Raw genomic sequence first — 52,584 nt, 5'->3', positions numbered from 1 at the left:
CGCCATTCGAAGTTCTCGACGAGTACGCGGCACTTCAATCGGCTGCGTAGTCAACAACCGCAGATTCCGCTGTCCGGAATGATCTCAGCCCCTCAATCAACCGGATCAAGGACTGGCGTGGGCTGGCCTTCCGCTTCGACAAGACCCCCGAAAGCTATCTGGCCGGCCTTCATCTACGCGGAGCCATCTTGTGGATCCGAAGCCTTCAACCCGCCTGAAGATCCGAAGTCCATACAGACCCTAAGAGCTGGATGAGCCCGCATTAGCTCCGGTGCACGAACGCTCCAAAACCTAATAGTGCAGTGAGGTGATCTCAGTGAACCTTCTTATCTTGTTTGTGAGACACCTGCGTCCATGAGGTGCCGGCAACCTGGGGCCTCGGCGATCACGACAGAGTTGGAGAGCTCACAAGCATGTTCGAACGCGGGATGCAAGTGCGGCTCAGGGACCGGTTATGGGAGATCGAGGACGTCCGCGGCGGCGAGAAGGAGACCTTCCTCGATCTACGTCGCGCCGACGATCGCCCAGGGCCCCGCCGTCTCAAGGTGCTGGCTGCCGCAGAACCCACACTGAAGATGGAGTCGACGAAATGGAAAGATGCGCACCTGAGCATCAATGCATTTAGCCCTTTGGATTTTGAACTGTATCCAGAAGAGATAGAGAAGATGACTAAAGAGGCAAAAGTCAAGTCAGAAGTGCTTCTAACTTTGAGTGTCTATCAATTCTGATGATAATGCGAATCTTCCTGCTTATCCGAAGTTTCGCTGCCACCCGCTTCTTCGGCTGAAATTGCGTCTCCGGTCCTCGGCCAGCGGAGAGCCGCGGATCACCCGCTTCGTGGTGATCTTACGACGGCCAGGCGTGGAGGACCCACCGGAGTGGAAGTACATGCTGAGTAGCCTCACGATGATCTGGGCCCGGATGTCCTCCTGGCCTGTGACGATGTCATGCACCCACGGCTGCAGGCCGCTATCCGGCCGCTGCTCTTTCATTCACTGCTGTGCGGGCCAACCACTATCAGGCGGCACGTCCGCGTGGCCATGTAGATCCCAAAGGCCATGGTGGTAGAGCCACAGCATGACGGATCCGTAACCCTCTCCGAGACACGAACGATCAAAGAACGGCAGTGTTCGCAGAAAGGGGGGCGATGTGCGTGTTGAGGACTTGTCCGAGGCGGAGCGCCGGGTCTGGGAGGCGTTTCTTCTGGGGGAGGAAGTCGACTTCACCACCGGGAACCCGGAGGAGAACGACCCGGCGGTAGGCGCGGCCTGGGGCGCGGAGCGGACGGTCCGGGCCAGGGTGATCGCCGTCCTGCTGATGGACGAGGAGTCGCCTCAATCGCACCGGGTCCCGGCGCTCCGGATCAAGGGTGCCCGGATCACCGAGCGGGTGAACCTGGCCTACTCCACCCTCCACCACTCCGCACGGTTCCTGTCCTGCTTCTTCGAGGAGGACCCCAGCCTGTACTGGGCGCGGTGCCCGCAACTGAGCTTCAAGGGCTCCCACCTGCCGGGCCTGTCCGGTTCCAACGCGCAGATCGACGGGCATCTGCGGCTGGAGGGATGCGTGTTCACCGGCCTGCTGGAACTACGCGGGACCCAGCTCGCCGGCAGCCTCGCGCTGAACCACGCGCAGAGCATGGATATCGACTGCGACCGGCTCCAGGCGGGGCGGGGCATTGCCGCGATCGAGCTCAGCGCCGCTGGCCAGGTCAGGTTCACCAACGTCAAGGTGAGCGGCACCGTGATCCTGGACCATGCCTGCCTCGCCGCTTCTGACCGGAGCGCGTTGGAGCTGGATGGGCTGCTCCCCGACGGGAGCGTCTTCTGCCGGTGGATGGCAGTCACCGGGATGGTCAGCCTGCGCAACGCCCGCGTGGCCGGGCCGTTCAGCTTCACCGGGACCACGATCGACTGCCCCGATGAGATGGCCTTTCTCGGTTCCAGGATCACCGCCGAGGGCGGGCTGTACCTGGGCGGCGGGTTCAGCGCGACGGGCACCGTACGGCTGGCCAACTCTCGGGTCGACCGGGAACTCAGCCTGAGCGGCGCCCGCCTGACCCGCCCCGACGGTGACGCGCTCCAGGCCGCGGAGCTGCAGGTCGAGGGGACCTTCGACGCACCTGAGCTCACCGCCGAGGGGCGGGTGGATCTCTCCCAGGCGCGCATCGCGGGGTCGCTTGACCTGACCGGCGCCAGCCTGTCCGCGCCCGGCGGGGTCGTCCTCGATGCCGACGGGGTGAATGTCGGAGGCGGGCTGTCGTGCACCGGGGATTTCCGGGCCGAGGGCGCGGTCCGTCTCGCCGACGCGCGTATCGGTACGTTCGCCGACTTCAACGGCGCCCGGCTGAGCAACCCTGGCGGTCAGTCGCTCGACCTCGCTGGGGCGAGCGTCGGCGGCGGCCTGGAGTGCGGGCGCGGCTTCGCCGCCGAAGGCGAGCTCACCCTGATCGGGGCGCGTATCGGCCGGCACCTGTATCTCAACGACGCGACCCTGTCCGCACCGGGCGGCCGCGCCCTGGCCGCCTGGCAGCTGGAAGCCCGCGAACTGTACCTGCGCCCCAGGCGGACACCCGAAGGCGCCGTCGACCTGCGACACGCCCGGATCGGTGTCATCCGCGACGACCCGGCCACCTGGTCGCCGCGCCGCCAGGACGGTCTCACCTACGAGGCACTGGATCCGATGCTGCCCGCCGCTCGACGCCTGGCCTGGCTGAAGGACGATCCCGACGGGTACGTGCCGCAGCCGTACGAACAGCTCGCCGCCGTCTACCGGCGGCTGGGTCACGACGTCGACGCCCGTACCGTCCTGCTGGTCAAGCAGCGGCGGCAGCGCTCCACGCTCCCGCTGTACGCGCGGGCTTGGGGCCGGCTGCAGGATGTCACGGTCGGGTACGGCTACCGCCCCGTCCGCGCCACCCTGTGGTTTCTGACTCTGCTCGTCATCGGCACCCTCGTGTTCGCCGTGAACAACCCGCCCCGAGCGGAACCCGGCAAGGGTCCCGTTTTCAATGCTCTCGTCTACGTGCTGGATCTGCTGTTCCCGCTGATCGACTTCGGGCAGGAGAAGGCGTACCAGCCCGTCGGCGCCGGCCAGTGGGTCGCCTACGGGCTCGTGATCGCGGGCTGGGTGCTGGTCACCACCATCGCCACCGGCATCACCCGCACCCTGTCCCGCCAGTGATCGGCGAGTTGTAGCGGCCTTGCGGTCCGGCGGCACATCGACGTTCCCGCCGACTGGGGCACCGGGCCGCTCAGCTGCCGAACTAGTCGGGGCCGTTGTGCGGCTTTCCGAGCGGGCGGATGTGGGCTCCCTCCGCGTAGAAGCCCTGACGGAGAGTGAGACGGTCGCCGCAGACCTGACACCGGAAGCAAGCCAGCCCTCGGAGCTATATCCCGAAGTCCTCGGGGGAAGCTACCTGCCGTAAGACGACCGCTTCCACGATCACCCGGCTCGGTAGATCACCCGCCCCAAGCATGGCCTGTCAGCCCGAAGGGACGTTCCGGTGCCGTGACGATGTAGTGGAAGTTGCCTGCCCCAACCGTTCGTTCAAGGGTCTTGACGACGCTCCGGGGATTGTCGTGCGGGCCTGAGATGTAGAACGGCTGGCCGTCCTTGCCGAAGGTGATCGCGGACGGCCCTTCCCACGTGCCGAGGTGGTCGGCGGTCTGCGCGAAATCCGCAGCGGGCTCGAAGCCAAGGCCGCGCGCGTACTCGATCGCGCCAAAGACGATGTCCTGTGCGAGCTCGATTGGCGCCTCCTGCCATCCGGACGAATAGGCGGAGTAGTAGTCAGGGAGGAACCGACGCAGGGCCAGCTCATCCATGACGTCAGGCCCCAGAGCTTTCTTCACCCCCAGGCAGTACACATCTACCAGGTAGCCGCACACCGCCACCTTGTCCCAGCGATGCCGCCGGGCGACCAGCACGCTCACTATGCCCGCGGTCCCGTCTTCGGACGCGGCCTCGTCCACCCAGCCGCGCCCCTCGTCAATTGACAGGCCCACACTCCAGCCGACGTTGACCCAGCAACCAACGATCTCCGGTGCAGGAGCCGTCGCACGGTTCTCCGCCGCGACAGCCCGTATCAGCGGGGCAACAACCGATGGCGACACACCCAACGTGCGAGCGATCTCCTTCGGAGACCTGCCCTGGCCGCGTAGCTCCCGCACCTGATCCAGAAGTTCTGCACTGTCCACGAGAACTCAACCCTACCGAAGCCGAAGCATAGAGACGCAGCAGACTGCTCAACGCGGTTACAGTGACGCCCATGCCCACGTACGACGCCTGCACGATGATCGCCACGCTTGCGGATCCGGTCCCGAAGACCCGGTGACTATGCTCACACCTGCTCGACCAGCGCCTTGTGGAGGAGGATCTCTTCGGAGGTGGCCCAGCGATATCCGGGACGGATGACGCTCACCGGCGTTCCGGGCTCCGGCGCGCCGACCAGAGGTTCGTGCAGCGCGGGGTCGAAGCCGGATTCCTCCCCCACCGTGCCGATGGGGTGCAGCGCCTGCCCCGCGACGAGGCTTCGCACCCGCTCAACAATGATCTCCGGGGTGGTCCCGCCGATCACTATTTCCTCGATCTCGGCTGCGAGATCGGCGAGCGTGCGAACGACATCGATCTGAAGCTGGCGCTCCTGGGCGGTGCGGAGCCTGATCGCCCTGTTGTTCGCGCTCTGCAGATCCCGTTCCAGACGTTCGCAGCGCTCGGCGAGCACCCGTGCCCGTTCTTCTGCCGTCTCGGCCGAGTCGGTCGCCGCCTCATCGTCCTTACGGATCGGCGCAGGCGTCTCTGGCCCGGTCACATCCTCGCCGACTTCGGTCGGAGGAGCCGCAGGAGCGATCACATCCTCAGCCGGACGCGGCCGCACCCATCTGTACGTGTTCGCCCTGACGCGCACGTCGTCACGCTTGGACAGTTTCGCCTGCACGCCCCTCCACGATCGGTCCACGACCGCCGGCTCCAGGCCGAGCTCGATGAGGAGCTCCTTGATGGCCTGGGCCTTGAGCCCTTTCGAGCTCTCGCGAAGGAGTTCCACAACCACGGTGACAGGATCGGAGGTGAACCGCTCGATGAGGGCGGGCAGGTCCAACAGGAACTGATGCCGCCGGGTACCTGCGACGGCCAGCAGGTTCTCACCGCCGAGCCGTACATTCTCCTCCACCACTCCATCGTCGTCCCACTGGACTCTGGCGAGGGTTCCGGTGCGCGAAAGCACCGTCCCTACGCGGAGTCGCTCATCCGGACCCTGCGGGCCTGCGCACCGCGACTTCGACTCGATCCACGACAGTTACTGTAGGGGCATCGACTCGGCGCCACCGTTGCGAGGTGGAGCAAATGCCCGAAGTGCTCGCATGTCGCCGGTCGGGGAAGTGCCGATCCGTTTCGCTACGAAGCCATTACGCTCTGCTCATCCGTGTTACCCACCCGAGCATCACCTGGAATCGTTCAGGCAAACGAGCAGTGCAGGGAGGCGTTCGGATGCTTGACGGCTCCCCCGGCTACCTGGTCATCGATCTGGAGACCACGGGCCTGCACCCTTCCCGGCACGACCGGATAGTCGAGATCGGCATCGTGCACCTCGACCCCGCCGGTCAGGTCACCGGCGAGTGGAGCACCCTGGTCAATCCCGGACGCGACCTCGGCTCGCAGCACGTCCACGGCATCAATGCCGCCGACGTCCGTTACGCCCCCACCTTCAACGGCATCGCCGCGACACTGACCACTCTGCACCTGGCCATGTAGGGCAGTTCCACCGCGGCGCCGTAGGCATCCCGCATCTCCAGGTGAACAGCACTGTGCTCGAAGCCGGCCAGCAGCTCCTCGAACGCGTCGTCAGAGATGTTCATGGGCCTGCCGGTGTCAAGAACTGAAGCACCTGGCCGGGGATCTCACAGGCGACCTCCCCCGGGGGATGTCCATCTGGGCGAGGGCTTCCGGGTCGGTGACAATCCAGCCCTGGACAACCCAGCTACCACGGTCGGTCCGGTAGACGGTCGGTGATCCGGTCGGGTTACTGTCGGGGTCTTTGCCTACGAACGTTAGACGCATGTTCGGCTTCCCACTCTCGTGGTGCGGAATGTTGCGGACTTCCGAGGCGATCGTGATTCCCTCGCGCAACATCATCGCTGGCCGCTTTGCGCGACGGCATCGGCAGCCTGATTTAAGCACCCCCACAATGCGGCCTTGCCTGTGGTACCACAGGCAAGGCCGTTAGTCGTATAGGGAGAGGACCAGTGCATCATTTTCACGGATATGCGTGGACGGGTCAGGCAACGTCTTACCTAAACAGTGAGGGCATCCGCAGACCATTTCATCCCGAATTTCAGTCTTCACCCCTTCCGCCCATGAGATTGTGCGACTGGCTAATCAAGCCGCACAACCGCATCGTCACCTCGTTCGACCAAGCCGGCGACGCTGCGACCTGGCTCATTGACCAGTACGACATGGCTTGCCCCTCGTTCCATCTCCCCGATCAGGAGGCGAAGATCGGCCGAGAGCACCGCCACGCAGGAGCAGCGGAGGCACTCCCCGGCGGTACCGATATCCAGTGGGGGTTCCATCTCAAAGGGGAGCGCTTCGTTTCGATGGGGGTTATCTGCTGCCCGAATAAGCACGCCCCTGACTACAAGTGCCCGAAAGGTCGGCGGTAGCTGACGTTGGAGAAATCATCACGGGTTGAGTTTCCCGCCGTAGTCCGCGCCACGGAGACGACTGACGGAGGAGAACCGCGCCATGCACGACCAGCCATGGACCACCGCGCCCCTGGTCGCCTTCGACCTTGAGGGCACCGGCAGCCAGGACCGTGAGCACGAGGCGATCCTGGAGGTCGGAATCGTCCCGCTGGCCGATGGGCGCCCAGACATGCGGAGCGCCTACGACTCGGTAGTGAACCCGGGTCGACGCATCCAACGCCGCCCCTGGTCCTCCCCCGGCCTGACCAACGACGTGCTCGGCCTGGCCCCGCGGCTGGATGCCGTCGAACCTGAGCTGGCCGGCCGACTGAACGGGGCGACCGTCGTCGGCCACAACGTCAACGTGGACTGGCGGCTGCTGTCACTGCGCTGCCCCGGCATCCACCCGGCATCCCTGATCGACACGCTCAAACTCGCCCGTCTCGTCCATGGGAACGCTCAGCGTCGATCCTTGACCGCGCTCCTCGCCTACTACGGACTCGACGACGAAGTGACCAAACCGACCGGGGGGCAACCGCACCGCGCCCTATGGGACGCGGTCGGCGCCGGGCTACTCCTCGGCGCGCTCGTCCGCGCGCTTCCCCACGGGAACAGCTTGACTGTCACCGGGCTGCACGACATGGCGGGCGTGTCCTTGTGCGACGCGGAGCAAACGTTGCCGCTGTTCTAAACCGGCGCCAGCGCAGCGCGGGCCGGCGAGTCGTAGGTGTCCGTCGTCCTTACCAGGTACGAGAAGGCATGAAGCCTTCGGCATCAACCCGGGCCGGATCAGTTCGAAGCTGTGTTTCCCCGCACACCGGTGTTCCCACGCTGATGAACCTGCTGGGGTTACGCTTCGGAGCACTGGACTTCATCGTGGATCCGTACGGGCAGTACTGGTTCTGGAGGTCAACCCGTGCGGCCAGTGGGATTGGATCCAGCACGCCACCGGCCTGCCGATCTCCGAAGCCATCGCCGACGAGCTCCAGGAAGTCTCCGCATGAACACCCACCAGTCGCCCTCCCCCGAGATACGGCGCAGACTCGACGCGATGACCGCAGGTCTGGCTCAAGCCGGGGCGTTGGTCTCCCCGTGCTGGATGGACGCGTTCACCCATGTTCCCCGGCATGTGTTCGTACCGCGCCTGTTCATCCAGGGGACCGACGCACGTGGGATCACGGTGTGGTGCCCACTGGACGACGGCGATCGCGAGGCATGGCTGGACGCCGCCGCTCGCAAGCGAACCTCCAGGTCAAAGCTCCGGCCGAGTTTTCGAGCGTCACAGGCGGCAGATGAACTGGTGTTGCTGACTTGGAGTCAATTCCGTGCACCTGCGTCGGACGGAGATCGCTATTGAAAAGTGCTCCACCCGACGTCACGAGATCAATCATTAGTAAAGTTTCCTATTGACAGGACGCCACACGGGCATGTTACATGCGTCTTAATTTAAGAAGTGAACGAGCCGGGAGGCCCCCCTCATGCGCCTGCAACGCGCCCGATTAGTGCTCGCTCTGACGGCCGGGTTCGCGCTCGTCGCGACCACCCTCACCCTCACCCCCGCCTCCGCCGCCGTCGGCCAGATCACCGGGTACGGCGGCAAGTGCGTGGACGTGGCCGGCGCCAACCCGGCCAACGGCACCCAGATCCAGCTCTACACCTGCAACGGCACCAACGCCCAGCAGTGGACCACCGGCACCGACGGCACCATCCGGGTCCTCGGCAAGTGCATGGACGTGGCCGCCGCCAGCACCGCCAACGGAACCCGGGTGCAGCTCTACGACTGCAACGGCACCAACGCCCAGGTCTGGACCGCCCAGGCCGACGGCACCCTGCGCGCGCTCGGCAAGTGCCTGGACGCCACCGGGCCCAGCTCCGCCGACGGCACCCCGCTCCAGATCTGGGACTGCTCCGCCGGCGCCAACCAGCGCTGGACCCTCCCGACCGGCAGCAACCCGACCCCGCCGCCGACCGGATCCAACCCCGACCTCGGGCCGAACGTGAGCATCTTCGACCCGACGATGCCCGCCTCGACCATCCAGTCCCGGCTGAACACCGTCTTCAGCCAGCAGCAGAGCAACCAGTTCGGCGGCAACCGCTTCGCGTTGCTGTTCAAGCCCGGTACGTACAACGTGGACGTGAACGTCGGCTTCTACACCCAGGTCCTCGGGCTCGGGTTGCTGCCCGACCAGGTCACCGTCAACGGGCCCGTCCACGCCGAGGCCGACTGGTTCCAGGGCAACGCCACCCAGAACTTCTGGCGTGGGGCCGAGAACCTGTCCGTCACTCCGCCCGGCGGCAACGACCGGTGGGCGGTGTCGCAGGCGGCGCCGTACCGGCGGATGCACCTGCGCGGGAACCTCCAGCTGGACGACGGCGGCTGGTCCAGCGGCGGGCTCTTAGCCGACACCCGGATCGACGGGCAGGTCCGCTCGGGCACGCAGCAGCAGTGGCTGACCCGCAACACCGAGATGGGCAGCTGGACGGGCTCCAATTGGAACATGGTCTTCGTCGGGGCCACCAACGCCCCCGCCGGGAACTTCCCCAACCCGCCGTACACGCGGGTGGCCACCACCCCGGTGGTCCGGGAGAAGCCCTTCCTGTACATCAACCAGGCCGGGAACTACCAGGTCTTCGTCCCGGCCCTCCGGACCAACTCGACCGGCACCTCCTGGTCGGGCGGGAACCCTTCGGGGACCTCGCTCCCGCTCAGCCAGTTCTTCATCGTCAAACCCGGGCACACCGCGGCCAACATCAACGCCGCGCTGGCCGCCGGGCAGGACCTCCTGGTCACCCCGGGCGTCTACCACCTCAACGACACGATCCGGGTCACCCGGGCCAACACCGTCGTGCTCGGGCTCGGCCTGGCCAGCTTCATCCCCGACAACGGCGTCACCGCGATGACCGTCGCCGACGTGGACGGGGTGAAGATCGCCGGGATCCTCTTCGACGCGGGCACGGTCAACTCGCCGATACTCCTCCAGGTCGGCCCGGCCGGGTCCGCCGCCGGGCACGCAGCCAACCCGACCTCCCTCCACGACGTGTACTTACGCGTCGGCGGCGCGGCGGTAGGCAAGGCCAGCCAGAGCCTGGTCGTCAACAGCAACAACGTGATCGGCGACCACCTCTGGATCTGGCGCGGCGACCACGGCTCCGGCATCGGCTGGAACAGCAACACCGCGGCCAACGGGCTGACCGTGAACGGCAACGACGTCACCATGTACGGGCTGTTCGTCGAGCACTACCAGCAGCACCAGACGGTCTGGAACGGCAACGGCGGGCGGACGTACTTCTACCAGAACGAGATGCCCTACGACCCGCCCAACCAGGCCGCATGGATGAACGGCGGCACCCAGGGCTACGCGGCCTACAAGGTCGCTCCCTCCGTCACCACCCACGAGGCGTGGGGTCTGGGCAGCTACTGCTACTTCAACGTCAACCCCGGCGTGGTCGCCGCCCGCGCCTTCGAAGCGCCCAACACTCCGGGCGTACGGTTCCACAACATGGTCACCGTCTCGCTCGGCGGCGTGGGTACCATCCGCAACATCATCAACACCACCGGCGGCCCCTCCAACTCGACAACCAACGTCGCGAACCTGGTCAACTACCCCTGACCAGCGCTTAACCACCCTGCCCACCGCCTGAGCAATCCTCGGGCGGCGGGCGGTGTGCTCACGCGACGCCTTCACTGTCGGAGGCTAGAGTCGCGGCGACCAATCGTCGGCTTCCAGGAGTTGCTCGACGCGGCTGATGAATCCCGCCGCATAGGCGCCGTCGAAGGCGCGATGGTCGAACGACAGCGAGAGGTTGCCGACCGGGTGAATCGTGATCACCTCTCCCGCCCCAGGGACTTCCAGCACTACCGGCGCTTCCTGATGCCATCGGTGGAAAGAATGGCCACCTGCGGCTGGTTGATGATGGGGGCGCTGATCAAGGTGCCGAACGGTCCGGGGTTGGTGATCGTGAAGGTGCCGCCGTGGCGGGCGCTGATCAGCCGGAACTCCACTCGGGCCAGCGCTGGCTGGCCGAGGCTCGTCCCCGCCGTGGCCAGCAGGGTAGCTTGGCCCGCTGTGGAGGGAATCTTCGGCACAATCGCCGCGGCAGCGGGCATGTTCGCCGGTACGAACATCGACGACATCGTCGTCTTGACGGTCCTGTTCCTGTCGCTGCGGGCCAGTGGCCTGCCCATGCGGTGGCAGATCTGGAGCGGCCAGTACCTGGGCATCGGCGTGCTGGTCCTGGTGTCGGTGGTGGCCGCGCTGGGGCTGACCGTCGTGCCGGGCGACTACGTCGGCCTGCTGGGCCTGGTGCCGTTCGCCCTGGGCGTGTGGGGCCTGATCAAGGCGATCCGGGTCCGCGCCACCGGCGCCGGGGACCCGTCCCCGGCGGTGGCCTCGGGGCTGGTGTCGGTGGCCGGGGTGACTATCGCCAACGGGGCTGACAACATCTCCGTCTACACGCCGATCTTCCGCACCATCGGGGTGGGCCCGACCCTGCTGACCATCGCGGTGTTCGCGCTCGGCGTCGCGCTGTGGTGCCTGGCCGGCACCTGGCTGGGCTCGCACAAGAAGGTCGTCGAGGTCATCGAACGCTACGGGCACTGGATCGTGCCGGTGGTGTTCATGGCCATCGGTTCGCTCATCGTGATCGAGTCCGGTGTGCTGGGCACGATCTTTTGACTACACGATGGCGAGAAGGCCCGGCGCTGTGGGCTGGCGCGGGCGTGCGGCGGCTGACGGTTCCCGGCCTTGCAGTGCTGCTGCTCATGCTCACCGTCGCGGACGTGCTCGCTTTCGGCGGGGCGCATGTCGGTGATCGTGTGGTCTTCCGTGACGGGCTGCCGCCGCGCTCGGGCGCCTGGCACACGCTGTGGCGGGTGCTCGTCATGGGCGGCCAGTACTGGCTGGTCGGCTCGGCCGCCGCGCTGGCCGCGGCGTGGGCCGCCTGGCGCGCACGGAGCCTGCGCCTGCTCCTGGTGGGCGGGCGAGGAATCGGACCCTTGCGGAGCAGGACAGAGGCAGACGATTCGCCGTCCCACGCTCCGCGGATCCCTGCCGAACAGACAGGCGAGGCACCCTGCCAGGACCAGCAGCGCGGGTAGTCCCCAGACCACCACGTTCCTCATGATCCAGTCGAGATCACCTCGTAGCGGATCCAGCGGCGAGGTCTCCCCCGGCCCCACACCCATGCGGACGTAACTCTCGTCCCCGCCGGGCTGGAGGCGAGAGCGCCACTCCTCCCAGGTCGGATAGGCGGCGACGCCCGCGGCCACCGTCCAGGTCAGCAGCGCCGATCTCGATAACCGGAGGGAGCTCAACAATTCAACGATCTCCGTCGGAATCGTCGCGGGTGGACGGCCATTCGCCGGGCAGGGCCAGTTCGGCGTGGTAGAAGGCGTCGATGCCCAGCGGTCGTGCGCCAGGGCCTTCGGCGGCGAGGGACAGGGCCAGCGCCGCCTGCATCCGCCGCCAGTACGGATTCTGCTGCGGGTCCCCTTCGCTCTCGTGTCTCATGTAATCGGCGGCGATCGGGGAGACGAGGTCCTCCCTCAATCGGACGATCAGATGGTCGGCCACCGGAGTGCCGACGGCCAGAGCGGTGACGACCTCGCGGGTGATCGGAAATTCCGCGAGCGCGAATCTGTCGACCAACGTGTTGGCCAGCCGCATGAGGAGGTCATGACTTTCTGGTCCGCCATCCGTCTCAATCGGCGCGACCGAGGTGGGCGCCGGCCACGGGACTCCGAAATACGGGTGACGGTCGTCGAGCCAGGTCGCGTCCAGCCCCACGCCCGTGGCGAGTTCGACCGCGGCCAGTGCGGCCGCCTGCCAATCCTCCTCGTCGGCCAGCACCGCCTCGAGGACGATTTCGAGCTCCGGCCATCTGCGCAGGTAATCCTCGCTGCCCCATTCCTCGGGCTCCATGGCGTCAAGAGCGACGACCACCTCTCCGGCCGCCGCGTGACTCACCCGATTGTTCCCCTCGATATCCCAATAGGCGCTGTAGACGCGGGAGTCCGTACTGAGGCGGCGCAACACGAGGTCGAGACTGCCCAGGAAGCCGTTGTGCTCGAAAAGTACGACGGCGCGCCCGGCATAGCCGACGGCCACCAGCGACTGCTGTTCCCGGTGCGGCAGTTCGCGGGGGTTCACCGAGGCTTCAAAGCCGGTGGCGACGCCGGCGACGCGTGCGGCGACCTCCTCCAGAGAAGGGCGCTCCCCGTCCGGGACGATCACCGTCCAGCAGATCGCGCCACCCAGCCACTCCTGGTCTCGCAGCAGGTCACGATAGCGGTCCAGCACAGCTGTCGCAGATCCCATGGGGGCAGGACCTTCCTTGTCGTCGGCGTTGTCCGTGGGAAAGTGCCCGTTGATTGATGGAGAACAGGCCGGCTCTCATGGGCTGGGCGCCCATGAGAGCCAGCTGATCATCGGTGACTCACCCTATCCATGCGTGGCGGGGCGGTCCCACTTGGTTCGGCCCGGCGCTGCTGGACGCGGCGGCCGTCCTCGACGGCAGGCAAGAACCGCACGATCAGGCTCGATCAGTTGCCCGACGGCAATGAGGCCGAGAAAACGCGGTCAGGTCAGGGCAAGCAAAGGTAGCGTCAGGCACGTCGAGGTCTTCCGGATGGCGAGCTTAGGAACTTCCATCCTGGAAGACCTCGACGTGCCTACTCGCGAACCGCCACCTCAACTACGAAGAGTCCCCATCCATCGCAGGGCTCTCCCTGCCCACCCTTCAGGAGCCAACGATGGACAGCGAGATTCAGCTGATCAGTGACGGCGATGGCCTGGCTGTCATCGGGAGTCCGACGGCTGTCGAACGCTTCCTCGTCTCTGAGGGACTGTCGTCGAAGGACCTGGGGCTGCAACGGCTCACACCTGCCCTCAGTACCGCGGCTGGAGCCGCACAGGCAGGTTCCGAGATTGCCGCCAACTCAGGTCGCTGGGTAAAGCTGACCAGGGAGTCAGCACAACTTGTCGACAAGTACGGGCTGAGGACGAGCTCGAAGACGGGTTTCAGCTCAGGTGTGCTGAAGGGGAACAATGGTCAGATCAGGGGATTCGTCGAATTCGCGAGGGGGCCTGGATCGCTTCTGACCAATCCGGCCCTTCTGGCTGGTGCCGCGGGAATCATGGCACAACTTGCGATGCAACAGGCCATGGACGAGATCGCCAACTATCTCGCCACGATCGATGAGAAAGTCGACGACGTGCTCCGCGCCCAGAAGGACGCTGTGTTGGCGGACATGGTCGGAGTGGGCTTCGTCATCGAGGAGGCCATGACCGTCCGAGAGCAGGTGGGCCGGGTCTCCGAGGTCACCTGGTCGAAGGTCCAGGCCACGCCGACGACCATCGCGCAGACCCAGGCGTACGCGTTGCGTCAACTCGACGCGCTCGCGGGGAAGATGGAGCACAAGGCCAAGATCGGTGATCTCGCCAAGACGTCCAAGGAAGCCGAGTCCAAGGTTCAGGAGTGGCTCGCCGTTCTGGCTCGTTGTATCCAGCTGCAGGATGCGATCGCGGTGCTGGAACTCGACCGCGTGCTGGACACGTCTCCGGAGGAGCTTGACCAGCATCGTCTCGGACTGAGGGCTGCCCGACAGAACCGGCTGGAACTCATCTCACGGAGCACCGAGCATCTGATGGCCCGCATGAATGCGGCCGCTGGCACGGCCAACACCAAAGTGCTGCTGCACCCGACCGCGTCCCGGACTGTGGTGCATTCGAGCAACCATGTCGCAACCGCCGTCGTTGACTTTCAAGGGCGGCTCGGGATCGAGCGCGGTCGGCAGTCATTGGAGGCGAGACGATGGGTGGACGCGGCCTCGGAGGTGAGGGACAAGGTGCTCGAGACAGGAACAGCGGGCGTCGATGCCGCCAGGCGCGTCGGTAACGAGACCTTCGACCGGGCCAGATCGGTGACGGACAAGCTTTCCAGCGGAATTGCCGAGCGAGCGCTCCGTCGGCGCCGGGACGACGAGGAACGCGACGAGGAAGGCTGAGTGAGCGGCGGCCGAGCCATGTGGGCTCTCCGGTTGAACTGGACCAGTGATCCTCTCGGGCTCGGTATGCCTCGGCAGGCTTCACCTGAGCCGCTCTGGCCACTCCGATAGCCACCTCGTCTGAGGTCTTTCCGGTGCTCTCGGTCTGCAGGACTTCAAGCCGGCACCAGATCCGGATTCTAGCCATACTTTCGGCACCACCCCGCACGTACCAAAACTTATGATCGACCCAGTAAGCACCGAGCACCTCGATCCCGGACTTTTGACACAATTCTGGCCTCAACTCCTACCAGATTAGCCGCACGATCCACACCTACCGAAGTGGACTCCCCAAATTGGGGAGCAATTGCACTTAAAGCCATGTAGGTTCATTCACTATCGATAGCCAAACGCAGGCAAAGGTGCAGTGAGCGTGCCGCCCCTACCTTGATCCCAACTGGTCGAATTCGGCGATGGCGGCGAGCACCATCTCACGTCGAAGATCGGAAAGCGCCACCACACGAGCCTATACGCGGGTGTCGCTTGAATTCCTGTCGATTTCCGGCGGAATCGGACTTCATGCCAAGCGGTGAGATCTCTGGGGCACCGGCCGAAACCCTTACCTGGGCTACCCCTTCCTTGACCGGTGTTGTCGCTCGTCGCGATGTTCCCGCTGACTTCCTCCACATGACGCAGGACCGCGAGGCGCCGACGCACCTCGCGGTCCAACTGGGGTTCACCCACCCGGATTTCCCTATGATCACCAGGCCCGGGTATCAACCATCTCCGTCAGTTCATGTCGGCTCTGGTTCAGCGAACCGTCATCACTTGATGCGCACGTCCGAGACGACCGCCGAGTGGTCGGAGTAGAACTGGCCGTCCGGGTCACCGGGCAGCCGCTTGGCGATGGTGTAGGAGTCCTTGACCTGGACCACCTGGCCCTTGGCGTAGATGAAGTCGATCCGGTCCGGGGTGGTCATGTCCAGCCGGGGGCTCCACGTCATACCGGGGGCCTTGCAGACATTGGGGTTGGCGGCCCGGTAGGTGTCGACGAAGCCGGCATCGGTGAACTTGCCGGTAGCAGCCAGGTCATAGGACAAGCCGAAGTGGTCGGCGCAGCGAGCCCACTTCGAGGTCCAGTCAGCTGCGGGCATCGTGTTGAGGTCGCCGCCCATCAGGACCGGCTCGCCGGCGGGGGCGTGGGTGCCGACATAGTCGAGGAAGTCGGCGACGTACTGCGTCTGGCGGCGGTCGGCGTCGACGATCTTCTCAGCGGGGACCTGCGGCTTGCGGCCGGCGGCGACGTCCAGGGCGTTGTCCTCGATCAGGTCGCCGACCCAGGGGTTGGTGTAGTTGCTCCACATGGTGAACGCGTTGATGGCTCGTCCGTCGTCGGCGATCAGCCGGGCGCCGCCGATGTGGAACGTTCCGGTCTCCCGGTAACCAGTCGGTGCGGGGAACACCTTGTCGATGTCGTAGTGGGTGAAGAGCCACAGGTTGTCGTTGCCGGTCGAGCTGGGTGTGATCTGGATGCCGGTCCAGTCGTCTCCGGTGGCCGCCTCAAGTCCGGCGATGATCTCGTCACCGGCGCCATAGGTTTCGACGGAGAAGAACACATCCGGGTTCACATCGACGATCTGGCGGATGACATCCTTGCGGGTGTCGAGGTTGTCCCAGTTGTCGTCCAGACCGCCGTGGTAGATGTTCCAGGCCAGGACCCGCACATCGGTCGGCTTGCCTGCGTGAGCGGGAGGTGCTGCCGAGGCGGGGCTGGCAGCGAGTAGGGCGGTGCTGGCGCTGAGACCGGCGATCAGGCCGGCGAGAGCACGCTTCCGGAGGATTGTCATGCCGCCAACGTAGGTGGCACTGTTGAACGGCCAACCGGCGCTGTTTAAACGCCGTTCGAAATCTACATGCCCACCAAGGTCATTGCGTTGTCGGGCAACTGCCGGTCACGGCGGTGATGAGGCGCCGCGGGCGGCGATCTCGATCGTGCGGCCAGTCGGTGATCGCGGCGAACGACGACGCGCCCACCAGGACCGGGGCCCCGGCGTTCTTGAGTTCTGATGCGGTATGGCGCGGTTGAGGGTTTCGGCAGGTGGCATGCGAAAGATCGCGACTTCTGGTGATCTTTCAGGTCTCCAAACCCAAGATCGCAGCAGGAGTCGCGCTCGTGTCCCCATCTTCCCTGGGGAGGCCAGGTCCACACAGCCCAATCGCCACGGCGGCGGTGGCGCGATGCGCCGCCTCAAACGCATCCTGTCTCTCTTCTCATGGGCGGTGCTGAAGATCCCGAGTGCGTGGTGCCATGAGCGCGCGAGGGGCGGCGGCGCAGAACGTTATCCACGCCACCGCCCCTGATCCGACTTGGACTACCGCATCAGCGGGTCAAAGCCCCTTACACTGCCCAGTCCTGGGACCGGACACGGTGTTGACCTTGCCGTTATTTGCCGGCGCCGGGGAGTTTCCGCTGCAGCTCAACGGCCCGCTGATCCGGTTACCGGACACGACCGGTGCGTCGGTCACCCGGTTGTTGGTCAAGCTGACCGGACCGCTCACCGTGGAGTCCAAGATGGTGAGCTTGTCGGTGGCATCGTTGACCGTCACCGGACCACTGACAGTCGTCTGGTTCAGCGAGACACCGGCGGCCTTCGAGGCGCTGATCGGCCCGCTGACATTGGCGCCGGTCGCGTAGAGGCTCGCGCCCTTCAGCACCGTGACCGGCCCGGAGACTGCTGCTCCGTCCAGGCAGGTGACGCCGGAACTCACCTTGAGGGGTCCAGCGTGGCGGCCGGTGATCGTGACCGTGCACGCGGGCCCGGTGTCAGCGGCCAGCGGGATCGCTACGGTGACTGTCGTGCCGGTCGTCTCGCCGGTGATGACGAGGTCCGCGCTCGTCGCGCCCCCTTGCGCTGGGTCAGCGGGTACCGCGAACCCGACGGTTGCACGGCCGACCTCGTCGGTGTTGTCGGTGCTCGCGCCGGCCGTGGCGTCGACCGCGAACGTGCCGACCTCTTGGCCGGCGAACGTAGCCGTGACCTTCTCATCCTTCGGCTCGTTGCTGGTGAACAGCAGCGACGACAGGTTGACCGTCACCGTGTCACCGGCCTTGAAGCCATCCTGTGGCGCGTCGAACCGCACACCGACCGCGCGCTGCGCGTAATCCGGAGCGACGGGGGAGTTCTCGCCCAGGTAGGCGACCATGGACTGAAGGTCGACCTGGCCGGTGTCCCGCTTATCTGCCCCTTCGTTCAGGGTGCTGAAGTTGTCCCCTCCCGAGGCGAGGAACGAGTTCACGACCACGCGGTAGGACTTGGCCGGGTCCAGCGGCTTTCCGTCGAAGGTGACCGAGGTGATGTGCCGGCCCTTAGGCGCGGTCGGGTCGTAGGTGTAGAAGAGTCCCTTGGACACGCCGAGCTTGAGGGACGGCCGGCTGGCCCCCTCGGGCTGCCACTGCTCCTCGAGCACCTGGGCGATCTGCTCACCGGTCAGGGTCATCGTGACCAGGGTGTTGGCGAACGGCTGGACCTCGGCCGCCTCCTTGTAGGTGACGGTGCCGTCTTCCTTGCCTTCGGCCCGGTACTTCATGTCCGTACGGAGCCCGCCCGGGTTCATGAAAGCGATCTCAGTGGATGGATCGGTGGTGCGAGCACCCGCGAGTTGCGCGTCGGCGACGAGGTTGCCCAGGGTCGATTCACCGCCGCGGTTCTCGGTCGTGCCGTTGGACTGGCGGGCCCGGTTGAAGTCCGCGGTGATCTCACCGAGCTTGCGCGTGCCCTCCCTCTTGGCCACCTCGACGGCGTCATCCACGATTCCCTTGCCCGTCGGATCCGGGCCGTAGAGGGGCTTCCACGAGCCGTCCGCCTGCCTCTCGGTCAGCGGGACGATCTCCGAGTCGACTTTGACCGCTTGCTTCTTGGTCTTGTCGTACGTGAACGTGATCTTGTTGAGGTTGTAGCCGTACTGACCCGCCGACACGACCGGGCGCACGGTCACCGGACGCTTCTCGTCCTGCCACTCCTTGACCGAGATCTTGTGGTCGTAGGGCAGGTGGGTGTGGCCGGAGATGATCGCGTCGAAGTTCTTGTCGACCCCGTTCACGATCTTGCCGAAGTCGCTCGTCGGGTCGACCGCCGACTCGTATTGCGTGGTGGCGGCACCCTCGTGGACGAGCAGCACGACGATGTCGGCCCCCTCCTTGGCCTTCAGCTCGTCGGCGACCTGGTTGACCGTGCTTGGGATGTCCAGGATGTCGAGCATGGAAATGCCCGCGGGGGTGACGAGTTCGTCGAGGTGCTCGGTCACCGCGCCGACGAAGCCGACCTTGACCCCGTCGACCTCCTTGACCCAGGACTCGGTGAGCTCCTTGTACCTGTCCTGGAGCTCCTTCTTGACCTTGACATTGGCGCCGATGTATTCCCACGTGGCCCGCGGGATGACCCGGTTCATCAGGTCGTCGTAGCCCTGGTCGAACTCGTGGTTGCCGACCGCGCTGACCTCGAGGCCAGCCGCGTTGAGTGCGTCGATGGTCGGGTTGTCCCGCTGGATGAACGAGGTGAACGTCGAGGCACCGATCAGGTCCCCCGCCGCGGCGAAGATGGTATTGGGGTTTTCTGCCCTCATCTCCTTGACCGCGGTCGCCAGGGCTGCGGCTCCCGCTTCCTGGCTGTTCGCCTCCAGCCGGCCGTGGAAGTCGTTGATCCCGAGGATGTCGATCTCGACAGAGTCATCGGCGAGCGCCGCCGGCGCGCCGACCAGGCCCCCCGCCATCGTGGCCATTGCGACCAACGGAGCCAGACGCCTCCGCAGGCGCATACGGGGCCTCCCGTGAGTTCGGACAGATCTATAAAAGGCAAACATGAGGCACAGCATTGCCAATGGGAAGCAAAAGGGCCAGTTTGTGGTGCGAGTCAGCGGCCCTGGAGTTCAAGGTCGAAATGCACGATTTGCACCACGCCCACGCTTCCTGGCTGCTCGCCGGCGACACCGCCCTCGACGCTCTCACCCGCACCCGCACCCGCACCCGCGCACGGTCTCGCGGGTAGCCAGATTCATAGGTCGGCACTCCCCTGGACTCGCACAACGTCCGGCGCGCCTTCCGCTGGAGGACGTGGATCGGGCGTGCTCATGTTGGCCGGCTATCGGACCGAGTCGGGTTGTCGTTCCCAAAGTGCAACCGATGGTTGCGCAATGCCGAACTTCCAGGTACCGTCACGCGCAACCAAACGTTGCAGGAGGGTGTCATGGAGTTCGGGACCATCGAACGCGAGATCTACGTCGAGGCGTCGCCCGAGATCGTGTTCGAGGTGGTGAGCAGCCCCGACCACCTCAAGCAGTGGTGGCCGGAAGACGCCCGGTACGAGCCGACGCCCGGGTCGGCGGGAGAGATCGTCTTCGGTAACTGCGACGCTGGCGGGACAGTGGTGCCGTTCACCGTCGTCGACGCGCGACCGCCGCGGATGTTCTCGTTCCGGTGGACGCACCCGGCCGACGAGGTCGCGGTGGAGGGTAACTCGCTGCTGGTCACCTTCTACCTGACCCCGTCGGGTGGCGGGACGCTGCTCAAGATGACCGAGACCGGCTTCCGCGAGATGGGCTGGGAGGTCGCCGTCCTGGAGCAGCAGTACCAGGAGCACGTCACCGGCTGGGACTTCTATCTGCCGCGGCTTGCGCCGTACGTCGCGACGCTGCAGGTGCGGCGATGAGCGCCGCGGTGGCCGAGAAGGTCGACGACGACCTCTGGTCCGCGGTCGGGGACCCAATCCGGCGCCGGATACTCGACCTGCTGCTCATCGAGGGCGATGGCACCGCGACCGCGCTGAGTCAGCAGCTGCCGGTCACCCGTCAGGCGGTGGCCAAGCACCTCGGCGTCCTCGACCGGGTCGGCTTGGTCCGGGCGACGCCGGCGGGTCGGGAGAAGCGGTACCGGGTGGACGATGCCCAGCTCGCCCGCGCGGTGGCCCAGCTGTCGTCGGTGGGGTCGGTGTGGGATGCCCGGCTGCAGCGGATCAAGCGGATCGCCGAGGCGATCCAGCGCACCCAACAGGACTGACAACAGGACTGACGAGATCAGGGAGAGTCGAGATGGCGGACATTCTGCACAGGGTCGGAGCCAAGACCCCGACGCCGGAGAAGGTGTACGACGCGCTGACGACCGTCGAGGGCCTCGCCGGCTGGTGGACCGAGGACACGAAGGGCAGCGGCGACGTCGGCGGTGTCCTCGAGTTCCGGTTCCCGGTCGGTGGCTTCGACATGGAGGTCGTCGAGCTACGGCCGTCCGAGCGGGTGGCGTGGCGGGTGATCGACGGCCCCGAGGAGTGGATCGGGACTACGATCGACTGGGACCTCCGCCAGGACGGCGACTACACGATCGTGCTGTTCAAGCACCAGGGCTGGAAGGAGCCGGTGGAGTTCATGCACCACTGCAGCACCAAGTGGGGCACGTTCCTGATGAGCCTGAAGTCGCTGGTGGAGACCGGCGAGGGCGCACCAGCGCCGCGAGACGTGCAGATCAGCGACTGGCACTGAGCTGGCGGGAGGTCAGCCCCGTCCGGCGTCGCCCGAGGTTCCGGCAGCACTGTCGGATCCGGAGCCGTTCCCAGCGTCGCCGGCACCGCTGACCTGCCTGGCCGAGATCGTGCGCCTCTACGGCCTGCGGACGTGGATCGAACAGGGCTACAAGCAGGTCAAGGACGAACTCGGCTGGGCCGATTTCCAGGTCCGCTCCGATGCCGCGATCCGCCGCCACTGGGCCCTGGTGGCCTGCACGTTCACCTTCTGCTGGCCCCGCGCCGCCCGCCACGTCCGCGGTTGGCTGACCTCCTGCGCACTGCTGCAACGCTGGTGGCGCAACTGGTCGAGCAGGCCCCCGCCCGCTGAACTACAGGTCCTGGTCACAGCCGTCACCGCGGGGCGGTCCCTCAACCTCTACGCCCCGCCTTAACAAACCACCGACCAGGCAACCGAAGCACCCTGATTCGCTTCGCTACGAAGCCATTACGCTCTGCTCATCCGTGCTACCCGCTCGAACATCACATGGAATCGTTCAGGCAAACGAGCACTGCAGGGAGGCGTTCGGATGCTCAACGGCTCACCCGGCTACGCGGTCATCGACCTGGAGACCACGGGCCTGCACCCTTCCCGGCACGACCGGATAGTCGAGATCGGCATCGTGCACCTCGATCCCGCCGGTCAGATCACCGGCGAGTGGAGCACCCTGGTCAATCCCGGACGCGACCTCGGCCCGCAGCACGTCCACGGCATCAACGCCGCCGACGTCCGCCACGCCCCCACCTTCAACGGCATCGCCGCGACACTGACCACCCTGCTGCACGGGCGCGTCCCGGTGGCCCACAATCTCCCCTTCGACCTCGGCTTCCTGACCTACGAGTTCCAACGGCTCGGCGTTACCGCGCCACTCCGCCATGACCTCGGCATATGCACCATGGCCGAAGCCGTACGGTTCCTCCCCCATGCCCCGCGCAACCTCGCCGGCTGCTGCGCCGTGGCCGACATCCCGCTCGACGGCCACCACGACGCGCTCATCGACGCCCGCGCCGCCGCCGGCCTCCTACGCCACTACCTCACCCTGGCAGGCTCCACCCACCCATGGCACACCCTGCTCGCCACCGCGGCGCGGACCTCCTGGCCCGCGCTCCCCGACACGGGAACGCCATGGGTACGGCGTGGCGTCTCCGCCGAACGTGACGGCCACTTCCTGGCCCGCATCGTCGACCGGCTCCCCCGCGTGCCTCGGCCCGTGATGGCCGACTCCTACCTCGCCCTGCTCGACCAGGCCCTTCTGGATCAGCACATCTCCGCCGCCGAAGCCGACGCCCTCGTCCAGCTCGCCACCGACCTCGGACTCACCCGCACCGATGTGGAACGGCTGCACCATGATTATCTGACCGCGCTCGCGCACGCCGCCCTGGCCGACGGCATCGTCACCATCTCCGAACGACAAGAGCTGGACCTCGCCGCCACCCTGCTCGGCCTGCCCGACGAATCGGTCGACAAGGCGCTCAGCCGCGCGGCGCAGGAGTACCCCTCTGCGGTCTCCCGCTTCCAGCTGGCCACGGGTGACCTGGTGGTGTTCACCGGCGAGATGGACGGCGGCCGCGAAACCTGGGAGGCACGCGCCCGCCAGGCCGGCTACGTTCCCCATCCCAACATCACGAAGAAGGTCCGGCTGCTGGTCGCCGCCGATCCCGACACGCTCTCCGGCAAGGCGCGTAAAGCACGCGCCTACGGCATCCCCATCGTCACCCCGGACGCGTTCAACGGCATGCTCCGCTGAGGGCGGCCGGCCTGGCATGGACAAGGTCGGCCGGCCATCACCACTGAGGCCGCCTGTGTGGCAGCTCCGTGGTCGTCGCGCGCAGAGCTGTGGAGACTGCACTGCACTGCACGGCCGTCGGCCAGGACCATCTCAGCGCGGACGGAAGAGCCGGGCGCCTCCGGCACCGTGAGTAGCAGCGTGACCTCGCCGGGCGGGATGACACCCAACGTCTGCCAGGAAGCGGGAGAGCCGTCCGGCGAGCTTTTGATCACGACGTCACGTGCGGGACTGTACGGTTTTCGACACACCCCTCCGACAACCAACGGCTCCGCGGCCAGGTCAGCGACCTCAAGGCAGCCCTGCAGCGCCAGCTCGGCCGACAACTCGATCCGGCGGGACACGCGGCTTGAGGGCACGGGTGTCCAGGCGCTTCCCCGAAGGTACGGAATCCATCGCCGGACGGTGCGGGAGGCGCTGCAGCTCCCTGACAGGTCGGGGGCGGTTCTTCGTCCTGGCCAAAGGGGACAGAACGAAGACGCGTTCGCGGCCCCTCAGTCGAGACAGAACTCGTTGCCCTCGATGTCCTGCATGCCGATGCACGACTCGTTGTAGCCATCGGCACGCAGTAGTCGCACGCGTACCGCGCCGAGCGCGACCAGTCGTGCGCACTCGGCCTCGAGTACGGCGAGGCGCTCTTCACCCACGAGCCCGGTACCGACCCGCACGTCAAGATGCAGCCGATTCTTGACGACCTTGCCTTCGGGAACGCGCTGGAAGTACAGTCGCGGGCCCACACCTGAGGGATCACTGCAGGCGAACGCTGAACCCTGACGCTCAGGCGGCAGAGAGCGATCGAAATCGTCCCACGTAGCAAACCCCTCCGGTGGCGGCGGTACGACGTACCCCAACACCTCGCACCAGAAGCGAGCGACGCGCTCAGGTTCTGCGCAGTCGAAGGTGACCTGGAACTGCTTGATCGATGCCATCGGCCCTCCATAACGCGTGCTGTTCACCGCGACCCGGATGTCATCACCGCGTGGAGAGCAGACGCGCCACCAGGGATGCATCGATGTCCACCTCGTCGTCGTGCAACTCGGTGATCTCGGTCACGGCGGACGAGCCTGCCACATAGTCACCCGAGGCTCAACCAGTTTTCCACCTGCTGACCGGGATCGTGCCTAACGTGCCTGAGGGCAGCCGTGCCATCCGACGCGGACAGATACTTGACAGCTATAGATAACCCTCGATCAGCACGCTGATGCGGCGAATCACCCGAGGTCATCCTGCTCGACGGTCAGGACCTCGCCCACTCGAATGGACTGGTTAAGGCCCGTGATCACCTCTCAAACACCTTCTTAGTAAACAGGAAGTACGGTGTGTAGGCTGAGGTCGTGGATCTTCCTTCCTATTGGCTGCCCCGGCCGCCCTTCAGTCCGGACGACAAGACCCTGGCCGATTTCGCTTTATTAGTCGCTGACGCGGTTACCCAAGGACCCGACAAACCGATTCCCTATACCTTGGCCGCGCCGAAGTGGCAGTTCCTTTGCTACGTCGCCGAGCAAGCCGGATACGTTCTCCACGGCTCGAACAATCCCTCGGTCGAGCGCTTCGAGCCACGCCGGTCCTACGCCAGCGACGCCTTCGGTAATCGCACAGCCGTCTATGCCGCGTCGGACGGCATCTGGCCGATGTTCTACGCGATACTCAACCGCGATCATCCGCTGTCGATGGTCAACTCGTGTAGCGACCTCGCCGGCGAGACCTACTACTACTTCTCCATCAGCCAGCCCGTACTCGACCTCGACCCATGGCAGGAAGGAACGGTCTATCTCCTATCCGCCGAAGGGTTCGAGCATGAGCCTCCGATCCGAGGTGTTCGCCAGCGCCAGGTGGCCAAACTGGCGCCGGCCCAGCCGGTGGCCAAGATCCAGGTGATTCCCGAGGAATTCCCATTCCTAAGTGACGTGCGTGGACACGACGACGCGATGACTCACGCCCGATCCGCAGCCGACCCCGACGGCTTTCCCTGGATTGATGACTGACCGTGGTGGTTTTACGGCTTCGCTATGACGAGGGCGCCGTCGTGCATGGCTGGGACGAGCAGCGCTGGACCAGCACCCGCGTCGCCGTATTGTGCTTGGCATCGAGGCTGTGGTCCGCGTAGAAGTCCTCTAGATGGAAATCCGGCAACGTCCGGTCGATGTCGTCCATCGACCCGACAGCTCAATCGGCTTATTGGTCGCGGACCGGAATCGGCTCAGCGAGCGCAGCGCGCCCGGGAGGCGCGGGGAAGGGGTCGGCGAAGTACTGGGTCTCGTGCGTTACGAGACCATCGGTGATCTCCATGACGCTGAGCGAGTATGTGGGCACGCCGTCATAGGTGATCACGCACTCGCTCACCCAAAGGTCGCCGCCGCCCAGGATCCGGCGGATGGTGAAGTGGCGTTCGGCCGGGTGCCCGCCGCGTTGCGCTTGGATCCTTGACCGGCCTCTGAAGCGCTCGCCCGACTGCGGGTAGTCCAGGATCGCGTCTGCAGCGTAGATCGCGTGCTCAGCGTCGACGTCCCCGCGTTCGGAGGCCTCCCAGTGCTGCTGGAGCCGAGCCCGGATATCGGCTTCAGGATCACTTGCGCTGTTCACCCGTTAGCCCCTCATGACCAGAAGGAATGTCGCTGGCTCGCACGACAGATGTTACCCCCGGCCATCACCCGCATCCCCGCGTTGGGCACCCAGTGCGGAAGCAGCACCGTGTCGACCGTGAACGGGCCAAGGGCCAGCCGGTCACCGGCGTCGAACTCACACAGCCGGTACGCCTCCTCCAGCATCCCCGGCCGATCCAATGACAAGACCACCTTCAACGCTCCGGGCAGGGCATAGACCGGCAGGGGCGGTGGCCGCTGGCCGCCGAGCGCCCGCGCCCGCAGCAACGGGTTGAGGTCGGCGCAGTGGTCCGGATGCCCATGACTGATCACGACCGCGTCGATCTGCTCGGCCGTCGTCGATTCCAGCAACCGTGGCAGAGCCGCATACCCCAGGTCCAGCAACAGCCAGAAACCGCCGTATTCCACTAGAAAGCCACTGCACGCCTGTTCCGCGGTGGGCCATGCTCCGCAACCACCAAGAACGGTGATCTTCATGCGACCGATAGTGCCATCGATCCGCCGAGACATCGCACCCACGGCGACCATTCCAGCCCCGCTCAACAAGAAGATCTGCTCAGCTGACCCGCAATACTCCGTAACAGCTCCACAGACTTCGCGCCAGATCCACAGAAGCGGCAACGCTTGTTCACGGGTTCGGGCAACATCTGCGGCTCAACAGGCTCGGAAATGTCGATGAGATTCAGTGAGGTGATCTCAGCGACTTTCACGCCAGGTAGCCGTGTTCGAAATGGGTGAGAACGAGCGCGGCTTTGACGATGTCACCGATTCTGCTGGGGCTGGCGGTGATGTGCTGGAGGGTGCGCCGGCGTTGCGTGAGCAGGGCGAAACCGCGTTCTCCCAGGCAGCGCAGGGCGCGCAGGAGCGCGTTGCGGGTGCGGGTGTCGAGGTCGAGGGGCCGGCCGTCGGCGGGTTGTTTGACTGGGGTGAGAATGCCGATGCCGGTGCCGTCGTAGCCGGAATCGGCCAGCGTGGGAAGCCCGTTGGCGGCGGCTTTGTACAGTGCCCCCAGGACGTGTTCGCGCGCCGCGACCAAGTCGTGGACCGACCCGGGCTCGACGTCGGAAACCCACAGCGGCAGGCCGTGCGGTGCCGACAGCGCCTGGATGTTGCCGCCGTGGTGGCGGGCCTTTCCGGAGTACCACACGTCGATCGGTTCGCCTTTGACGCTGATGGTCTTTTCTCGGCAGCGGTCGGTGGCGATGACGGTGCCGTCCAGGATCACGTGGGTGAGGCCCTCATCGGTGGCGCGCCGCAATGCCTGGTGCAGGTCGGGCGCCTGCTCAGCCAGGACGCCGATGACCTCGTCGATGTAGCGGTAGGCGGTGGCGCGGAAAACCCCGTGGTCACGGCCGAGGGCGGCCCGGTCGGTGCCCTCGCGAAACCAGCGCAGTCCCATTACCGCCTGCGCAAAGCAGGACAGCGCCCGAGATCCCGTGCGGGTGCCCAGTCGCCGGCGTTCGGCCGCCGGCAGCGTGGAGAGATGGTGAACCAGTTCCCGAGGAACGTCGAGCGTGGCACGATAGGTGATCACGTGGGGCTTTCTGGCTGAAGAAGACTTGTGGTGAGACCTCTTCTACCGAAAGCTCCACGTCTATTTCACCGGCATCGCGATCCATCCCGGTTCCTGTCGCAGTACCACTCTGGCGACATCAAACCCCAACTGTCCGGACCGATCCTGCTGAGATCACCTCAATGGCTCCACTCCGTTGTCAATGTGCCTCGCACCCCGGCGGCCGCAAACCCCGAGTCGAGGCATCCTGCCACCGCGCATGCCCTCTCGTGCGCGCGCTGAACTTCCGGTTCACACGCGTCACACGATGGAGATCGACCGCACCTGGGTGTTGCCCTTGGTTTCGACGTATACCTTGTAATCGCCGACGGTGTAAGTGCCAGCAGCGTTGTTGTTGATGGTGAACGTGGCCGTCACAGGAGACTCGCTGCCGTCGATGTGGGTCTGCTTCACCGTGATGGTCAACTCGTTCTTGTTGCCCTTCAACTTCTTCACCACCGCCGACGGCTTGGCATCGATGACCGCGTTGGCGACTGTCACGTAGACCGCGTCGGGCGAAGAGAACTCCGCGTTCTTGTGCCCATCACCGAACAGGAAGAAGCCCCGCTGTTCGATGGCTCCGCGCCCGGGGAACGGATCTGGGTTTGAGGCCAAGTACGTCGGATTGACCGTGTACAGGTCCGTCTTGGAATCCGCGAGGATGGCCTGCACCCCGGTGTACGGGGCATCGGTGATCGCGAGGTTGACCGACAGGTAGATGGCGTCGGGGTTGTTGGCCGAGATGCGCGAGGAGAAGTACTTGTCCGCACTCTGCCCCGCAGGAACGGCCAGCGGCACAACCGCGTCGCCGACGAGAATGTTGAACTGGAAGTCGCCGTAGCCGCCAGCCACGAACTTCACCCAAGCCGCGTCCGACATGTAGTCGGGGCGCTCCACCTTGAACTCCAAGCGCATCGGCGACACGTACGTGGTGTTCAGGTACTCGGTGTCGGTCAGGGGCAAGTAGACCCCTCCCGGGGCGTGCCCCAGTGCGAAAGCCGAGGCCGTCGGAGTCGAGTTGCCGCGCCCGTTCCACATCGGGATGTTGAACGAGGTGGCGCCGAGCAGGGCCTGGGTGCCCAACTGGCTCGTGCCGACAGCGGCCGACGCGTCCTTGTAGGTTCCGATCGTGACGTCGAGCAGGTCGAGGTCCGCCCGGTCGGAGTTCAGCCCCGGGATGCTTGCCCACATGAACTTGGCACCGGCGGGCCCGGAGTACCGGGCCATCTCCAGCATGCCATCAGCCATCATCTTGGTCATCTGCACTGCCGAGTCGACCTTCATCCGCTCGTTGGCCGTGTGCCACCAGCGCTCGTTACCCGGGATCACCGCGCCGAAGGCGGTCATCTTATTGCGGAAGCTGCTGGCCAGGGTGCCACCGGTCGTGCCCTGCGGATAGACCACGTCCCTGAGGGAATATGGATCCGCAAACTCCTCCGGGTTGCGGTTGATCGAGGCTTGGTAGCTCCCGAACTGAAGAGCCGTCAGCGGGTTGTCGTGAGTGACATACAACCCGGCGCCGACGGGCGAGCCGAGGTTGCCGATGGTGAACCCCTTCGCCTGGAAGGCGGCCGTGACCGCCGTCGTTGCCTGGCTGGAGTCAGCCGCGGTGACGTGCATGCTGCGCACATACATCGGCATGCTGAGGCTGCCGGAGGCGTCCGTGTAAAAGCTCGTCGGGGTCTCCGAATTGATGCCTCCCACGAGGGCAAAGGTTAGGTTCGGGGTGCCGTTGCTCGGGTTGCGCAACAGGCTCGCCGGGATGCCCATGTACTTGCCGATATAGGCTTCGCCTTCGACACCGTCGCGGAAGAACAGGTCGGCGATGCCGTCGGCGGCTTTCTTCAATTGCATGTCGGCGGCCGTGATTCCCAGTGCGCCGAGTCCCTTGGAGAGGAGGAACATCCCCCACACGACGGCATTCTTGCCATACTGCGGGGTCGGCATCTCCATCGCCACATCGGTGTTGATCTCCAGCGTGAGCGAGTCGCCGGTGATCATGGTCTGCACCTTGGGGGTGGTGCGGGGAGCAGCCGGGAGCCAACCCTTCGTGGTCGCGGCGGCGGTGATCGCCGCTACGAATCGGTCGCGCTCGGTGGAGCCGGCCCCCGCCACGTCGAGGGTGAAGATTGCCCGGGAGGCGATCTGCGTGGTGCTGCCGTAGGCGATGTCCTTGAGCGTCGGATCGCCTTCACGCAGGGTGACGCCGGCTGTGGCATCCGTCAGCCGGAAGGCCTTGGTGCTGTCTGCGGACAAGCTCATCGACACCGACGGGGTCACCGATCCGGAGTTGCCGACGATGACCGGGAACCGCGAGTCGGAGGTGTAGGCCGCGACCGGGATCTCCTCCCGGTTGAGGTTCTTGTAGGCCCAGTTGTCGTAGAAGCTCGGGTTCGAGTTGTACGGGATGGACTGGAAGGTGGCGGTGTTCGTCGTCGAGGGCGTGCCGGGACCGCCGTCTTCGTAGATTCCCATGACGATGCGGATGCGTCGGTCGAGGGGCAACCCCGCCTTGAGCAGCGCCTTGGCCGCGAGCAGCGTCGCCAGCGTCGGGCCGCTGTCGTCCTGCACGCCCGCCCCGTAGACCCAGCCGTCCTGGACATAGGGCGAGTGGTACGCACCAGGAGTGCCGAGGTTGCCATCGGCGTTCCGCCAGCGCGCCAGCTGGGCTGGCGAAACGGAAGCCGTCGGCGAGTCGAGGTGGCTCAACGCCATGACCATCTCCGGGGCGTCCGGGTCACCGATCTCTGCGTAGACGTACTTGTCGGGCTGGCGTTGGACGACCACCGGGAAACCCAGGTCGGTGGCCAGCTTGACCACCCAGGCGAGCTTGGCGACCTTGCGGTCGTACTCGTTCTGGTTGGCTTCGGTGTTGCTGACCGGGAAGGGGTACGCCGTCGCGGCCGTGCCGCCTCGGGAGATGGAGTCGTAGCTCGACCCGTCCAGCATCGCCCCGACCAGACTGAGCGGGTCGTAGGTGCCGTCCCCCGCCCGTGCGCTGTTGACGCGTCCAGCCAACGCCTCGACTTCCGCGTGGATCGCGTCGCGCTCGGCGTCGGTCACCGACAGATCGTAGGTGGCACTCGGCTGGAAGCGCTCCTCGCCGAAGCTGGTCGCGGACGCGTTAGCCGCTACACCCATGGACAGGAGCAATGACATGCCAAGTGTCAGTGCAAGCGGCTTCTTCCGCATCACCGTGATCTCCCTGAACGGTCAGACCCAAAAAACGTCGGATGATCTTGTTGTACGCGAGACCCTTTCAGGCTCTTCCCAGCTTGTCAATGAGGTGATCTCAGCAGGATCGATCCGGACAGTTGGGATTTGATGTCGCCAGAGTGGTACTGCGACAGGAACCGGGATGGATCGCGATGCCGGTGAAACAGACGTGGAGCTTTCGGTAGGAGAGGTCTCACCACAGGTCTTCTTCAGCCAGAAAGCCCCACGTGATCACCTATCGTGCCACGCTCGACGTTCCTCGGGAACTGGTTCACCATCTCTCCACGCTGCCGGCGGCCGAACGCCGGCGACTGGGCACCCGCACGGGATCTCGGGCGCTGTCCTGCTTTGCGCAGGCGGTAATGGGACTGCGCTGGTTTCGCGAGGGCACCGACCGGGCCACCCTCGGCCGTGACCACGGGGTTTTCCGCGCCACCGATGAGGGCCTCACCCACGTGATCCTGGACGGCACCGTCATCGCCACCGACCGCTGCCGAGAAAAGACCATCAGCGTCAAAGGCGAACCGATCGACGTGTGGTACTCCGGAAAGGCCCGCCACCACGGCGGCAACATCCAGGCGCTGTCGGCACCGCACGGCCTGCCGCTGTGGGTTTCCGACGTCGAGCCCGGGTCGGTCCACGACTTGGTCGCGGCGCGCGAACACGTCCTGGGGGCACTGTACAAAGCCGCCGCCAACGGGCTTCCCACGCTGGCCGATTCCGGCTACGACGGCGCCGGCATCGGCATTCTCACCCCAGTCAAACAACCCGCCGACGGCCGGCCCCTCGACCTCGACACCCGCACCCGCAACGCGCTCCTGCGCGCCCTGCGCTGCCTGGGAGAACGCGGTTTCGCCCTGCTCACGCAACGCTGGCGCACCCTCCAGCACATCACCGCCAGCCCCAGCAGAATCGGTGACATCGTCAAAGCCGCGCTCGTTCTCACCCATTTCGAACACGGCTACCTGGCGTGAAAGTCGCTGAGATCACCTCAGTAACGCGCAGCGACTCTCGACATGGCGGGACGTCTACTTCTGCGACGGGGATGACTACGTCTTCGCCTACAAGCACGTCGACGTCGACATGGTCGAGACCACGGAGTTGTCACCCGACATCGTCACGTTCTTCGACTTCCACGTCCTCGGCGAGGGCTATCTCCAGCTCATCGCGTCCGTCATCGGGAGGCACGCCGTCAACCGCCGTAAGCGGCGGGGCCAGCACCGGGACAGTTGGATGAGGCTCCTGGAGAAGAGCGGCCTAGTGTCGGCGGACGCGTGGGAGAAGGCCGCCTGCCAGGATGCCGACGTCACGGATGCCGCCGAAGGGCGTGCGGGCTGGCAAGAGACACCTCCCCTCAGCCCGTGACCTGCGCACTCAGGTTGGAATCAGCTCTCTGATCACCTGTCTTCGACAGCTTGAGTGCCTACGGTCGGCTGTCCAACGCCGACCGTCGTTGAGCGGGAAGGCGCACTGCCGATCTACTGGGGGCGCTGGACCATGCCCGGCTTCACCGAGGCCGTGGACGTCGAGGCGAGCCGCGAGAGCTGGGGATGACCGGTGCCGACCGTGATGCTCGACACCAACGTCATCGCCGGCCTGCTCAATCCTGACGACGCGCTGTACAGCCATGCCCGTGACGCGGTCCGCCGCTGGGAGGACAAGGCGGCCTCGTTCGCCATCTCCGTGATCACGTGGAACGGACTGCGGGTGGGTGCGGTCCACAAGGGTGTCGCGGCCGAGAAAATGCTCGGGGGTTTCCGCGCCGCCGTCGTCGATCGGATCGTCGAGGTGGACGAGACGACGGCCGAGAGCGCGGCCCTGCTCAGAGCCGCGGACCTGACAGTCCGAGTACCGGACGCTCTCATCATCGCGACCGCGCGTGAAATAGGGGCCGACGCACTGCTCACCGCGGACCGGAAATTCCCGGGCATCGCCCCGGAACTCGTCGAACTGCTACGGCCGAGTTGATCCGGTAAACCGTCCACCATCGCCCTCATCGAGCGCATCACCACCCAGTTCCAGACCCGCCACGGCCATCCCCTGCCCGACGACAACGTGTGGCTCATCCAGCGCGAGGCAGGCGCACAAGCCCCTACGGGACGCGCTCACACAAGCCCACGGCGAGAACCTCGAACTCCGCCGGGAGCTCGCACGCCGCGGCGGACCTGGAGCAACTCCTCAGTGATGGCTAACCCGACCGGCTATCCATGCCGCGTGCTGACGGATGCGGAACGAGTCATCGGGAAAGTAACTCTCCCAGCCCTCGTCCAAGCGCATCCAGGCCACCGGCTGCCCGTCCTCCGCGACGAACGGGGTTGCCACATCAACAACCGTGGCATACGACAACCCGAGGGTGACCGGATAGTCCGGGTGATATGAGCGAACCGCGACCGCTGCCGGCTCAGGCAGCAGTTCCGGCTGAATACCCGCCTCTTCGAACAGTTCCCGGCTCGCACCCTCGCGGGGTGTCTCTCCGGCTTCGACCTTCCCGCCCGGCGGAACCCATCCCCGCCAGCGGTGTTTCACCAACAGCACCTGGGCAAGGGCCCCGTCGAATACCCAGACCTCGGCGGCAAGTGGCTCCATCGGCCCCTGCCTGGCAGCGGCGAGCCATTGGCAGGCCCCGTCGAACTCGGCCACCGCCCGCTGGGCGTCCACGACTGCCGCCTCGAGGGCCCGTTTGTCGACCACGTTCCGAATCATCGAGACAAGATACGGTGACCCACTGACATCGAAGCCATGTCCCTTCGATCTCATGGACGTCACACGCTGCGGCAACACGCCAGATCCCATGGCGAACCGTCGATAACCGAAGGGCGGGGTCTCCACGCCGGAGGCAGAAGATCGGTGGGAGATGAGAAGTGCCCAGAGGGTGGACTTGAGATACTTCCCTCATGTCCCCCACGCATTACCTCCTCATCATCGCATCCGTGTTGCTGATCCTCACGAACCTGCCTCGGCGGGACCGAGCGACGTCGTACCGGAACGCCGACCATAAGGGCGTGGTCGTCTACTGGCGGCCCGGTTGCACGTACTGCATGAAGCTACGCACGCGCCTGCGCTTCACGCGGTTGCGCTACAGCGAAGTCAACATCTGGGCAGATCCCGAGGCGGCGGCGTTCGTCCGCTCGGTCGCGGACGGGAACGAGACCGTACCAACCGTGACCGTGGCTGGAAAGGCGATGGTGAACCCGTCGAAGAGTCGGCTGTTTGAAGCGATCAAGACACACACCCCGCACCTGACGCCCGGCACCGGGAAACCGGCCGGAGAACGTGACTGACGGAGCGGGATCTTGACGTCGGATCCCCACTGCCGGGAGAACTTATTGATCTTCACGTAATCGGCCGCCGCGTGACGGCGGGGTCGGCGCCGGATGCCTCAGCCAGTGGTGGGAGGTCACCTTCTCGGCGGAGGGGCACGGCCGGCCGTGCTTCTTACGGGTCTCGAACGGGCGCGCGGCCTGTCGTCACAGGGAGCGATCCACCGCCTACGCTCGGCGGGATGAGGATATTGCTGACCGGCGCGGCCGGATTCATCGGAAGCCATGTCGCCGAGGCGTTGGAAGAGGCCGGGCACGAGGTGGTCGGGCTCGACGTGAGGGCCGGGGACGATGTGCGTAACGTCGCGGTTGTGGACCAGCTGCTGCCCGGCGTGGACGCCGTCGTGCACCAGGCGGCCAAGGTGGGGCTCGGCGTCGATGTCGCGGACCTGCCCGACTACGCTTCGGCGAACGTGTACGGCACCGCCGTGCTGCTGGCCGCGATGGCCCGGCACGATGTCCGGCGGCTGGTGCTGGCCTCCTCGATGGTGGTCTACGGCGAGGGCGCCTACAACTGCGCCCGGCACGGCCGGGTGCGCCCCGGCGCGCGCACCGCCGCCGACCTGGCCGAGGGCCTGTTCGAACCCCGCTGTCCCGGATGCGCCGCGCCATTGACGCCCGCCCCGATCGGGGAGGACGCCCCGGCGGATCCGCGCAACGCGTACGCCACCACCAAGCTCGCTCAGGAGCACCTGGCGGCCAACTGGGCGCGGGAGACCGGTGGCACGGCGGTCGCGTTGCGCTACCACAACGTCTACGGACCCGGGATGCCCAGGGACACCCCCTACTCGGGGGTGGCGGCGATCTTCCGGTCGGCGCTGGAGGCCGGACGGGCGCCCCAGGTGTTCGAGGACGGCGGGCAGCGGCGCGACTTCGTGCACGTCCGCGATGTCGCCCAGGCCAACCTGGTGGCGCTGGACAGCGGCATGGGGGGAACCCTCGTCGCGTACAACATCGCCAGCGGGGAGCCGCACACGGTCGGCGAGATGGCCCAGGCGCTGGCGGCGGAGCGTGGCGGCCCGGAACCGGTCGTCACCGGGGCGTACCGGCTCGGCGACGTCCGGCACATCGTGGCCGCGCCGGACCGGGCGGCCGTGGAACTGGGGTTCCAGGCGCGGATCGGGTTCGCCGAGGGCATGAAGGAGTTCGCCGCCGCGTCCCTGGGTGATATTCACCAGGGGGAGGCGACCAGCGCCTGAAGCAGCAGGCCAGTGACCGCTTGGGCGGCGAGCATACGGCCGGGCGCGAGGGCCGCGACCGGGCCGATCCACAGGGCGAAGGGCACCCAGATGCGCTCCACCTCGCCGCGGGTCACCCCGCTGACGTCCAGGGCGAGCACCGCCAGCAGCGCAGCGGCCACGACAAGGGCGACGGCGTCCCGGTCATGGGCCGCCCGTACCAGCCCCACGGCGGCGGCCGGGCCGGCGAGCAGGGCGAGCACCGCCAGGTTCGCCACCAGGAAGTACAGGTAGGGCCGGGCCGCTCCCGGATCGGCCACCCACTCCGCGTGGGTGGCCACCACCCCGGCCGGCCACAGGAAGCCCCCTGCCGCGAACGCGGCCGTCACCGCCGCGGCCCCGGCCGCCGCCGCGGTCACCGCCGGGCGCGGCAGCCGGACGAGCACGGCGAGGACCACCGGTATGAGCAGGTACGGCACCATCCCGTAGCTCAGGTACGGCAGCGCCCCCAGCAGCACTCCCCCGGCAGCCGCGAAACAGGTCCGCGCCCTGGTGCTCCGGCCGAGCACGAGCAGCGCGACGCCCCACGCGCCCACCCCCGCGAAGAACGCGTCCATGGTGGTGGCGATCCACACTGAGGCAGGGGTGAGCACCAGGTAGGGCAGTGCCCGCCGGGCGGCCTCCTCCCCGGCCAGGCGGCGCACGGTCAGGCCGATCGCCACCGTGGCCGCGCAGCCTACGGCGACCACCAGAAGCGCCGCCGCCAGCGGGCCTGGCAGTCCGGCTGCGGAAAGCGCCCACACCACCAGCACCGGAAGCGGTGGATGGCCGCGTACGTGCGTCGGGTACTCCGGCAGCCGCTCGGTGAAGCCCGCCAGCCAGCCCAGCGGGTCGTGCCCCACCTCGGGCAGCACCGCGAGGTACTCCTCCCGGTGGGTGAACGGCGCCGCGAGCCCGTCGGCCGAGATCGCCAGCAGTACCGTCCACGCCAGGGCGGAGCCGTACGAGATGAGCAATGCCCGGCCGAAGCCGCCCCCGGCGACCAGCCGGGGCAGGGCCCGCACGGCGATGGCCGCGAAGAGCGCGGCCGGCAGCAGCGTGACCGTGAGCACCCGGAAGTGGGCGTGCAGGGGCGGTAGATGATCGATGGTGAGGAGGCCGAGGCCATGCAGGACCGCGCCCACCGCGAAAGACCCGGTGACCAGCAGCATCCATACGACGAGCGCGGTCCGCTCCCGCCGCCCGCCTGTCCCGGCGACAGCGCCCGGGTGGATGTCCCCCGCCGTCCTGCTCATCCACCGGCCCGATCTTCAACCACCCTCCAACATTAGATCTGGACTGGGGTCTCTCGAGCGCACATCACCGTTTCGTAAGTGTTGCCTGGTGCCTGCTGGCCTAAGGTCCCCCCATGGAGATCGATGTGGTGCTGCCCTGCCTGGACGAGGAGGCCGCGCTGCCATGGGTGCTCACCCGCATGCCGCCGGGCTACCGGCCCATCGTGGTGGACAACGGTTCGACCGACGACTCCGTGCGGATCGCCACCGGGCTCGGCGCGCGCGTGGTGGTCGAGCCACAGCGCGGGTTCGGCGCCGCCTGCCACGCCGGGCTGCTGGCCGCGACCTCGGAGGTGGTCTGCTTCATGGACGCCGACGCCTCGCTCGACCCGTCGCGGCTGCCCGAGGTGGCCGGCCCGGTCCTGGAGGGGCGGAGCGACCTGGTGCTCGGCCGGCGGGTGCCGGAGGCCGGTGCGTGGCCCGCGCACGCCAGGGTCGCCAACGCCGTACTGGCCTGGCAGCTGCGTCGGCGCACCGGCGCCCGGTTGCGTGATCTCGGCCCGATGCGCGCCGCCCGGCGCGCCGACCTCGCCGGGCTCGGTCTGCGTGACCGCAGGTTCGGCTACCCCCTGGAGATGGCGCTGCGCGCCGCCGCGGCCGGTTGGCGGATCAGCGAGGTGGACGTCGACTATCTGCGCCGGGCGGGCCGGTCCAAGGTGACCGGCACGGTGCGTGGCACCGTACGGGCGATCGGCGACATGCGGCGGATCATGGCCGAGGCCAGGAGGGAGACGGCGTGACCCAGGTCCTGGTCATCGCCAAGGAGCCGGTGGCCGGCCGGGTCAAGACAAGGCTCAGCCCGCCGTTCACCCCCGGCCAGAGTGCCCGCCTGGCGGCAGCCGCCCTGGAGGACACGCTGCACGCCGTCGCCGCCACCCCGGTGAAGCACCGGGTGCTCGCCCTGGACGGGCTCCCCGGCAGCTGGCTGCCCAACGGCTTCACGGTGATCCCGCAACGCGGTGACGGCCTGGACGAGCGGCTCGCATCGGCTTTCGCCGACGCCCACCGGCTGAACCCGGTACCGACCCTGCTCATCGGCATGGACACCCCGCAGGTCACCCCGGACCTGCTCCAGGCTGCCGCTGGCGCGCTGGCCGGGCACGACGCGGTGTTCGGCCCGGCCACCGACGGCGGCTTCTGGCTGCTCGGCCTTCGCCGCCCGGACCCGGCACTGCTGCTCGGCGTGCCCATGTCGCACTCCCGGACCGGAGCCGCCCAGTTGGAGCGGCTGACCACGGCCGGGCTGAGTGTGGCGACCCTGCCTCACCTGAACGACATCGACACGACCGAGGACGCCTTCCAGGTCGCGGCCCAGGTGCCCGGATCCCGGTTCGCCGCAGCGCTCGGGGCGATGCAGGTGACCGATCGTCGTGCGTACAGTCCGGGGTCGGCTCGCCGTTGGCCTGCGCCACATTAACCTCGGCTATTCAGCTTTTGCGTTTGTTCGTTTGTTTTCACCATCGTATTGCGATGATCTATAGCTTCTTGACGTAACTTCCATGCGGCGCGTGAAGAAGTATTCGGTGCTGCCGATCCGCCATTTCCAGATATTTATACCGGCGTGTCATGTCACAGATCCGTAAGAGCTGAGACGCGCCTGTCGCTGTAACGTCGCAGTGTGATCAGCATGCTGTCGAACATAAACGGGCATATGTCGAAATCGCATATTGCCCAGTACTCCAGAGCTTCCGTCGCGAGACTTCGCGAAGGCGGGGACGCTAGGTGATCGGTGCCTTCTACGAGGACTCTCTCAAGGGAGAGGAAGTGGACATCGAGTATTCCGACGGCCGAATGCGGCCTCTTGCCGCTGAACGCTGGTTCGGGCCGATCGAGGGAGACTGCCGCCTGTTGGCCCGCTGCGACGGGCCGACCCTCGACGTCGGTTCGGGGCCTGGCCGTTTGACCGTCGCGCTCAAACGGATGGGCGTTCCGGCCCTCGGAATCGACATCAATCCGCTGGCCGTCCGGCTCACGCGTCGCGCCGGCGGCCTGGCCCTGCGCAGAAGTGTCTTCGACCCTCTGCCCCTGACCGGCCGATGGTCGCAGGCGCTACTCGCCGACGGGAACATCGGCATCGGCGGTGATCCGGCGGCCCTCCTGCTGCGCCTCCGCGAGCTGGTGCGTCCTGGTGGCACTGTCATCGCCGAACTGGCCGAGCCAGGATCACCGAGCAGGGTGGAGCAGGTACGGCTCCGCCGGGGCGAACGCGCCGGCGAGTGGTTCGCGTGGGCGACCGTCTCCGCCAACGACATCGGCCCGATCGCCCGGCGATGCGGGTTCCCCTCCGCTGACCACTGGAACGAGGCGGGACGATGCTTCGCCACCCTGTCCTAGAGAAGGGCCCTTTGCCGGACAGACATCGTATTCGGTGAAAAGCGTGAGGTGGCACGGCATTTGAAATCGGCACACGCGGTAAGGACAACCAGCAAAACGGCCTGGCGCGTCCGACATGGACGCGGAATTCGGGGGTGATCAGTGTCGGACGCGTCACGCGAGCGCCGGAAAGCCCGAGTCGCACGCGTACGGGAATGGCTACGAGGGCAGGGCCGGCCACCGGGCCCGTTCCGGCCCGAGTTCTGGCGCAGCCCGCTCCGCGGCCCATGGCTGACCTCCGTGTTCGGCCTGGTGCTGCTGGTGGGACTCCCGATCGTGGCCATCACCGGCCTGGTGTCCTACGCCGCCTACGATCCCGGACTCCCGGGCAACGACATCACCCCGGATAAGGGACTGCTGGGCTTCTACCTCTTCGACTGGCCCACCAACCCGCTCTGGCTCTACCGCGTCACCCAGGGAGTGCATGTCACCCTCGGACTGACGCTGGTGCCGATCCTGCTGGCCAAACTGTGGTCGGTGATCCCCAAGCTGTTCGTCTGGCCACCGGCCCGCTCCCCGGCACAGCTGCTGGAGCGGGCCAGCCTGCTGCTCCTGGTCGGCGGCGCGGTGTTCGAGTTCGTCACCGGCATCCTCAACATCCAGCTCTTCTACGTCTTCCCGTTCTCCTTCTACCCGGCGCACCTGTATGGCGCCTGGATCTTCCTTGTCGCTCTGGTGGTCCACATCGCCCTCAAGCTCCCCCGGCTGGTCACCGCCTTGCGGTCCCGCGGTTTCCGCCGGGAAATGCGCACATCCCTGCGTGACACGCGGCCCGAGCCACCCGATCCCGACGGCCTGGTCGCCGCCGCGCCCGCGCCGCCGTCCCTGTCACGCCGCGGGCTGCTCGCCTTCGTCGGCGGCGGCTCGCTGACCGTGTTCGGCCTGTCCGTCGGCCAGACGATGGACGGCCCGATCCGCTCCACGGCACTCCTGGCCCCGCACGGGCGCGACCACGGCCCCGGCCCCAACGACTTCCCGGTGAACAAGACGGCGGCGAGCGTGGGCGTCGTCACCGCCCAGACCGGCCCGGACTGGCGGCTGACGTTGGTGGGAGCCCGCCTGGTACGGCTGTCGCGCCAGGACCTGCTGTCCCTGCCGCTGCACACCTACCGGCTGCCGATCGCCTGCGTGGAGGGATGGTCGACCGAACAGGCGTGGACCGGCGTACGGCTGACCGACCTGGCCCGGTTGTGCGGGGCGCCGGGCGACGTCGGCGTCCACGTCCGCTCCCTGCAACAGGGCGGCGTCTTCAGCCACGTGTCGCTGAGCGCAGGACAGGCGGCCGATCCCCGTTCCCTGCTGGCCCTGCGGGTCAACGGCGCCGACCTGTCCCTGGACCACGGGTTCCCCGCCCGGATCATGGTGCCCAACGCCCCCGGCGTACACAACACGAAATGGGTCCGCGAACTCGACTTCCGGACGCCGTCGTGAACCGCTACGGCGCCGCCCCGTGGCACCTGGCCGCCCTGGTCGCCTGCTTCGTGGTGGCCCTCTACGCCTTCACCCGGGTCATCGCCGCCGGCATCGTGCTGGGATTCGTGCTGTGGTTCGTCGGAGCCGCGATCCTCCACGACTTCATCGTCCTGCCCCTCTACTCCCTGGCCGACACCAGGCTGCAACGCCCACGACGCCGGTGGCCGCCGGTCAACTACGTGCGGGTACCGGCAGGACTGTCCGGGCTGCTGCTGCTCATCTGGTTCCCGCTCATCCTGCGCGCCTCCGAGCACAACTACCGGAAGGCGACCGGGCTGAGCACCGACCCCTACCTCGGCCGGTGGCTGCTGATCACGTGCGTGCTCTTCGCCGGGTCGGCGCTCCTGTACGCGATACGCCGCCGGGCCGGTCGATGAGCCAACGAGCGATCGGTGACCACGCCCTGCTGTCGGACTGCCGCTCGGCCGCCCTGGTCACCTCCGAGGGTTCGGTGGACTGGCTGTGCCTGCCACGCTTCGACAGTCCGGCGATCTTCGCCCGGTTGCTCGACGAGGACGCGGGCCACTGGTTCATCGGCCCGGACTGCCCGGCCGAGGTCACTCGCCGCTACATCGGGCAGACCCTGGTACTGGAGACCACCTTCCACACCCGAAGCGGCACCCTGATTCTGCTCGACGCGCTCGCCCTGGGCAAGCGCGAACGCGTCCACACGCTGGGCGCGTCATCGCCAGGGCTGCTGTTGCGCCAGGTGACCTGTGTCGCGGGCAGCGTACCCGTGACCATGGTCTACGCGCCGCGGCCGGAGTTCGGTCTCGTCCAGCCACTCATGCAGCTCGTACGCGGTGGGCTGATCGCGCGGGGCGGCGCCACCGTGCTCACCCTGTCCAGCCCGGTCGAACTGCGGGTGAACGGCTCGACCGCGGCTGCCACCTTCGCCCTGCGCGCAGGGCAGAGCCTCGGCCTGGCGCTCCAGGCCGGATGGGCGTGGGCCCAGGACCCGCCGTGCCGGAGCACGCGGCAGGTGCGGCGGCGGATCAAGGACACCATCGCGGGCTGGCGCTCCTGGTCCCGCGCGCACGCGACCTATCAGGGCCCGTGGCGCGAACAGGTGCAGCACAGCGGCCGGGTGCTCCGGGCGATGACCTACGCTCCCACCGGAGCCATCGTGGCCGCGGCCACCACCTCGCTGCCCGAGACCGTCGGCGGTGAGCGTAACTGGGACTACCGCTTCACCTGGGTCCGGGATGCCAGCTTCACCCTGCAGGCCCTGTCCACCGCCGCCTGCGAGAAAGAGGAGACCGCGTTCTTCACCTTCCTCGCCCGCGCCTCCGCCACCCGGCTCGACCGTGACGCGGACCTGCAGATCATGTACGGCATCGGCGGCGAACGCGACCTCAGCGAACGGCTACTGCCCCACCTGACCGGCTGGCGGGGCAGCGCCCCGGTCCGGGTCGGCAACGACGCCTGGCGCCAGTACCAGCTCGACGTCTACGGCGAACTGCTGGACGCGGCGTACCAGACCTACTGTGACATCGGCCCGTTCGATCCTCTCGTCCGCACCATGCTGGCCACCGTGGCCGAGACCGCCGCCCGCCGCTGGCGGGAACCGGACCAGAGCCTGTGGGAGGTACGGAGCTCCAGCCGCCACTTCACACACTCCAAGCTGATGTGCTGGGTGGGCCTGGACCGGGCCATCGCCCTCGCTCCCCTGCTGGGGGCCGAACACAGGGTCGCCGACTGGTCGCGCACCCGGGAGGAGATCCGCACCGCGATCCTGAAGCAGGCCTGGAACGAACAGGCCGGCAGCTTCACCCAGACGTTCGGCGGCACCGACCTCGACGCCGCCCTCCTGATGATCCCCCTTGTCGGGTTCCTCAGCGCGGATGATCCCCGGGTGCGCTCCACCGTGCACGCCGTGGCCACCCAGCTCACCGGCGCCCGAGGACTGGTACACCGCTACCGCACCACCGACGGGCTCCCCGGGCAGGAGGGCACGTTCCTGCTGTGCACCTTCTGGCTCGCGCACGCCCTGGCGCTGTCCGGAGACGACGCGGCGGCCAGGAGAACCTTCGAGATCGCCGCGTCCCACGCCAACGACGTCGGCCTGCTCGCGGAGGAGGTCGACTCGGCCACGGGCGAGCCCCTCGGCAACTTCCCGCAGGCCCTCAGCCACATCGGCCTGATCAACGCCGCCCACGCCATCGGCGGCATCAGGTGAGGTGGCGCAGCCACAGGTACGGCGTCACCAAAGCCACGGTGACGACGGTGACGATCAGGCCGTACGCTGAATCCGAGACGCACGGCCCTCTCCTCGGTTGTCCATAATCAGCGCATGCAGATCTTCCTGGAGACCGACCGCCTGACCCTGCGCCGCTTCACCGAGGCCGACGAGGACAACCTGTTCGAACTCAACGGTGACCCCGAGGTCATGCGTTTCCTCAACGGGGGCAGGCCGACTCCCCGCGACGAGATCCGGAACGAGGTCCTGCCGGCGTTTCTCGGCTACTACGAGCGGTTCGACGGGTTCGGCTTCTGGGCTGCCGTGGAGAGGTTCACCGGGCAGTTCCTGGGCTGGTTCCACTTCCGGCCGCGGGAGGACGGCGAGATCGAGCTTGGCTACCGGCTACGTAGGTCCGCCTGGGGCAAGGGCTACGCCACCGAGGGGTCGCGCGCGCTGATCCGCAAAGGCTTCACGGAACTCGGCGTGGAGCGTGTGGTCGCGGAGACCATGGCGGTCAATCTCGGCTCCCGGCGCGTGATGGAGAAGTCCGGCCTGACCTTCGTGCGCACCTTCCATCAGGACTGGCCGGACCTTATCGAGGGTTCCGAGCACGGAGAAGTCGAGTACGCGCTGACCAGAGCCGACTGGCAGGGAGCCAACTTCTGTCAAGGTGGCTCAGAGTGAAGGACGGGCCGGTCTGCCCAGGTCTGCCCCCAGGCTGAGGCTGAGGTGCTCCGGGGTTTCCGGACAGCCGTGTATAGGCTCTCCCCCGTGAACTCACCCTGGCCGACCACGATCGCCGAGGCCGAAGCCGTCCAGGAGCGACTGCGTCCGCTGGTGGATCTGACCGACCCGGGCCCGGAGCAGGTGGAGTTCGTCGCCGGCCTGGACGTCGGCTACACCACCGGCAACGATCAGCTGACCGGAGCCGTCGTCGTCCTCGACACCGCCACGCTCCAGATCGTCGACCAGGCGGTGGTCCGCGGGCGCGCCCGCTTCCCCTACGTGCCGGGCCTGTTCGCCTTCCGCGAGCTGCCGCCGCTGCTGGCCGCCCTGGAGAACCTGCGCATCGCCCCGGAGCTGCTGGTCTGCGACGGGTACGGCCTGGCCCACCCACGCCGCTTCGGCCTGGCCTGCCATCTGGGCGTGCTGACCGGCCTGCCCACCCTGGGCGTGGCCAAGACCCCGTTCGTCGGTCACCACGACACCCCCGCCCCCGGACGCGGGGCCTGGAGTCCCATCCATCTCGACGGCGAGCTGGTCGGCCGCGCGCTACGCACCCGCGACGGCGTCAGACCGGTCTACGTCTCCCAGGGCCACCGCATCAGCCTCGACAACGCCTGCGCCCATGTCCTGCGGCTGACCCCGCGCTACCGGCTACCCGAGCCGATCCGCCAGGCCGACCACCTCTCCCGCACCTGACCCCGCCTGTCCAAACAGCCAATCGACCACCGGTCGCGGGCCGTAGCCCGTGCCCGCGACAGGGTCAGCCGCAGTGCTCCCAGGGGCTCTCGTACCACTGGCCGCTGTAGGAGCCGCCCCACATGATGCACTTGCCCGGTGCCTTGACCTTGACCGGGCCGGCGTAATAGCCGAAGTAGCCCGAGTTCACCACCCTCGGCGAGCCGTACACCTGCACCACCGCACTCACCCAGGCGCTGTTGCCCACGTAGGAACCCTGCTTCCAGGTGACCACGCAGTTGGTGGAGCCGTTGTAGAGCAGATAGATGGTGGCGTACGACCCCAGTGCCTTGCTGTCGATGACGTGGTAGCTGCCGCCGCCGCAGGCCTCTATCGGCGACGACGCCGCCACGGCCGGGCTGCTCAGAGCGACGGACGCCGCCAGTGTGGCCGCCATGCCGAGCGCAAAGGTCGCACTTCGCTTGATATCGCCCATTCGGGGATGCCTCCTCGTTATCTTCACTGTGATGATCAAGAGTAGGCGAAACGCCCGGACGGCGCCGAGCGATCAGAACATTGACGCCTGTCACCGATCCGGAGGCTGGCGAGTGGAGCACCCTGGTCAGTCCCGAACGCGACGTCGACCTGCAGGACGTCCACGGCATCAACGCCGCCGACGTCCGACACTTATCCGAACTCTTCAACGCGACCTGCTCTGAGTCGCTTGACCGCGGTAACCACAGCGGCGGCGACCGACACTGTGAGGCAGATCAGCAGGGCTGGGGAGACGAACGAAGGAACGAGATCGAGCGAGTAGCCGTCCTCCCACCGGCAGACGGCGCTTGGCGGGAAGAATCGGTCGTCGAGCCGGATGAAGGGTGGTAGCCCTGGCCCGTCGGGATAGCCGAATCGCGAGTTGACGCAAGTGTGGTAGTCGTTCTCCAGGCTCAGCATCGAAAACATCCCAAGCAGGTAGAGCGCCACGGACAGTGCCGCAGACAGGCCTGAGATACGGACCCAGCCTGTGGGGCGCCGCTTGGATGCCTCATGAAGCTCCTGCTTGCGCGCCTTGGGCATCCCGCTGGTTCCCCTCTACTGTGATCTTCGGTCCTGACGTACTCTTGCGAGCTGTCCCCGACCTCTTCCTGACCTACGAGTTCCAACGGCTCGGCGTTACCGCGCCACTCCGCCACGTCCTCGGCGTATACACCATGGTCGTCACCGCCTCCGAACGGCAAGAGCTGGACCTCGCCGCCACCCTGCTCGGAGGTGACCGGCTCCCCGCCCAGTACGGCGTGGCGTACATGGGAGCACCGGACCACATCACTTACGAGCCCTACGCCGACCCCGGCAACCCGCCCCGCACGGCGATCGTCGAGGGGCGGTGGGGCGGCCCCGCTGCGAAGAAAGAGAAAGGACTACAACCATTCGCCCGACAGGTCGCGTTGGGAACGGGCGAGAGGAGATCATTTTGAATCACCACGACGGCTTCCGCGAGTTCGTGCTCGCCCGCCAGCAGGCGCTGATGCGGACCGCTTACTTACTCACGGGAGACGCCCACCTCGCCGAGGACCTGCTGCAGAGCGTCCTGATCAAGGTCGTGAGGCAGTGGCCCAAGCTGTCCAGGGGCGGCAATCCGGAGGCGTACACGCGCAAGGCGCTGGTCAACCAGTACATCTCCTGGTGGCGCCGGCCACGCCCCGAGTTCCCGAGCGCCGACCCGCCAGAACACGGCGCCTCCCACGAGGAGGCCGCACTCGACCGGATCGTGCTGCGCCAGGCGCTGGCCAAGCTGACGCCCAAGCAGCGTGCCGTGATCGTGCTGCGCTTCTGGGAAGACCTCACCGAGACGCAGGCGGCCGAGGCGCTCGGTTGCTCGGTAGGCACCGTCAAGAGCCAGGCCCATCACGCGCTGGCCCGCCTGCGCACGCTCGCGCCCGAGCTGACGCACCTGCTGTCCGATTCCGAGATCAAGGAGGTGGCCCGATGACGAGGCTGCGTGAGGCGCTGGACGGTATCGCCAACGAGGCCCCCTTGGTGAACCTGGCTGACCTGGCCATCGCCAGCCACCGGCGCAGGCGGCGCACCACCCTGACGCTGACCGCCATCGCGGCGGTCGCGGTGCTCGGCGTGGCGACGGCGACTGTGGCACTGCCGGGGCCGCGCGGCGACGACACGGCCACACCGCAGAGTGTGGACACTGTGCCCGACCTGCCCGATGGCAGGGTGGGGTCGCTCAGCCACGCGTACCAGACGCCCTGCAAGGTCGACCCGGAGTGGCGGTCACTCGACTGCAGCGCTGTCGAGTGGCGGGTGGTCACCCGCACAGGCACGACCTACCGGGTGCCGCAGGCGCTCGTCAGGAACCCCAAGGACCGGCGTGTACCCATCGCGATCAGCCGGGACGGGCGCATGCTCGCCTACTACAGCCGTCAGGCCCAGGCGCACGTGGTCCGCGACCTGATGAGCGGCTCCGAGGTGACCTCCTCCGTCACGGTGAAGGAGGAACGGATCGGCATAGGCTCCATGCTTGTGGTCTCCGATGACGGCCGCTACGTGGTCTTCGACCCGCGAGAGGGGAGCAAGGAGCCCGGGGTGCTGATCGACATGCGGACCGGGAAGACGGTGTCGGTGAACGGCAAGTTCGAGACGGTCAGCATCAAGGACGGCGTCGCCGCGCTGGTCCGGTACGTCAAGACCGACCTGTGGCTGATGCCGGTCACCGGTGGAGGCGCGCCGGTGCGCTTCGACGGCGTGTTCATCATGTTCAGCGAGCTCGCCCCGGACGGCCGCACGGTGGCCGCCTTTGAGATGCGGGACATCAAGAAGCTCACGCTCACCCTTCTCGACGCCAAGACCGGGCGAACCCTGCGGAAGGTTGCCATCCGCGGCTTGCCGAAGGACGGCGGCGTCTCCAACACTTCCCTCTGGCGGAGCGGATCCGAGGTCACGATCGTCTACCAGGACAGGGAATTCATGAGCACCTACGCGGTCGACGTCAACACTGGACAGGCCCGGCAGCTGGCCCACTACCCCAGCAAGCTCACGCAACTGATCCTGCCTGGAGTCGCGGGCAACGGATAGCACCGAAACGCCGGTGGTCAGCTGAATCCGGGACGTACTGAGGTGCTCAGGAGATTCCGGACAGTCGTGTATAGGCTCTCCCCCGTGAACTCACCCTGGCCAACCACGATCGCCGAGGCCGAAGCCGTCCAGGAGCGACTGCGTCCGCTGGTGGACCTGACCGACTCGGGCCCGGATGTCCTACGGCTGACCCCGCACTACCGGCTACCCGAGCCGATCCGCCAAGCCGACCACCTCTCCCGCACCTGATCCCACCTGCCCGGACAGCCGATCGGCTCCCGGTCGCGGACCGTAGCCGGTGTCCGCGACCGGCTCGCCCGTAATCCTCGCGGGCCTGGCGCGTATCAAGGACGGAATGGAGATCATCCGTCCCGGCATCGTGTGGCAGGAGAAACTACGACTGGAGATGGAGTAGGCGAAGGTGGCGGTTACCAGCCGGGGCCCGTGTCGGCTCGGTCCTTGTCCTCCTGGTCGGGGGCGGCCATGCGGTGGCGGCCGTGGTGACTCCCGAGACCGGGGTCGGTCCGGTACAGGCGCCCGAGCAGCGGTGTCACCAGCCGCGTCGCCGTCGGCGTGAGCGCGAGCAGCACCGCCACCACCACGCTGGTGGCGAGGATCACGCCGGCGAGCACGTCGTGCGGGTAGTGGACCCCCACCAGCACCCGCAGCAGCGCCGCCGCCACGGCCAGCGGCAGCGTCACCGCGGCGAGGCGCGGACGCAGTACGGCCAGCCCGACCGCGATTCCGGCGGCCAGGGTGGCGTGGTTGCTCGGAAACGACCAGTCCCCCAGCACGGGACACTCCGCGATCGCCGCTCCGGCTCCCTGCACCACCCGGCAGGGCCGTTCCTCGTGCACCACCACCTTCACCGCCTCACTGACCGTGTAGGCGGCAACGGTGCCGATGCCGATCATGACGGTTGCGGCGACACCGTGCACGTCCCTGCGGCGCAGGGCCATCCACCACACCAGGACAAGCAGCAGCCCGAGGACCACCAGGGTGCCCTCCGTGGCCAGTTTCATAGCCGCGCTCGCCCACGACGGGGCGTCCGCCATCGCCTCGGTCACCGACCGGTACGCGGATGCCGAAACCCCGTCCACGACCTTCGCCGGACCGGCCCCGCCCGTCCCCTCAGGCGAGAGCCAGGCGATGGCTCCGGCCCCCACGCCCAGCGATACGGTCGAGCCCAGCAGCCGACGGCTGGAGTTGTTCGGAGCGTCAGTTTTCATAGCCTCTGATCATAGGAATGACGGCGGCCGGAAACCTAAATGAACGACAGGTAAATGAACGGCGAGGCCGTTGGCTCCGGGCGGCACGGTCCCCCGCTCAGCCCTTCCTCCGTCGGCTGCCCGGGATTTTCCCGGGCAGCCGACCAGGCGGAGCGGCGACGTCTACGGCGCGCCCCGGCGGAGGATCACCACGGGGACGGCGCCGGCGGCGCGACGACCGGCGGACGGTCGTCGCAGGTGATGGTGTTCGGCAGTTCCCACGGGGCGAGCCAGGGCCCGGTGGTGCCGCCCCCGTCGTTGCCGCCGAGGTCGGTCAGCGAGAACTCCGAGCCGGTGGACGGGAAGTTGAACGACCCGCAGTTGTTGACGCCGACCGCGCCGACGTTGCGAGCGTCCACGTTCTCGAAGGACGCCGACCCCTTGACGCGAGCGCTGACCACCGAGGTGCCCGTGCCGTCGACCCTGATGTCCTTGAAGCGGACGTTCGTGATCGAGTACAGGTCCTTCACCGGCCAGTCGCTGACCAGCATGATCGCGTTGTAGGTGTTGTCGAGGAAGTGGTCCCCGACCACCTGGATGTCCGCGTCGATGTTCTTCTCGAGCGCGTAGAACCAGATGGCTCCCAGGCCGATGTTCCAGTTCAGCTCGTAGGTGCCGGCCCGGACCGTGGTGTTGTCGGTGATCCGCAGGCGCCCGGTGAACGCCTCGGCGCCGAAGCGGGACCCGACCTGGATGGCGCTGCCCTCACGGATCGGGTCGGCGATGAGGTTGTTGGAGACGGTGTTGTCCGTGCCGCCGTAGATGGCGATGCCGTTCGCGAGGACCGGCGTCTGCACGGTGTTGTGGTCGAACGTGTTGCCGGCGTTGGCGGTGTTCTCCGACCACATGGCGAGGCCGTCGTCACCCGAGTTGCGGATGAAGTTGTTCGACACGACCGAGTTGGTGACGCCGGTGTGGAAGTTGAGACCGTCGGCGATCTGGTCGACGATGACGTTGCCGGTGATCCGCAGGTTGGTCATCGGTCCGTCGAACCACATGCCCACCTTGGTGTGGCGGATGTGGAGGCCGTCGATGGTCGAGTTGCTCATCGCCCCGCCGACGCCGTTCACCTGGTCGGTGTCGATGCGCTCGCGGACGTCACCCTCGATCGCGAAGCCGGACAGGTGGACGTTGCTGCTGCCGCCGGCCGAGGCGTCCTTGCCGTAGAAGCCGACGCCGGTGTGCACCGAGCCGTCGGGGGCCGGGGTGCCGAGGGCGACCTCGCGGCCCTTGATGATCGTGTACCAGCTGCCGGCGCCCTCGATCGTCACGTCGTCGACGATGATGTGGCGGTTCACCTGGTAGGTGCCCGGCGGGATGTAGACCTTGAGGTGGTTTCGCTTCGCGAAAGCGATCGCCCTGTCGAACGCGTCGGCGGAGTCGCGCCGGCCGAGCGGGTCGGCGCCGAACGCCAGCACGTTCGCCGCGACGAGCCTGAGGTGCGGCGCCCCGACGAGCTCGGAGTCGAGCAGGTCGATGACCGTCCACGCGGCGTTGCTCCCGGCGGGGACCGTGAGCCGTACCTTGTCACCCGCGCGGTACGTCCTGCCGAGCAGGAGGCGTTGTTCGTCGTAGAAGTGGCTCGGGCGGAACGGCTTGGTGATCGTCGGGGCCGGCGTCGTGGCGGCGGGCACGCAGGCGCACTCGGTGATCCACCAGTCGGGGTGCAGCAGGCCGGCATTCGGGTCGTTGGAGAACGGATACTGGTTGTACAGCCACGCGTACTGCGACGTGAGGGTCATGGCCTTCCTGGCCCCGCCGTTCACCGTGACGTTGAGTGGCGCGGTGATGCCGCCGCCGCCCGGCGCGTCCGGGATGCTGTAGCGGACGGTGATGGCGTTGGCCGCGCCTGGCAGCGTGAACTCGACGTACTGTCCCGGCGTCAGCTTGACCGCCTTACGGCCGGACGCCTCCGCCGGCAGCGTGTACGCGGTACGGTCCGGGCCGATGATCGTGCCGTCCGTCGCGGCGTTCTCCGCCTCCTGCTCGGCGAAGCCGACACTGGCGCCGCGGCCCGCGACGAGCGACGGGCCGAGGGCGGCGCGCGTCACCACGGGGGTCGAGACGCCGGCCGCGCCTGTGCCGGCAACGGCCGTTCCGCCGAGCACGGCGCTGAGACCGACGGTGGCCGCGGTCACCGCCGCGACCGTCGCCGCTGCCCTTCCCGGTGGTCTGCTGGACCACCTCGCTACAGCTCCTGTGATGCTCCGTGACATCGCATGCTCGTTTCTCTCGGGGGGTGAACATCTGAAGACGCTCGGGAGGTGCGGACGCCATGAGGGTGAGGTGACAGTAGGACTCCCGTAGCCCGCTCCACAAGGCCCATGTGAAATAGTTTCGTAACCTTGCTCTCCAGCTACGGCTCACTCTTGGATTCTTGCGTCGACTGCCGCGAGTCGTTGCGCGGTTTCCGCAACACGCGGGTGGTCGCGGGGCGGAGCGGACGAGGGCATCCGGGAGTTCCGCGACGAGAGTCGTCACGTGTTCCCGAGCCTCGGCCGCCGGCGCCGCCTCAGCTCAACGGGTGAGGAGCTCTAAGCTGTCCGACCATGCGCTTCCCCCCGCCCGGCGCCGATTCCCGGCGACCTCTCCGACGCCTGACCGGCTTCGCCCGGTGGACCCTCCTGGTGACCGTGTGCCTTACCGTCCTGCCGGCCGGAGCCGCGCAGGCCGCTCCGGCCAAGAGCCCGTTGCTGACGACCGGCAGGCTGGCGGCCACCTCGTGCCCGGAACCGCCGCTCATCGACGGAGGCATGCCGCGGACGCGCGAGTACCTGACGGCGGTAATGAAATGCCTGAATAAATCCTGGTCCGCCCACCTCGCCCAGGCCGGGCTGAGGTTCCGCACGCCCACGGTCCGCCTGTACGGAGAACCCGCCGAGCGCGTCTGCGGAGTACGCTGGCCCGCCAACGCGGCGGCCTTCTACTGCACGGAACGGGCCACGCTGGTGTTCCCGCTCACCGGCGGCTGGATCGAGGACCGGACCGACCTGTACCCCCTCAAGGTGGTGGCCCACGAATACGGCCACCACCTGCAGAGCCTCACCGGCGTCAGAGCCGGTTACGAGGCCCGCGTCCACTCCGACCACACCCACCAGGCCGAGCTCGGCCGCCGCTACGAACTTCAGGCGGACTGCCTGTCAGGCGTGTTCCTGGGCAGCGTACGACGCTCCCTGTCCCGTACCGAGCAGGACTGGGAGGCGCTGTCCGACGTGCTCCGCGCCAGCGGCGACGACGCCGACCACCGCACCCACGGCACCGGCGCCAACCGGGTCAGCTGGTTCAAGCGCGGCTACCGCGCGGTCTCCCCCGCCGCCTGCGACACCTGGACCGCCCCGCCGTCCCACGTGTCCTGACCCGCAGGACCCGCAGGGCCGGTAGGTGTCTCAGGTGAGCGGACGTCCTACGGCTTCAGCTCCAGCACCAGGTTGAACGGGGTGGCGGTGGCCTGACGGGTCCGGGTGAACCCCGCCTGCCGGGCCACCTCGAACAGCCGCTCCTGACCGGCCTGCGCGCCCAGCGCCTCGGCGCCGCCCTGGGCGAGCGCGTTGGGTACGCAGATCGTGGCCGAGGCGTTGAAGAAGAGCCGGCCCACCGGGTTGAGGTCGTCCGGCAGCCGGCCGTACGCGAACGGCTCGACCAGCAGCACGGTGCCGTCGGGCGCCAGGGCGGAGCGCACATGCCGCAGCGCGGCGGCGGGGTCTCCCATGTCGTGCAGGCAGTCGAACAGGCACACCAGGTCGTAGCCGGTTCCGGGGTAGTCGTCGGCGTAGGCCGTCTCGAAACTCACCCGGTCCGACACCCCGGCCTCGGCGGCCAGTCCGCGGGCCCGCACGATCGAGGCCTCGTGGGGGTCGAAACCGGTGAAATACGCGTCCGGGTACGCCTGTGCCAGCACCACGGTCGAGGTGCCGTGCCCGCAGCCGACGTCGGCCACCCGGGCACCGCCGGCCAGCTTTTCCTGGACGCCGGAGAGCGCGGGGATCCAGCTGCTCTGCAGGTGGGCGGCGTACCCGGGGCGGAAGAACCGCTCGGTGCCGTTGAACAGCGCCGGGTCGTGGCCGGGCCAGGCCAGGTCCTTGTCGCCCCGGTAGGCGTCCACGAGCTTGGCCTCGTCGCGGTAGACGGAGGAGATCACTTCGGCGAGCCCGGTCATGAACACCGCGCTGGACTCGTCGGCGAACACCGTCGCCTGCTCCTCGGTCAGCGTGTAGGCACCGTCTGCGTAGGAGACGTATCCGGCGGCGGCCTGGGCCGCGAGCCATTCGGCGACGAGCCGCTCACCGGTACCGGTGCGCCGGGCCAGTTCACCGGCGCTGAGCGGGCCCGCCCCCACCATCGCCCGCCACAGGCCCAGCCGGTCGCCGAGCACGACCGTCGCCGCTCCGAACGCGGCCCCCATGTCGAGCACGACCTGATCCACGAGCTCCTGAAGCCTGGCCTCATCCATGGGAGCCTCCTGTCAGCTTCTCAGCCCTGAAGGACTGAGCTTGCAGCTCCTCGCCGTCGGTGGCTTCGACGGTTTGGTCCGCGTCAGGCAGCGTGACTCACTGCCCAGCTTGTGACACCGCGTGCGGCGATGTTACGAGCTGCGTTGA

Annotated in this window: 55 protein-coding genes and 1 pseudogene; 36 read left to right on the top strand and 20 right to left on the bottom strand. The window is 67.2% G+C overall.

Annotated features, from left to right (window positions below; translation table 11 throughout):
* Positions 1–74 precede the first annotated feature (74 nt).
* The 3 genes and pseudogenes from ACIN94_RS31210 to ACIN94_RS31200 form a co-directional block, all read left to right on the top strand.
* Positions 75–218 (top strand): annotated as a pseudogene (locus ACIN94_RS31210) (IS5/IS1182 family transposase); the annotation flags it as partial.
* Between the two features lie 195 nt (positions 219–413).
* Complete coding sequence (locus tag ACIN94_RS31205) at positions 414–728, top strand: hypothetical protein (RefSeq protein ID WP_400714051.1); 315 nt, start codon at positions 414–416, stop codon at positions 726–728.
* Positions 729–1,149: 421 nt separating this feature from the next.
* The gene (locus ACIN94_RS31200) at positions 1,150–3,183 is read left to right on the top strand and encodes a hypothetical protein (RefSeq protein WP_400714048.1); all 2,034 of its coding nucleotides are present in this window, start codon (positions 1,150–1,152) and stop codon (positions 3,181–3,183) included.
* A gap of 278 nt (positions 3,184–3,461) precedes the next feature.
* Here the strand turns inward: ACIN94_RS31200 and ACIN94_RS31195 are convergent, their stop codons facing one another.
* Together ACIN94_RS31195 and ACIN94_RS31190 are read right to left on the bottom strand one after the other, a co-directional pair.
* The gene (locus tag ACIN94_RS31195; RefSeq protein ID WP_400714045.1) at positions 3,462–4,199 is read right to left on the bottom strand and encodes a helix-turn-helix domain-containing protein; all 738 of its coding nucleotides are present in this window, start codon (positions 4,197–4,199) and stop codon (positions 3,462–3,464) included.
* Between the two features lie 143 nt (positions 4,200–4,342).
* Positions 4,343–5,227 carry a hypothetical protein gene (locus ACIN94_RS31190; protein WP_400714042.1) on the bottom strand — a complete coding sequence of 295 codons (885 nt, stop codon included), beginning with the start codon at positions 5,225–5,227 and terminating at the stop codon, positions 4,343–4,345.
* A gap of 263 nt (positions 5,228–5,490) precedes the next feature.
* On the opposite strand from ACIN94_RS31190, the gene ACIN94_RS31185 reads away from it, so the two are divergent.
* Entirely contained in the window at positions 5,491–5,754 is a 264-nt protein-coding gene (locus ACIN94_RS31185) for a PolC-type DNA polymerase III (protein ID WP_400714039.1), read from the top strand.
* Here ACIN94_RS31185 and ACIN94_RS31180 read toward each other — a convergent pair.
* On the bottom strand, positions 5,694–5,858 hold the full coding sequence (locus ACIN94_RS31180) for a DUF6879 family protein (RefSeq protein WP_400714036.1): 165 nt from the start codon (positions 5,856–5,858) through the stop codon (positions 5,694–5,696). The genes ACIN94_RS31185 and ACIN94_RS31180 overlap by 61 nt on opposite strands.
* 498 nt (positions 5,859–6,356) lie before the next feature.
* On the opposite strand from ACIN94_RS31180, the gene ACIN94_RS31175 reads away from it, so the two are divergent.
* From ACIN94_RS31175 to ACIN94_RS31165, 3 genes are all read left to right on the top strand, one after another.
* Complete coding sequence (locus ACIN94_RS31175) at positions 6,357–6,662, top strand: hypothetical protein (protein WP_400714033.1); 306 nt, start codon at positions 6,357–6,359, stop codon at positions 6,660–6,662.
* An 82-nt stretch (positions 6,663–6,744) separates the two neighbouring features.
* Positions 6,745–7,374, top strand: a complete 630-nt coding sequence (locus ACIN94_RS31170) for an exonuclease domain-containing protein (protein WP_400714030.1) — start codon at positions 6,745–6,747, stop codon at positions 7,372–7,374.
* A 787-nt stretch (positions 7,375–8,161) separates the two neighbouring features.
* Complete coding sequence (locus tag ACIN94_RS31165; protein ID WP_400714027.1) at positions 8,162–10,294, top strand: ricin-type beta-trefoil lectin domain protein; 2,133 nt, start codon at positions 8,162–8,164, stop codon at positions 10,292–10,294.
* Between the two features lie 84 nt (positions 10,295–10,378).
* Here ACIN94_RS31165 and ACIN94_RS31160 read toward each other — a convergent pair whose 3' ends face one another.
* Both ACIN94_RS31160 and ACIN94_RS31155 read right to left on the bottom strand, forming a co-directional pair.
* The gene (locus ACIN94_RS31160; protein ID WP_400714024.1) at positions 10,379–10,513 is read right to left on the bottom strand and encodes a 2-oxo acid dehydrogenase subunit E2; all 135 of its coding nucleotides are present in this window, start codon (positions 10,511–10,513) and stop codon (positions 10,379–10,381) included.
* Positions 10,514–10,539: 26 nt separating this feature from the next.
* Entirely contained in the window at positions 10,540–10,809 is a 270-nt protein-coding gene (locus tag ACIN94_RS31155; protein ID WP_400714021.1) for a 2-oxo acid dehydrogenase subunit E2, read from the bottom strand.
* On the opposite strand from ACIN94_RS31155, the gene ACIN94_RS31150 reads away from it, so the two are divergent.
* Positions 10,790–11,359 carry a cadmium resistance transporter gene (locus ACIN94_RS31150; protein WP_400714018.1) on the top strand — a complete coding sequence of 190 codons (570 nt, stop codon included), beginning with the start codon at positions 10,790–10,792 and terminating at the stop codon, positions 11,357–11,359. The genes ACIN94_RS31155 and ACIN94_RS31150 overlap by 20 nt on opposite strands.
* 44 nt (positions 11,360–11,403) lie before the next feature.
* Positions 11,404–11,781 (top strand): hypothetical protein, encoded by a 378-nt coding sequence (locus tag ACIN94_RS31145; protein ID WP_400714015.1) that lies wholly within the window; start codon positions 11,404–11,406, stop codon positions 11,779–11,781.
* Positions 11,782–12,001: 220 nt separating this feature from the next.
* On the opposite strand, the gene ACIN94_RS31140 is transcribed toward ACIN94_RS31145, so the two are convergent.
* Positions 12,002–13,000, bottom strand: a complete 999-nt coding sequence (locus tag ACIN94_RS31140) for a hypothetical protein (protein WP_400714012.1) — start codon at positions 12,998–13,000, stop codon at positions 12,002–12,004.
* A 434-nt stretch (positions 13,001–13,434) separates the two neighbouring features.
* On the opposite strand from ACIN94_RS31140, the gene ACIN94_RS31135 reads away from it, so the two are divergent.
* The gene (locus ACIN94_RS31135; RefSeq protein WP_400714009.1) at positions 13,435–14,688 is read left to right on the top strand and encodes a hypothetical protein; all 1,254 of its coding nucleotides are present in this window, start codon (positions 13,435–13,437) and stop codon (positions 14,686–14,688) included.
* 803 nt (positions 14,689–15,491) lie between these two features.
* Here ACIN94_RS31135 and ACIN94_RS31130 read toward each other — a convergent pair.
* Entirely contained in the window at positions 15,492–16,514 is a 1,023-nt protein-coding gene (locus tag ACIN94_RS31130) for an endonuclease/exonuclease/phosphatase family protein (protein WP_400714006.1), read from the bottom strand.
* 541 nt (positions 16,515–17,055) lie between these two features.
* The gene (locus tag ACIN94_RS31125; protein WP_400714003.1) at positions 17,056–19,446 is read right to left on the bottom strand and encodes a 5'-nucleotidase C-terminal domain-containing protein; all 2,391 of its coding nucleotides are present in this window, start codon (positions 19,444–19,446) and stop codon (positions 17,056–17,058) included.
* A 98-nt stretch (positions 19,447–19,544) separates the two neighbouring features.
* Here ACIN94_RS31125 and ACIN94_RS31120 point away from each other — a divergent pair, with 98 nt between their 5' ends.
* The 6 genes from ACIN94_RS31120 to ACIN94_RS31095 all read left to right on the top strand — a co-directional run bounded on the left by ACIN94_RS31120 (position 19,545) and on the right by ACIN94_RS31095 (position 22,963).
* A complete protein-coding gene (locus tag ACIN94_RS31120) occupies positions 19,545–19,712 on the top strand; it encodes a hypothetical protein (protein ID WP_400714000.1) in 168 nt (55 codons plus the stop codon).
* 198 nt (positions 19,713–19,910) lie between these two features.
* Positions 19,911–20,372: an SRPBCC family protein gene (locus tag ACIN94_RS31115; protein ID WP_400713998.1), complete on the top strand. Its 462-nt coding sequence runs from the start codon at positions 19,911–19,913 to the stop codon at positions 20,370–20,372.
* Entirely contained in the window at positions 20,369–20,719 is a 351-nt protein-coding gene (locus ACIN94_RS31110; protein WP_400713995.1) for an ArsR/SmtB family transcription factor, read from the top strand. The genes ACIN94_RS31115 and ACIN94_RS31110 overlap by 4 nt, the downstream gene beginning before the upstream one ends.
* Positions 20,720–20,751: 32 nt before the next feature.
* Complete coding sequence (locus ACIN94_RS31105) at positions 20,752–21,195, top strand: SRPBCC domain-containing protein (RefSeq protein WP_400713992.1); 444 nt, start codon at positions 20,752–20,754, stop codon at positions 21,193–21,195.
* 109 nt (positions 21,196–21,304) lie between these two features.
* Positions 21,305–21,610 (top strand): hypothetical protein, encoded by a 306-nt coding sequence (locus tag ACIN94_RS31100; protein ID WP_400713989.1) that lies wholly within the window; start codon positions 21,305–21,307, stop codon positions 21,608–21,610.
* A gap of 135 nt (positions 21,611–21,745) precedes the next feature.
* Positions 21,746–22,963, top strand: a complete 1,218-nt coding sequence (locus tag ACIN94_RS31095) for an exonuclease domain-containing protein (protein WP_400713986.1) — start codon at positions 21,746–21,748, stop codon at positions 22,961–22,963.
* A gap of 533 nt (positions 22,964–23,496) precedes the next feature.
* On the opposite strand, the gene ACIN94_RS31090 is transcribed toward ACIN94_RS31095, so the two are convergent.
* Positions 23,497–23,931 (bottom strand): VOC family protein, encoded by a 435-nt coding sequence (locus ACIN94_RS31090; RefSeq protein WP_400713983.1) that lies wholly within the window; start codon positions 23,929–23,931, stop codon positions 23,497–23,499.
* 405 nt (positions 23,932–24,336) lie between these two features.
* On the opposite strand from ACIN94_RS31090, the gene ACIN94_RS31085 reads away from it, so the two are divergent.
* The gene (locus ACIN94_RS31085; RefSeq protein WP_400713980.1) at positions 24,337–24,987 is read left to right on the top strand and encodes a hypothetical protein; all 651 of its coding nucleotides are present in this window, start codon (positions 24,337–24,339) and stop codon (positions 24,985–24,987) included.
* A gap of 190 nt (positions 24,988–25,177) precedes the next feature.
* On the opposite strand, the gene ACIN94_RS31080 is transcribed toward ACIN94_RS31085, so the two are convergent.
* The 4 genes from ACIN94_RS31080 to ACIN94_RS31065 form a co-directional block, all read right to left on the bottom strand.
* Positions 25,178–25,585 (bottom strand): nuclear transport factor 2 family protein, encoded by a 408-nt coding sequence (locus ACIN94_RS31080; RefSeq protein WP_285704993.1) that lies wholly within the window; start codon positions 25,583–25,585, stop codon positions 25,178–25,180.
* Positions 25,586–25,596: 11 nt separating this feature from the next.
* Positions 25,597–26,082: an MBL fold metallo-hydrolase gene (locus tag ACIN94_RS31075; protein ID WP_400713976.1), complete on the bottom strand. Its 486-nt coding sequence runs from the start codon at positions 26,080–26,082 to the stop codon at positions 25,597–25,599.
* Positions 26,083–26,311: 229 nt separating this feature from the next.
* Positions 26,312–27,139 (bottom strand): transposase family protein, encoded by an 828-nt coding sequence (locus ACIN94_RS31070; protein WP_400713973.1) that lies wholly within the window; start codon positions 27,137–27,139, stop codon positions 26,312–26,314.
* Between the two features lie 279 nt (positions 27,140–27,418).
* Positions 27,419–30,349 carry a M20/M25/M40 family metallo-hydrolase gene (locus ACIN94_RS31065; protein ID WP_400714054.1) on the bottom strand — a complete coding sequence of 977 codons (2,931 nt, stop codon included), beginning with the start codon at positions 30,347–30,349 and terminating at the stop codon, positions 27,419–27,421.
* 251 nt (positions 30,350–30,600) lie between these two features.
* Between ACIN94_RS31065 and ACIN94_RS31060 the strand changes: the two genes are divergently transcribed.
* The 4 genes from ACIN94_RS31060 to ACIN94_RS31045 all read left to right on the top strand — a co-directional run bounded on the left by ACIN94_RS31060 (position 30,601) and on the right by ACIN94_RS31045 (position 32,341).
* Entirely contained in the window at positions 30,601–31,347 is a 747-nt protein-coding gene (locus tag ACIN94_RS31060; RefSeq protein ID WP_400713970.1) for a transposase family protein, read from the top strand.
* A 109-nt stretch (positions 31,348–31,456) separates the two neighbouring features.
* Positions 31,457–31,738, top strand: a complete 282-nt coding sequence (locus ACIN94_RS31055) for a hypothetical protein (protein ID WP_400713967.1) — start codon at positions 31,457–31,459, stop codon at positions 31,736–31,738.
* A 54-nt stretch (positions 31,739–31,792) separates the two neighbouring features.
* Complete coding sequence (locus tag ACIN94_RS31050; protein WP_400713964.1) at positions 31,793–31,927, top strand: hypothetical protein; 135 nt, start codon at positions 31,793–31,795, stop codon at positions 31,925–31,927.
* Between the two features lie 3 nt (positions 31,928–31,930).
* Entirely contained in the window at positions 31,931–32,341 is a 411-nt protein-coding gene (locus ACIN94_RS31045; RefSeq protein WP_400713961.1) for a type II toxin-antitoxin system VapC family toxin, read from the top strand.
* Between the two features lie 210 nt (positions 32,342–32,551).
* Here the strand turns inward: ACIN94_RS31045 and ACIN94_RS31040 are convergent, their stop codons facing one another.
* Positions 32,552–33,076 (bottom strand): NUDIX domain-containing protein, encoded by a 525-nt coding sequence (locus tag ACIN94_RS31040; protein ID WP_400713958.1) that lies wholly within the window; start codon positions 33,074–33,076, stop codon positions 32,552–32,554.
* Positions 33,077–33,303: 227 nt separating this feature from the next.
* Between ACIN94_RS31040 and ACIN94_RS31035 the strand changes: the two genes are divergently transcribed.
* Together ACIN94_RS31035 and ACIN94_RS31030 are read left to right on the top strand one after the other, a co-directional pair.
* Positions 33,304–33,654, top strand: a complete 351-nt coding sequence (locus ACIN94_RS31035) for a glutaredoxin domain-containing protein (protein WP_400713955.1) — start codon at positions 33,304–33,306, stop codon at positions 33,652–33,654.
* Positions 33,655–33,875: 221 nt separating this feature from the next.
* On the top strand, positions 33,876–34,892 hold the full coding sequence (locus ACIN94_RS31030; protein ID WP_400713952.1) for an NAD-dependent epimerase/dehydratase family protein: 1,017 nt from the start codon (positions 33,876–33,878) through the stop codon (positions 34,890–34,892).
* Here the strand turns inward: ACIN94_RS31030 and ACIN94_RS31025 are convergent.
* Complete coding sequence (locus ACIN94_RS31025) at positions 34,865–36,166, bottom strand: hypothetical protein (RefSeq protein ID WP_400713949.1); 1,302 nt, start codon at positions 36,164–36,166, stop codon at positions 34,865–34,867. The two genes, ACIN94_RS31030 and ACIN94_RS31025, sit on opposite strands and share 28 nt — an antisense overlap.
* Before the next feature lie 113 nt (positions 36,167–36,279).
* Here ACIN94_RS31025 and ACIN94_RS31020 point away from each other — a divergent pair, with 113 nt between their 5' ends.
* From ACIN94_RS31020 to nfi, 8 genes are all read left to right on the top strand, one after another.
* On the top strand, positions 36,280–36,945 hold the full coding sequence (locus ACIN94_RS31020; protein WP_400713946.1) for a glycosyltransferase family 2 protein: 666 nt from the start codon (positions 36,280–36,282) through the stop codon (positions 36,943–36,945).
* Positions 36,942–37,622, top strand: coding sequence for a TIGR04282 family arsenosugar biosynthesis glycosyltransferase (locus tag ACIN94_RS31015; protein WP_400713944.1), 681 nt, complete (start codon positions 36,942–36,944; stop codon positions 37,620–37,622). The genes ACIN94_RS31020 and ACIN94_RS31015 overlap by 4 nt, the downstream gene beginning before the upstream one ends.
* 347 nt (positions 37,623–37,969) lie before the next feature.
* Positions 37,970–38,539 carry a methyltransferase domain-containing protein gene (locus tag ACIN94_RS31010; protein WP_400713941.1) on the top strand — a complete coding sequence of 190 codons (570 nt, stop codon included), beginning with the start codon at positions 37,970–37,972 and terminating at the stop codon, positions 38,537–38,539.
* 141 nt (positions 38,540–38,680) lie between these two features.
* On the top strand, positions 38,681–40,009 hold the full coding sequence (locus ACIN94_RS31005) for a molybdopterin-dependent oxidoreductase (RefSeq protein ID WP_400713938.1): 1,329 nt from the start codon (positions 38,681–38,683) through the stop codon (positions 40,007–40,009).
* Positions 39,973–40,428, top strand: coding sequence for a hypothetical protein (locus ACIN94_RS31000; RefSeq protein WP_400713935.1), 456 nt, complete (start codon positions 39,973–39,975; stop codon positions 40,426–40,428). The genes ACIN94_RS31005 and ACIN94_RS31000 overlap by 37 nt, the downstream gene beginning before the upstream one ends.
* Entirely contained in the window at positions 40,425–42,230 is a 1,806-nt protein-coding gene (locus tag ACIN94_RS30995) for a glycoside hydrolase family 15 protein (RefSeq protein ID WP_400713932.1), read from the top strand. Before ACIN94_RS31000 ends, ACIN94_RS30995 begins: the two co-directional genes overlap by 4 nt.
* A 114-nt stretch (positions 42,231–42,344) precedes the next feature.
* Complete coding sequence (locus ACIN94_RS30990; RefSeq protein WP_400713929.1) at positions 42,345–42,917, top strand: GNAT family N-acetyltransferase; 573 nt, start codon at positions 42,345–42,347, stop codon at positions 42,915–42,917.
* A gap of 87 nt (positions 42,918–43,004) precedes the next feature.
* Entirely contained in the window at positions 43,005–43,655 is a 651-nt protein-coding gene (gene nfi, locus ACIN94_RS30985) for a deoxyribonuclease V (protein WP_400713926.1), read from the top strand.
* Between the two features lie 64 nt (positions 43,656–43,719).
* Here nfi and ACIN94_RS30980 read toward each other — a convergent pair whose 3' ends face one another.
* Positions 43,720–44,130 (bottom strand): hypothetical protein, encoded by a 411-nt coding sequence (locus ACIN94_RS30980; protein WP_400713923.1) that lies wholly within the window; start codon positions 44,128–44,130, stop codon positions 43,720–43,722.
* A gap of 191 nt (positions 44,131–44,321) precedes the next feature.
* The gene (locus ACIN94_RS30975) at positions 44,322–44,711 is read right to left on the bottom strand and encodes a hypothetical protein (RefSeq protein ID WP_400713920.1); all 390 of its coding nucleotides are present in this window, start codon (positions 44,709–44,711) and stop codon (positions 44,322–44,324) included.
* A 44-nt stretch (positions 44,712–44,755) separates the two neighbouring features.
* Here ACIN94_RS30975 and ACIN94_RS30970 point away from each other — a divergent pair, with 44 nt between their 5' ends.
* The 4 genes from ACIN94_RS30970 (at position 44,756) to ACIN94_RS30955 (ending at position 46,967) form a co-directional block, all read left to right on the top strand.
* A complete protein-coding gene (locus tag ACIN94_RS30970; RefSeq protein ID WP_400713917.1) occupies positions 44,756–45,109 on the top strand; it encodes a hypothetical protein in 354 nt (117 codons plus the stop codon).
* Positions 45,106–45,624 (top strand): SigE family RNA polymerase sigma factor, encoded by a 519-nt coding sequence (locus ACIN94_RS30965; protein ID WP_400713914.1) that lies wholly within the window; start codon positions 45,106–45,108, stop codon positions 45,622–45,624. Before ACIN94_RS30970 ends, ACIN94_RS30965 begins: the two co-directional genes overlap by 4 nt.
* Positions 45,621–46,718 carry a hypothetical protein gene (locus ACIN94_RS30960; RefSeq protein WP_400713911.1) on the top strand — a complete coding sequence of 366 codons (1,098 nt, stop codon included), beginning with the start codon at positions 45,621–45,623 and terminating at the stop codon, positions 46,716–46,718. Before ACIN94_RS30965 ends, ACIN94_RS30960 begins: the two co-directional genes overlap by 4 nt.
* An 84-nt stretch (positions 46,719–46,802) precedes the next feature.
* Complete coding sequence (locus ACIN94_RS30955; protein WP_400713908.1) at positions 46,803–46,967, top strand: hypothetical protein; 165 nt, start codon at positions 46,803–46,805, stop codon at positions 46,965–46,967.
* 179 nt (positions 46,968–47,146) lie between these two features.
* Here the strand turns inward: ACIN94_RS30955 and ACIN94_RS30950 are convergent, their stop codons facing one another.
* Both ACIN94_RS30950 and ACIN94_RS30945 read right to left on the bottom strand, forming a co-directional pair.
* Positions 47,147–47,947, bottom strand: coding sequence for a phosphatase PAP2 family protein (locus tag ACIN94_RS30950; protein ID WP_400713905.1), 801 nt, complete (start codon positions 47,945–47,947; stop codon positions 47,147–47,149).
* A 185-nt stretch (positions 47,948–48,132) separates the two neighbouring features.
* Positions 48,133–50,124: a glycosyl hydrolase family 28-related protein gene (locus ACIN94_RS30945; RefSeq protein ID WP_400713902.1), complete on the bottom strand. Its 1,992-nt coding sequence runs from the start codon at positions 50,122–50,124 to the stop codon at positions 48,133–48,135.
* A gap of 411 nt (positions 50,125–50,535) precedes the next feature.
* Here ACIN94_RS30945 and ACIN94_RS30940 point away from each other — a divergent pair, with 411 nt between their 5' ends.
* Complete coding sequence (locus ACIN94_RS30940; RefSeq protein ID WP_400713899.1) at positions 50,536–51,342, top strand: neutral zinc metallopeptidase; 807 nt, start codon at positions 50,536–50,538, stop codon at positions 51,340–51,342.
* 47 nt (positions 51,343–51,389) lie between these two features.
* Here ACIN94_RS30940 and ACIN94_RS30935 read toward each other — a convergent pair whose 3' ends face one another.
* Positions 51,390–52,436: a class I SAM-dependent methyltransferase gene (locus ACIN94_RS30935; protein ID WP_400713896.1), complete on the bottom strand. Its 1,047-nt coding sequence runs from the start codon at positions 52,434–52,436 to the stop codon at positions 51,390–51,392.
* Positions 52,437–52,584: the final 148 nt, after the last annotated feature.

This window comes from Streptosporangium sp. NPDC087985 (genome assembly GCF_044741965.1).
Classification (GTDB): domain Bacteria; phylum Actinomycetota; class Actinomycetes; order Streptosporangiales; family Streptosporangiaceae; genus Streptosporangium.
The sequence above is the reverse complement of the archived record's forward strand: the minus strand, read 5'-3'. Positions and strand labels throughout refer to the sequence as shown.

Bases quoted from the DNA above. Each gene is read 5' to 3' on its own strand.
- ACIN94_RS31205 (WP_400714051.1), top strand. From the start codon at position 414: ATGTTCGAACGCGGGATGCAAGTGCGGCTCAGGGACCGGTTATGGGAG.
- ACIN94_RS31185 (WP_400714039.1), top strand. From the start codon at position 5,491: ATGCTTGACGGCTCCCCCGGCTACCTGGTCATCGATCTGGAGACCACG.
- ACIN94_RS31180 (WP_400714036.1), bottom strand. From the start codon at position 5,858: ATGAACATCTCTGACGACGCGTTCGAGGAGCTGCTGGCCGGCTTCGAG.
- ACIN94_RS31175 (WP_400714033.1), top strand. From the start codon at position 6,357: ATGAGATTGTGCGACTGGCTAATCAAGCCGCACAACCGCATCGTCACC.
- ACIN94_RS31170 (WP_400714030.1), top strand. From the start codon at position 6,745: ATGCACGACCAGCCATGGACCACCGCGCCCCTGGTCGCCTTCGACCTT.
- ACIN94_RS31165 (WP_400714027.1), top strand. From the start codon at position 8,162: ATGCGCCTGCAACGCGCCCGATTAGTGCTCGCTCTGACGGCCGGGTTC.
- ACIN94_RS31150 (WP_400714018.1), top strand. From the start codon at position 10,790: ATGTTCGCCGGTACGAACATCGACGACATCGTCGTCTTGACGGTCCTG.
- ACIN94_RS31155 (WP_400714021.1), bottom strand. From the start codon at position 10,809: ATGTTCGTACCGGCGAACATGCCCGCTGCCGCGGCGATTGTGCCGAAG.
- ACIN94_RS31140 (WP_400714012.1), bottom strand. From the start codon at position 13,000: ATGGGATCTGCGACAGCTGTGCTGGACCGCTATCGTGACCTGCTGCGA.
- ACIN94_RS31135 (WP_400714009.1), top strand. From the start codon at position 13,435: ATGGACAGCGAGATTCAGCTGATCAGTGACGGCGATGGCCTGGCTGTC.
- ACIN94_RS31130 (WP_400714006.1), bottom strand. From the start codon at position 16,514: ATGACAATCCTCCGGAAGCGTGCTCTCGCCGGCCTGATCGCCGGTCTC.
- ACIN94_RS31125 (WP_400714003.1), bottom strand. From the start codon at position 19,446: ATGGCCACGATGGCGGGGGGCCTGGTCGGCGCGCCGGCGGCGCTCGCC.
- ACIN94_RS31120 (WP_400714000.1), top strand. From the start codon at position 19,545: ATGGGAAGCAAAAGGGCCAGTTTGTGGTGCGAGTCAGCGGCCCTGGAG.
- ACIN94_RS31115 (WP_400713998.1), top strand. From the start codon at position 19,911: ATGGAGTTCGGGACCATCGAACGCGAGATCTACGTCGAGGCGTCGCCC.
- ACIN94_RS31110 (WP_400713995.1), top strand. From the start codon at position 20,369: ATGAGCGCCGCGGTGGCCGAGAAGGTCGACGACGACCTCTGGTCCGCG.
- ACIN94_RS31105 (WP_400713992.1), top strand. From the start codon at position 20,752: ATGGCGGACATTCTGCACAGGGTCGGAGCCAAGACCCCGACGCCGGAG.
- ACIN94_RS31095 (WP_400713986.1), top strand. From the start codon at position 21,746: ATGCTCAACGGCTCACCCGGCTACGCGGTCATCGACCTGGAGACCACG.
- ACIN94_RS31090 (WP_400713983.1), bottom strand. From the start codon at position 23,931: ATGGCATCGATCAAGCAGTTCCAGGTCACCTTCGACTGCGCAGAACCT.
- ACIN94_RS31075 (WP_400713976.1), bottom strand. From the start codon at position 26,082: ATGAAGATCACCGTTCTTGGTGGTTGCGGAGCATGGCCCACCGCGGAA.
- ACIN94_RS31065 (WP_400714054.1), bottom strand. From the start codon at position 30,349: ATGCGGAAGAAGCCGCTTGCACTGACACTTGGCATGTCATTGCTCCTG.
- ACIN94_RS31055 (WP_400713967.1), top strand. From the start codon at position 31,457: ATGGTCGAGACCACGGAGTTGTCACCCGACATCGTCACGTTCTTCGAC.
- ACIN94_RS31040 (WP_400713958.1), bottom strand. From the start codon at position 33,076: ATGATTCGGAACGTGGTCGACAAACGGGCCCTCGAGGCGGCAGTCGTG.
- ACIN94_RS31030 (WP_400713952.1), top strand. From the start codon at position 33,876: ATGAGGATATTGCTGACCGGCGCGGCCGGATTCATCGGAAGCCATGTC.
- ACIN94_RS31025 (WP_400713949.1), bottom strand. From the start codon at position 36,166: ATGAGCAGGACGGCGGGGGACATCCACCCGGGCGCTGTCGCCGGGACA.
- ACIN94_RS31020 (WP_400713946.1), top strand. From the start codon at position 36,280: ATGGAGATCGATGTGGTGCTGCCCTGCCTGGACGAGGAGGCCGCGCTG.
- ACIN94_RS31000 (WP_400713935.1), top strand. From the start codon at position 39,973: ATGGGTCCGCGAACTCGACTTCCGGACGCCGTCGTGAACCGCTACGGC.
- ACIN94_RS30995 (WP_400713932.1), top strand. From the start codon at position 40,425: ATGAGCCAACGAGCGATCGGTGACCACGCCCTGCTGTCGGACTGCCGC.
- ACIN94_RS30990 (WP_400713929.1), top strand. From the start codon at position 42,345: ATGCAGATCTTCCTGGAGACCGACCGCCTGACCCTGCGCCGCTTCACC.
- ACIN94_RS30980 (WP_400713923.1), bottom strand. From the start codon at position 44,130: ATGGGCGATATCAAGCGAAGTGCGACCTTTGCGCTCGGCATGGCGGCC.
- ACIN94_RS30975 (WP_400713920.1), bottom strand. From the start codon at position 44,711: ATGCCCAAGGCGCGCAAGCAGGAGCTTCATGAGGCATCCAAGCGGCGC.
- ACIN94_RS30960 (WP_400713911.1), top strand. From the start codon at position 45,621: ATGACGAGGCTGCGTGAGGCGCTGGACGGTATCGCCAACGAGGCCCCC.
- ACIN94_RS30950 (WP_400713905.1), bottom strand. From the start codon at position 47,947: ATGAAAACTGACGCTCCGAACAACTCCAGCCGTCGGCTGCTGGGCTCG.
- ACIN94_RS30940 (WP_400713899.1), top strand. From the start codon at position 50,536: ATGCGCTTCCCCCCGCCCGGCGCCGATTCCCGGCGACCTCTCCGACGC.
- ACIN94_RS30935 (WP_400713896.1), bottom strand. From the start codon at position 52,436: ATGGATGAGGCCAGGCTTCAGGAGCTCGTGGATCAGGTCGTGCTCGAC.